Source organism: Streptomyces buecherae, assembly GCF_014295035.1.
Classification (GTDB): domain Bacteria; phylum Actinomycetota; class Actinomycetes; order Streptomycetales; family Streptomycetaceae; genus Streptomyces; species Streptomyces youssoufiensis.
In genome coordinates, this window is the sequence record NZ_CP060404.1 from 4,872,501 (window position 1) to 4,928,352 (window position 55,852).

The window sequence follows — 55,852 nt, forward strand, 5'->3', positions numbered from 1 at the left end:
GCAGGTTGAAGCGCGGGTAAGACCGTGTGGAGGACCGAACCCACCAGGGTTGAAAACCTGGGGGATGACCTGTGGTTAGGGGTGAAAGGCCAATCAAACTCCGTGATAGCTGGTTCTCCCCGAAATGCATTTAGGTGCAGCGTCGTGTGTTTCTTGCCGGAGGTAGAGCACTGGATAGGCGATGGGCCCTACCGGGTTACTGACCTTAGCCAAACTCCGAATGCCGGTAAGTGAGAGCGCGGCAGTGAGACTGTGGGGGATAAGCTCCATGGTCGAGAGGGAAACAGCCCAGAGCATCGACTAAGGCCCCTAAGCGTACGCTAAGTGGGAAAGGATGTGGAGTCGCAGAGACAACCAGGAGGTTGGCTTAGAAGCAGCCACCCTTGAAAGAGTGCGTAATAGCTCACTGGTCAAGTGATTCCGCGCCGACAATGTAGCGGGGCTCAAGCGTACCGCCGAAGTCGTGTCAATCCAGCATGTACCTCCAACGAGGGCTGGGTTGGGTAGGGGAGCGTCGTGTGCCGGGTGAAGCAGCCGCGTAAGCGAGTTGTGGATGGTTCACGAGTGAGAATGCAGGCATGAGTAGCGATTCACACGTGGGAAACGTGTGCGCCGATTGACTAAGGGTTCCTGGGTCAAGCTGATCTGCCCAGGGTAAGTCGGGACCTAAGGCGAGGCCGACAGGCGTAGTCGATGGACAACCGGTTGATATTCCGGTACCCGCTTTGAAGCGCCCAATACTGAATCTTCTGATGCTAAGGCCGTGAAGCCGCCCTGGAGCCTTCGGGCAAAGGGGAGTGGTGGAGCCGCTGACCCTAGGGGGTAGTAGGTAAGTGATGGGGTGACGCAGGAAGGTAGTCCAGCCCGGGCGGTGGTTGTCCCGGGGTAAGGGTGTAGCCCGTTGTCCAGGTAAATCCGGATGACATGAGGGTGAGACCTGATGCCGAGCCGATTGTGGTGAAGTGGATGATCCTATGCTGTCGAGAAAAGCCTCTAGCGAGTTTCATGGCGGCCCGTACCCTAAACCGACTCAGGTGGTCAGGTAGAGAATACCGAGGCGTTCGGGTGAACTATGGTTAAGGAACTCGGCAAAATGCCCCCGTAACTTCGGGAGAAGGGGGGCCATTTCTGGTGATGGGCTTTACGCCTTGAGCTGGGGGTGGCCGCAGAGACCAGCGAGAAGCGACTGTTTACTAAAAACACAGGTCCGTGCGAAGCCGTAAGGCGATGTATACGGACTGACGCCTGCCCGGTGCTGGAACGTTAAGGGGACCGGTTAGCTGACTTTCGGGTTGGCGAAGCTGAGAACTTAAGCGCCAGTAAACGGCGGTGGTAACTATAACCATCCTAAGGTAGCGAAATTCCTTGTCGGGTAAGTTCCGACCTGCACGAATGGCGTAACGACTTCTCGACTGTCTCAACCATAGGCCCGGTGAAATTGCATTACGAGTAAAGATGCTCGTTTCGCGCAGCAGGACGGAAAGACCCCGGGACCTTTACTATAGCTTGATATTGGTGTTCGGTTCGGCTTGTGTAGGATAGGTGGGAGACTGTGAAGCATGCACGCCAGTGTGTGTGGAGTCGTTGTTGAAATACCACTCTGGTCGTGCTGGATGTCTAACCTGGGTCCGTGATCCGGATCAGGGACAGTGTCTGGTGGGTAGTTTAACTGGGGCGGTTGCCTCCTAAAGGGTAACGGAGGCGCCCAAAGGTTCCCTCAGCCTGGTTGGCAATCAGGTGTTGAGTGTAAGTGCACAAGGGAGCTTGACTGTGAGACTGACGGGTCGAGCAGGGACGAAAGTCGGGACTAGTGATCCGGCGGTGGCTTGTGGAAGCGCCGTCGCTCAACGGATAAAAGGTACCCCGGGGATAACAGGCTGATCTTCCCCAAGAGTCCATATCGACGGGATGGTTTGGCACCTCGATGTCGGCTCGTCGCATCCTGGGGCTGGAGTCGGTCCCAAGGGTTGGGCTGTTCGCCCATTAAAGCGGTACGCGAGCTGGGTTTAGAACGTCGTGAGACAGTTCGGTCCCTATCCGCTGTGCGCGTAGGAGTCTTGAGAAGGGCTGTCCCTAGTACGAGAGGACCGGGACGGACGAACCTCTGGTGTGCCAGTTGTCCTGCCAAGGGCATGGCTGGTTGGCTACGTTCGGGAGGGATAACCGCTGAAAGCATCTAAGCGGGAAGCCTGCTTCGAGATGAGGGCTCCCACCCACTTGATGGGGTAAGGCTCCCAGTAGACGACTGGGTTGATAGGCCAGATATGGAAGCCTCGTAAGGGGTGGAGTTGACTGGTACTAATAGGCCGAGGGCTTGTCCTCAGTTGCTCGCGTTCACTGTGTTGGTTCTGAAATAACGACTGTGTCATTGTCCGGTTGGTTTATTTCATAGTGTTTCGGTGGTTATTGCGTTAGGGAAACGCCCGGTTACATTCCGAACCCGGAAGCTAAGCCTTTCAGCGCCGATGGTACTGCAGGGGGGACCCTGTGGGAGAGTAGGACGCCGCCGAACTCCTTTTAGAAGAGCCTTGTGACGGATTTCGATCCGTCACAAGGCTCTTCTGCGTTTACCGGAAAAGTTCTGGAGAAGCCCGCTCCGTACTGCGATCCTGTGGCCATGAGCTATGTGGTCAGGGGTATCAAGGGCGACGAGTGGCCTCGTCTCAAGGAACTGCGCATGGCCGCACTCGCCGATCCGGTGGCGCGGGTCGCCTTCGTGGAAACGTACGAGCGGGCGGCCCAGGGGCCGGACTCGCTCTGGCAGAAGCGCGCCGAACAGGGCGAGGCCGGCGAGGAGCTGAAGACCTTCGTCGCCGAGACCGGTGGTGACGGCCCAGGTGCGGAGCAGCCGTTCGCGGGCATGGCCGTCGTACTGGTCGAACGGGACCGGGCACAGACCCATCTGACCGGCGTCTACACCCGGCCCGAGTGCCGCGGCACCGGGCTCGCCGGCGAACTGTTCCGCGCCGCCCTGGAATGGTCCTGGGAACTGCCCGAGTTCCGCGTCGAACGCGTACGGCTCTGGGTGCACGAGGAGAACGAACGCGCCCGCGCCTTCTACGCCAAGCTCGGATTCGCCGAGACCGGCGAGACCATGCCGTACCCGAACCGACCGGAAGAGACCGAGTACGAGCTGGCCCTGTTCCGACCGTAAGTCGGGTGAAGCACGAGCCCGGAGTGGCCGGCGAGCCGGGGAGTCGGGTCTCAGCCCACCAGGCTGCCGTGCGTGCGCGGCCAGCGGGCCCGTGCCTGCTCCGGCGACCGCATCAGGGCCAGGGCCTCCAGGCCCTGTGCCGGGCCGCTCGTCATCAGCTCGGGCAGCGCGGGGAACGGCGCCACGCCGGCGATGTCGTCCAGCACCAGCGTGAGCGGCGGGTCCAGCCGGCCGCCGGGGGAGCGCTTGGCCGTCTGCTGGGCGTGCTCGACGACGCTGGCGACCAGCGCGGTGAGCAGCGGCATCGCGCCAGGTTGTGTCCGCGGGTTCTCCAGCGACTCGCCCACCACGTACAGCGTCCCGCCCTCGCCGACGAACGACTCCAGCGCGAGGGCGTCGGCGCGGCTGGCGTTGCACGCGTCCCGGATGTGGATCGAGGACAGCGCCGCCAGGGCGCGGGCCGTCAGCTCCTGCGCCATGTCGCGGCGCTCGGGGTGCGCGGTGAGCGTCGACTCCAGCTCGCCGGCCATGCCGCTGGTCGCCTTCGGGTTCGTCCGCAGGATGCGTACCGGCTCGTGCGCCGAGTAGCCCTGGGCCCAGCGGTGCACCTGGCGGAACGGGCGGCCGTCCACCGCCGCCGCGTGCAGCCAGCAGCGCAGCAGCGTCTCCGCCGCGTCCGCCGTCGCCGAGTCGATGAGCGAGGCCGGGCGGACCGGGGCCAGCAGCGCCACCGCGCGGGCCGCGGCGACCTCCCGCGCCTCGCAGCCGCTGGCGGGGTTCCAGCGCAGGCGGGCCGGCGTGTCCAACAGGTGGCTCGGGTCGAAGACGTGCACCGGGCCCAGCTTGGCCCGCGTACCCGTCGTCTCCGCCCACAGCGTCGCGTCGCCGCTGGTGACCAGCGTCGGGCCGGCCGCCTCCAGGATCGCGTGCAGGGCCGCGTCCTGACGTTCGGCGGCCGTCCCGTACCGGACCCGCGACGGGGGCTCGGCGCCCGGCCAGGCGCCGTCCCGCTGCGCGGGCACGCCACCGGGCGTGGCGGGGCCGTACGGGGGCGAGGCGTGGGTCCCGAACGCTGTGGGGGCCGCGGGCGCGGCCTCGGGACTCGCCCCAGGGGCCGGGGCCGGCGTGGGGGTCGGGGGCGGCGGTGGCTGGGGTGCGGCCTCCTGGGCGTGGCCGCTGGCGCCGGCCGGCTGGGCCGCCGTGGGGGCGGCCGGCTGCGTGGGAGCGGGGGTGGGCTGTGGGGTCGGGAAGATGGCCGTGAAGTAGGCCGCGGGATCGATGGGCGGTTGCGGGTCGGGCATGGCGGCGGGCTGCGCGGCGGGCGCGGTCGGTGCTGCGTACGGCTCCGGGGCCGGGACCGCCTCGACGGGGCCCGCGGGGCTGGTGCTCGGGGCGGTGTCCTGAGGCTGTCGCGGGTGCGGGGCGTGGGCCCGTTCCTCGGCGGCCTGGCGACGGTCGGCGGCGCGGCGGGCCCGCATCAGGCGGTAGCGGGCGACCGTGCCGACCACGAAGACCGCGACGACCAGCAGGACGAGCACCTCGCTGATGAACAGGCCCCAGAACAGCCCGTACCCCGAAAGCTCCTCCTGGGGGGTGTGCGGCCAGGCCGCGGCGAGGTCCCCCGGGTCCTGCACCAGGTGCCGAGCGGCCTGCGGTGTGCGGATGAACGACACGTTCTCCGGCCAGGCCCCGTGCGCGAGCAGCCCGGCCAGGCCGGTGGCCGTCCAGGTCAGCAGCGCCAGCCCGATCAGGAACAGCAGCGCCCCGATGAGCAAGCCGTCCGGAATGCCGCGCTCCGGCGCGCGGTCCCGCCTCGGGTCCGCCATCGCCTAGGCCACCGTGGACTCGGACGTGCCGGACGCGGGTGGGCCGTAGGGCGCGTACGGGCCGTACCTGTCGTAACCGTCGTACCCGTCGGCCCCGCCCGCGAGCCCCTCCTCGGCGAGCCGCTGCTCGACGGCCTCGGCTGCGCGGGCCTCGGCCTCCGCCTCGGCGGCCAGCGCGGCGGTCAGCGAGTCCTCGGTCATGGCGCGGTCGGTGTAGACCAGCGGGCGCTCGGCCTCGGTGATCAGGTGCTTGACGACCTGGACGTTTCCGTTGACGTCCCAGACGGCGATGCCGGGGGTGAGGGTGGGGATGATCTCCACGGCCCACCGCGGCAGGCCGAGCACCCGGCCGGTGGCGCGCGCCTCGTCGGCCTTCTGGGCGTAGATGGTACGGGTCGAGGCCATCTTGAGGATGGCCGCCGCCTCGCGGGCGGCGGCGCCGTCCACCACGTCGGACAGGTGGTGGACGACCGCGACGAAGGACAGGCCGAGCCGGCGGCCGAACTTCAGCAGCCGTTGGAAGAGTTGGGCGACGAAGGGCGAGTTGATGATGTGCCACGCCTCCTCGACCAGGAAGATGCGCTTCTTGCGGTCCGGCCTGATCCAGGTGTGCTCAAGCCACACGCCGACGATCGCCATCAGGATCGGCATCGCGATCGAGTTGCGGTCGATGTGCGAGAGGTCGAAGACGATCAGCGGCGAGTCCAGGTCGATGCCGACCGTGGTCGGCCCGTCGAACATGCCGCGCAGGTCACCGTCGACCAGCCGGTCCAGGACCAGCGCGACGTCCAGGCCCCAGGCCCGTACGTCGTCCAGGTCCACGTTCATCGACTCGGCCGAGTCCGGCTCCGGGTGGCGCAGTTGCTCGACGATGTCGGTGAGCACCGGCTGCCGGTCGGTGACGGTCTCGTTGACGTACGCGTGCGCCACCTTGAGCGCGAAGCCGGCGCGCTCGTCGAGGCCGTGGCCCATCGCGACCTCGATGATGGTGCGCAACAGGGCGAGCTGACCGGTCGTGGTGATCGACGGGTCGAGCGGGTTGAGCCGGATGCCGCCGTCGAGGGCGGCCATCGGGTCCAGGCGGATGGGCGTGATGCCGAGCTGCTGGGCGATGAGGTTCCACTCGCCGACGCCGTCCTCGCCCTGCGCGTCGAGGACGACCACCTGCCGGTCCCGGAACCGCAACTGGCGCAGTACGTAGGTCTTCTCCAGGGCGGACTTGCCGTTGCCGGACTCGCCGAGCACCAGCCAGTGCGGGGCGGGCAACTGCTGCCCGTACAACTGGAACGGGTCGTAGATGTACCCCTTGCCGGAGTACACCTCGCGACCGATGATCACGCCGGAGTCGCCGAGGCCGGGCGCGGCGGTGGGCAGGTAGACGGCCTGGGCCTGGCCGGTGGAGGTGCGGACCGGCAGCCGGGTCGTCTCCACCTTCCCGAAGACGAAACTGGTGAAGGCCTCGGTGATGACGCCCATCGGATCGACCACGGCGCAGCCCCTATCGTCGGATGCCGGTGGCGAACGGCAAGGTGTTCACAAAGGCCCGGTGGTGTTCGCGGTCGCACCACTCCAGCTTGAGGTAGCTCTTGCCGGCCGAGGCGCGGATGGTGCGCTTGTCGCGGGCGAGGGCTTCGGGCGAGCGCGATGAGACCGTGATGTAGCCGACGAGGTTGACGCCGGCCGCGCCGCTGGCCAGGTCGTCGCCGCGCTGGTCGAGGCGGCCGTGGGCGGCGATGTCCCGCGGGTCGACGGTGCGGTTCATCTTGGCCTGGCGGCTGGCCTCCGCCTCGTCGTTGGTCTTCTCCGTCAGCATCCGCTCGATGGCCAGCTCGGTGGGCTCCAGGTCCATGCAGACCGCGACCGTGCGGATCACGTCGGGGGTGTGCACCAGCAACGGGGCGAGGAAGTTCACCCCGACGGGCGTCATCGGCCACTCCTTGACCCAGGCGGTGGCGTGGCACCAGGGGGCGCGGGTGCTGGACTCGCGGGTCTTGGCCTGGAGGTAGGTGGGCTCCATGGCGTCGAGCTCGGCGGGCCAGGCGTTGCGCTGGGTCATGGCCTGGATGTGGTCGATGGGGTGGTCCGGGTCGTACATCGAGTGCACGAGCGAGGCCAGCCGGCTCTGGCCGAGGGGTTGTCGGACCCGGATGTCGGCCTCGGCGAGCCGGGCGCAGATGTCGGTCAGCTCGCGGGCCATGACGACGGCGAGCCCCGCGTCGCGGTCGATGCGCTTGCCGCTGTGCCGGGAGGCGCGGGCCATGGCCTGGGCCTCGGCGGACAGCTCGCGGGTGTAGTGCATGCAGGCGACGAGGTAGGCGCGGTGTTGCTCGGAGGAGGTGGAGACCATCGACTGGAGCTGGTCGTAGGAGTCCTTGAGCCACTCCGGGGAGTTCGCGTCGCCGCGCCGCTCGACGTCCTTGGCGTGCGCGTCGGGGTCGGCGGGGAGCGTACGGGCGAGCATCTGGAGGCGGGTCACGAAGCCGTCGCCGTTGGCCACGTGCTTGAGGAGCGTGCCGAACCGGTCGACCAGCGCCTCCTGGTCCTCGCTGTCGCGCAGGCCCACGCCGGGGCCCTCGATCTCGATGGCGGCGGTGACGGTGCGCCGGTCCGCGTGCAGCAGGACGGCGATCTCGTCGGGCCCGAAGGGCGCCGCGAGCCAGTTGATGTGCCCGATGCCGGGCGGCGGGCCCACCTCGACCTCCCGGCCGTCGAGGCGGGTGCCGGCCTCGGCGACGGTCGAGCGGTAGGTGGCGCCGCGGCGGGTGATGCGACGGTAGGAGCGGTTGATCTCGAACCACTTGTAGAACGTGCGGCCCCGGTACGGGACGTAGACCGCGCCGAGGGCCAGCGCGGGGAAGCCCACCAGGGTGATGATGCGCAGCATCAGGACGGGCACGAGCAACCCGCACATCATGCCGACGAAGCCACCCGCGATGATCAGGGCGATCTCGCCCGTCTCGCGGTTCTTGCCGACGATCGCGTTCGGGCGCGCCCGACCGATCAGATACGTACGGCGGGGCGCGATGGGGTGGGACTGGGCCTCAATCGTCAACGCCGGTCACCTCCCGAGGTGTTGCTGGTGTTACTGGTGTTGCTGTTCGTGTTGCGGTTCGGCGTACGGGGCGCGGGGGCGGCGGGCGCGCGGTTGCCGCCCCCGCCGGAGTCGCCGCCGCGCGCGCTGTGGGCCGCGACGCCGCCGGAGACGGGGTTGGCGGCGCGCGGCTGGGACGAGCCGCCGCCGTCGCCGCCGATGGGCGGTCCTACGGCGCGGTTGCTGTGGGCGTTCATGCCCTGCTTGACCAGGGCGGCCGGGGAGCTGACGATCGCCGCGGCCTGGCGCGACGCGGCGTCGCTGCTGGCGTTGCGGCTGTTGATGATCTCGTCGCCGAAGCCGGGCACGAAGCGGTAGATCATCGCGCTCGCGAAGATGGCGAGGATGATGATCGACAGGCCGGAGACCACGGCCGAGAACGCGTCGGGGCCCTCGTCGCCCGAGAGCGCTCCGGCGAGTCCGAGGACGATGACGATCACCGGCTTGACCAGGATGACCGCGATCATGAGCCCGGCCCAGCGGCGGACGTGGCCCCACATGTTCTTGTCGACCAGGCCCGCGTAGACGGCGGTGCCGAGCAGGGCGCCGACGTAGAGCAGGGCGGCGCGGATGACGAGTTCGAGGCAGAGCACGCCGGCCGCGAGGATGGTCACCAGCGACACGACGATGAGCATGATCGGCCCGCCGCCGATGTCCTCGTCCTTCTTGAGCGCCTCGGCGAACGAGCCGAAGAACGCGTCGTTGTCGGCCCCCGTCCCGGTGGAGATCACTTCCGTGACGGCGTCGGTGGCGGAGACGACGGTGTAGAGCACCAACGGCGTGAAGGCCGAGGCCAGCACGGTGAGCCAGAGGAACCCGATGGCCTCGGTGATCGCCTCGATGAACGGCACCCCACGGATCGCCCGCTTGGCGACGGCGAGCAGCCACAGGAGGAGGGTGAGCACGGTGGAGGCGGCGAAGACGATCGCGTACTGACGCAGGAACGTCTCGTTGGTGAAGTCGACGCCCGCCGTCTCGTTGACCATGTCGGAGAGCTTTCCGACGAGCCAGGAGGCGGCCTTGGCGCAGGACCGGGCGAGGGAGGCGGCGGGGTCGATGGGGGCGGTGGGGTCGTCCGTGCCGGAGCCCCCTCCGTCTTTGTCGCCGCACAGGTCCTTCAGCTCGTCCGGGTAGTCATCGCAGTGCCCGTTGTCGCTCGCCGACGGCTTCGGGGTCGGCTCAGCGGTTGCCCGCGTGGCGAGCAGCAGGACCGCGGTGGGACTCAGGGCGAACAGCGCGGCCAGCGTGAGGGAGCGGCGACGTTTAGCGGGCATAGGTGAACCCTCCGAACCTCTGGACGGCATCGGCCATCTCCTCGGCCGACGACGCGGTCTGGTCCCGGCCGACGGGTGCCGGCCCGTCCTGCTGCTGGTAGTCGGTCACCTTCCAGTCGTCGTCGATCCACTTGAGCTCGAACGTCTTCGTGTACCAACCCTCGGTGACGGGCCACTTGGAGTCCTCACCCGCCATACCGACCAGGGTGGAGTACCAGACGGCCACGCTCGCGGTGTTGCCCTTGAAGTCGACGATCTTAGTGCCGATCGGGTTGCTGCGGCACACGAACGTCATGCCCTTGGGCGCTTTGCCGTCGGCGTCGAGCCCGATGGCCGTACGGAGCTTCTCACTGGAGTACACCTTGTCCAGCGGGGCCTGCCGGGCGGCGGCCGCCTCCGGGGCGTACACCGTGTTCACGATGGCGTGCCGGGAGTCCCGGGAGTACATCTCGACCGACCCCAGAGCCACCGCGTAGTTCGCCGCCGCGCTCTGGGCGCCCTGTTCCGTGCGGGGGAAGCCGGTGGCGATGCCCGTGGTGGTGTCCTTGCCCTTGACGGGGCGTTCGCCGGTGGGGGCGGTGGACTGGGCCTGGTTGCCCTTGGCGTCGCCCGAGCCGCCGCCGTCGCCGTCGTCGGAGTCGCCGCCGCCGCGGTTCGCGAAGGCGATGGCCGCGATGAGGAGGACGACGACGGTCACGACGGTGAGCAGGCTGCGGCTCGGCTTGGTGGTCGGGCGGGGGCGGCGGCCGGTGCCGAACGCGTCGCCGTCGCCGTCCGGGAGCCGGGTGCGGGTCAGCCGCCCGTCGGTGCCGGCGGGGCCGTGGTCGCCGCCGTACGAGTCGTAGTGATCGTCGCCGTGGGGACTCATCGCGCGCCCGCCCCTTCGCCCATGGCCTCGGTCTCCGCGGCGCACCGCGGCTCGGCCGCGCCCGCCCCGCGGAGGGCGGCCCGTCCGGGTGCCGCCGTGCCGGCCGTCGTCTCGTCCGCCGCCGCTCTCGCGGCGCCCAGGTACGACGGTAGCGGCGCGCGGCGGAGCGCGGGGGCGATGGTGTGAGTGCACATCAGGCTGACACAACCTCAGCAGCGGGACCGGGGGAGAGGCGGGAGGTCGAAGTGGCGACGGCGCGACGTGGCTGTCGCCTGTCCCGCCCGGGCCGCGGGGAGCGCGGGTGGCGGTCCGAGTGGCCTGGAGGTGTGGGCATCAGCTTGCGGCCTCGTGGGAGGGGAGGGACGAGCAGAGGGGCTCGTATGCGTGGAACGGTCGGGCGGGGTGGGGGCGGGGTGGGCTCGCGCGGCGTACGGGCTGGGTGAGGGCCCGTACGCCGCGCGGTGGCGCGGACGGCGGGCGGCGCGTCCGCGTGGGGCGAGGCCGGCGGCCTAGACGGCCATGCCGTACACGATGGTGAAGAGCGTGCCGAGCGAGCCGATGATGAAGACGCCGGTCAGGCCCGCGACGATCAGCCCCTTGCCCTGCTCGGCGCTGAACGTGTCGCGCAGGGCCGTGGCGCCGATGCGCTGCTTGGCCGCGCCCCAGATCGCGATGCCGAGGCACAGCAGGATGGAGACGGCCATCACGACCTCGATCATGATGCGCGCTTCGTTGCCCAAGCTCCCGAAAGGCCCCCAGTCGGGGGCGATTCCGCCGATGATGGTGGTGATGTCGCCTTTTTCGGCTGCCAAGTACATGTGAACTCACCGCCCCTTATGGGTAGTTGTGTACCGCCTTGCCGTGCGGCACGGGTCAGTCTCTATCTTCGCCGAAGTTGCCACTGTCGCATGTCGATTTGGCGGCATTTCTTGGCGGATCTCGTATCGGATCCGAGCTTCGCCGCTCTGACCTGCGGTCACACCGTACAAACGCGGCCCGGAGAAGTGTTGGTGCGATGGGTGTTCGTCACTCTGTGTATCACGGTCGGTGACGGTGAGCAATGGACGTGTGGTTGTCTGTGGAGAAAGCGTCCCGGGTGGGGCGCGGTCAACGCGGGCCCGGGCGGCGGTTGCTGGCCTCCGCCTGGTGCGTCTACGGGTGTACCCGCTCGCGCTCCCGGCTATCCGATGGTTCCCCTCACGCCACGAAGTCGTCGAACTCCCCCGCCTTGACGCCCTTGATGAACGCGTCCCACTTGGCCCGGGTGGTGACGACCACCTGGTCCCGGTCGCGGCTCTCCCGGAGGTAGACGCGGCCGTCGGGCCCCGCGGCCACCTCGAGGAACTCGGGCGGGTCCTCCCCTTCCGGTACGGCGCGCTGCCAGTCGAGCTGGTTCATGTCCATCGCGTGGTCGTCCTTGTCGCGTGTGCCGACGGGGTGGTGACGGGGTATGAGGTCACCCTCCCGCCCCCGTCGCGCCCCCGTGTCGCGGTGGGTGGCCGCACGGTGGACTGTAGTCGCGCGGACTGTGGCGGTGGTCGCCCGCCGGCCGTCCGCGCCGCCCGTCACCCGGCCCCGGGCGCCGTCGCCGCCCGGGTCCTCGCGCCGCGTGACCGCCCGTGCCCCGGGGCGTGCGTCGGGGCGCGTCAGGTGCCCTCTCGCCAAGTCGGGGGCCGTCGTCGTACCGTGCGAATCACGTCCGTGGAGCGCCCGGTTGGGGCCGGATGGGGGAGGATGGCCCGGTGCGTAAGAAGGTCTGGCTCGGTGTCGGCATCAGTATGGGGCTGTCCTTTTCCTTCGTCGTGCTGCTCGTTCTCGGTACGTACATGATCGCGAGCAGGGCCACGAGCGGCGGCTCCACCGGCGACGTGCAGCTCGCGGAGGGCACCGTTCCGGCCGCGTACGCGCCCCTCGTCCAGAAGCACGGCAACCGCTGCCCCGCCATCAACCCGGCGCTGCTCGCCGCGCAGCTCTACCAGGAGAGCGGCTGGAACCCCAAGGCCGTGAGCCCGGCCAACGCGCGCGGGTTGGCGCAGTTCATCCCCGGCACCTGGGCCGCGTACGGGGTGGACGGCGACGGCGACGGCGACCGTGACATCTGGGACCCCGCGGACGCCATCCCCTCCGCGGCGGCCTACGACTGCGCGCTGGCCAAGTACGTGAAGGACGTGCCCGGCGACCTCACGGCCAACATGCTGGCCTCCTACAACGCCGGCTCGTACGCGGTGGTCAGGTACCGCGGAGTGCCGCCGTACAACGAGACCCAGAACTACGTGCGGCGCATCACCACGCTCGCCAAGAGCTTCGCGGCGCCGAAGCAGCCCGTCGCGGCGTCCAGGCAGGCGGCGGCCGCGATCTACTTCGCGCAGCGGCAACTGGGCAAGCCCTACCTGTGGGGTGGCAACGGGACGGCGGCCGACGGCGGGCGGTTCGACTGCTCCGGGCTGACGAAGGCCGCCTACGCCTCGGTGGACATCGAGCTGCCGCGCGTGGCCAACGACCAGTGGAACGCCGGGCCGCACCCCAGCCGCGACGAACTGCAACCGGGTGACCTGGTCTTCTTCGCGTACGACCTACAGGACCCGCGCTCCATTCACCACGTGGGGATCTACGTCGGTGGCGGAAAGATGATCAATGCTCCGTACACGGGGGCGGTCATCCGTTACGACCCGATCGATACGCCGGACTACATCGGGGCGACCCGGGTCACCAAAGATGGCGCAAAAGCGCTCCCCGAGCCCCGGGATGGCGAAGCCTGAGATGGCGCGGGCCCCTTCGGCTGACGGGGCTGACGCGCTGAGCGGAAGTCGATCAACGGCATCCGTCGAGGTGTAGCGTGGCTGGAACTCTCCGTGATGCCGTCTTTCTGAGCTGCGACGATGGGTCACCCTTCGATAACGTCCTGGTGATCGTTGGGTGGAGAGTGGAACGCGTTGCCCCACACGGGCGTTTTCTTCGAGTGGAATAGCAGCACACTTGGTTGAGGACCGCGGGGGCGGCCGGTTGCTTGCAGCGACGGGCGTGACGTGCAAGAGATAAGGGGCCGCGGCAGATGGCTGGACTCACACTGGGGTCCCCCCTGGCAGCAGACGTCAGGGAAGGGTCGAACCCGGATGTCAGCCTGCTCTACGACATCAACGGCCTGGCCGAGGACGCGCCGCACTGGTGCGACCGGTTGATGGAGTTCATCGGCGAGTTCGGCGTCGTCTTCGGCCTGCTCGCGTTGCTGCTCGGCGCCTGGTGGAGCGCGCGCAAGCGCTCCGACGCGGCGAGCGCCGTCGCCGGCCTGGCGTGGGCGCCGCTCGCGGCCGGCATCGCGCTGCTGGCCAACATCCCGATCCGCGGCTTCGTCAAGCGCCCCCGCCCCTTCGTGGACCACCCGCAGGAGCTCGAGGTGCTGGTGGCGGGCAAGAGCGACTACTCGTTCGTGAGCGACCACTCCACGCTGGTCGCGGCGATCGCCGTGGGCATCTTCATGGTCAACCGGAAGTACGGTGTCATCGCGCTGGTCGTGGCGCTGTTCGCGGGCTTCTGCCGGATCTACATGGGCGTGCACTACCCGACCGACGTGGTCGGCGGCTTCGCGCTCGGCACGGCCGTGACGCTGCTGCTCGCCCCGCTGGCGATGATGCTGCTGACCCCGCTGGCCACGACCGTGGCCAACTCGCGCGGGAGCTGGCTGGTGCGCGCCAACGCCGGCGGCCCGGCGGTGGAGCCGGCCGGATCGGTGGCCCAGCGCGGGCCGGGCGGCCCCGCCGTCACGCCGGTCACCGACAAGCGGCACGACAGCGACCTGGCGGCCTGACGGCCCGCCCGCCCGACGCGGACACACCGGCCCGGCCCCACGCGACCCGTGGGCGCCGGGCCCAGTGCTGTTCGCGGGCTCCGGTCGCGGCGACCCGCGAGCGCGTGCACCGCGCGGGCTCCGCCGACAAGCCCCGCTGTCCGGGCCCGCTGATCGACCCCGCCGACAAGCCCCGCCGTCCGGCCCGCTGACCGACCCTGTCCCACAGCGTCTGCGCGCGGGTCCCGCCCTACAGCGCCTGCGCGAAGGTGAAGAGGCGATTCGGGTCGTAGCGTTTCTTCGCGGCGGTGAGCCGGTTCGCGGCGGCGCCGTAGTAGGCCGTGCGCCAGTCCTTGAGGCCCGCGTCGGCGTAGTTCTGGTAGGCCGCGCCGGAGGCGTGTCGGCGCATGGCCGCGTGGGCGCTGTCCAGCCAGGCCGTCTGCGTGGCGCCCGAACGGCCCGCCGGCCACGAGGCGGTGTACTGCGCCAGCATCCGCGACCTGCGGTGCACGAAGGCGGTGGCCAGCGGGGCGACGCGGTTGACCGCGCCGCCCAGCGCGGTGAGCGCGACGCTGACCGCGCCGCCGCCGGTGCCCCGGCCGTACCGCTCCACCTGGTCGAGCAGGGCGCGGATGCCCTGCTGGTTCAGGGAGCGGTCGAAGAAGTCGGAGCGGGCGCCGTAGGTCTCGCGGCGCAGCGCGCCCGTCGCCTCGCGGCCCGGCGTGGTGCCGGACAGGTGGCACTGGGTGGTGGAGTGGGTGGAGCAGCCGGCGTACACGCGCATGGCGTCCAGGTAGCTACGGCGGCGCAGGCTCACGCTCTTCGCGCTGGCGCCGGCCGCGTCGGCGAGGCGGTCGAGGGCGTTCTGCAGGTCGCCGTAGGTGCCGAGGGAGAACGCGCTGAGCGAGACGGTGGGGGTGCGGCCGGGGGCGGCGGAGAAGTGCAGCGCGGACCAGATCTCGTCGGGCTGCGTCGGGCCCCACGCCTGCCAGGCGCGGAGTACGGCCGCCGCCTTCGACCAGGGCCAGGTGAGGTACGCGCTGACGCCGGCCGCCGCCTTGTGGGTGCGGAAGCGGAGTTCGGTCACGACGCCGAAATTGCCGCTTCCCGCGCCGCGCAGCGCCCAGAACAGCTCGGCCTCCCGGTCCTTGGCGGTCTGCACCGCCTTGCCGTCCGCGGTGATGACGGTGGCGCCGACGAGGCTGTCGGAGGTGAGCCCGTACGCGCGCGAGACCACGCCGTGGCCGCCGCCGAGGGTGAGGCCGGATATGCCGACGGTGGGGCAGGAGCCGGCGGGGATGGTGACGCCGTGGGCGCCGAGGCTGGTGTAGACGTCGATGAGCTTGGCGCCGGCGCCTATCGTCGCGGTGCCGGCGCCGGTGCGTATGGAGCGCAGCCGGGAGACGTCGATGACCAGCCGGTCGGTGCCGCCGGAGTGGCCGGCGTAGCTGTGGCCGCCGCTGCGGATGGCGAGGGGGGTGCCGTGGCGCCGGGCGAAGGCCAGGCACTCGGCGATGTCGGAGGTGTGGGCCACGTACGCGATGGCGGCCGGGCGTTGGTGGTCGAAGCGGGTGTTGTAGAGCTGCCTGGCCTGGGCGTAGTCGGCGTCGGACGGGCGGATCAGGCCGCCGCGCAGCCCCTTGCCGAGCGCGGTCCAGTCGGCGGCCCGGGGCTTGCCGGCGCGGGCCGAGGCCGAGGTGGTGGCGGGTGAGGTGGCCTCGCGCGGGGTGGTGCGTGGGGCGCCGCCCTCGTTGCTCGGGGCAGGCGGGCTGGCCTCGCCGTCGCACGCGACGGTCCCCGTGGCCGTCACGGCCAGTCCGGTGCCGGCTGCCAGCAGTGTGCGCCTGTCCATCCTGCCCTCCCTCTCGATGTGGGTCTCCTCTACGCAGAGGGCGTACGGCGGGTGCCGGTTCCGTGGCGGCGGTCGCGGACCCGCACGAGGAGGCATGGCCATGACATTCTCGGCCTAGTATGCGGGGTCGGCGGGGGAGGGGTGAGCTGTGGCCGACTGGCCGAGAGGGGGCGCGCGCGGCTGGCCGGCGCGCCCGAGGCGGCCTCGATGCGCTGTCAGCGACCGGTGTGTGGAGGAGCGGGGACGGAGGGCACGGGGTGTGCCGCCCGTGTCGCGCGGTGTTCGTCGGCGTCGGTACGAGCCCGGGAGCGGGCTCTGCGCGCGGGTCCTGACCAGCCGCAAGAGCAGCGGGCGAGGCAGAAGGCGCCCGTTTCGATGGTGGTCGTCTCGTGTATGTCGGAGCCCGAGTCAAGCACGTACCCACGCTACCCGGCCGTGACGGCCCTCAGGGGCGATCGTTGAACGGAACATATTTCACCGTCGTCATGACGGCCCGGCCCGCGCTGTGTCCGGTGCGGTACGCGGGGCGCGGCGCGACGCGTGGGACACGGGCGCGACAACGGTCAGGGGGTCGGACGTCGATGAGGGTCCAGAGATCGGTCCGGATGTCGGTGCGGCGGCACAGGTGCGGCGGTGGCGCGGTCGCCGTCGTGGCGGGCGGCCTCGTGGTCACGCTGGTGGCCACGGCCGGGTGCTCGTCGCGCGCCGATCCCGAGGAGGCCGGCGAGGGGCTGGCCCAGGAGCGCGTCGCCGACGAGTGGGACATCGGCAGCGGCCCGATCGGCGACCCGGGGGCGAACCTCACCGGTTCCGCCGAGCCCGCCGAGCGGGAGGTGGGTGCCGCGCCGGCGGTGCTGCGCGAGGCCGCGGGGGCGCTCGCGCGGGCCGGTAGCGCCCGGGTGCGTACGTCGGTGGAGACGGCCGCCGGCGCGACCCGGGTCGCCATCCAGGGCAGCGGCGGCTACGACTTCGTCGAGCGGATGGGGCGGCTGCGGGTGCGTCTGCCGAAGGACGCGGTGGGCGACGACGAGCACGAGCCGATCACCGAACTCCTCGCGCCCGCCGAGCTGTTCCTGTTCAACCGGGGCGCGGGGGTGCCCGACGACCGCTGGGTGCGGGTGGACAGCACCCGGGTCGCCGACGGGAACCTGGTCACCGGGGGCGCGACCGACCCGCTGGTGGCGGCCCAACTCCTGCGCGGCGCCCGGCAGGTGAGCGTCGTCGGGCGTGGGGCGCCGGCGCGCGGCGGGCTGCGGCACTACCGGGGTGTCGCCGACCTGGACGCGGCGGCGCGCGCCGCGGAGCCGTACGCCCGTGGGGTGTTGCGGGCCGCGGCGCGGGGGTTCGCCACCGACGCGGTGCGCTTCGACGCCTTCCTCGACGCGCGGGGCCGGTTGCGGAAGATCCGGCACCGGTTCACCATGACCAACGCCGCCGGTGGGCAACGCCGGGAGACGGACGTGGTCTCCACGACCGAGTTGTACGCATTCGGCGCGGCGGTCGCCCTGCGTCCTCCCAAGCCCGCGGATATCTACGCGGGCACGGTCGATTCGCCGAAGAATTAGCTCCGCGGACGGGTTCGGCCCATGGAAATGACCCATCCGTGCCATGTGCGCGGTGTGTGCCTGTCCCTACGCTGGAACGCTGGCGACACGGCCGGCGAGAAGTCCGGCGACCACGGCGGTGACCAGAGCGGCCGACAGGCCCGGGCTCGGAGGAGGTGACACACATGGTGGCGCGTCAGGGGCCGTCGGTCTCGGACCATGTGGCCCTCGTCGAGATCGACCTGTACGGCGAGTTGATGATCGCCGCGTCGAGCGTGGCCGAGGAGCGGATGAGCGCGGACCACATCGACGCCGTGCTCCGCGTCCATGTGGACCGATCAGATTCCGCCAGTTCTGAGCCGGCTCGCGAGCGTGAGAGAGACCACGACCACAGCGCTTCCTGAGCCGCTCGGCGCGACCCGCGACCCGCGACCCGCGCGGCGCGCGCCGCCGCCGATCGAACCGGCCGCCGACCGGCGGGCCGGTCGGCGGTGCGGTCAGGTGCGCAGCAGCCGGGCGATGGCGGCCGTGGCCTCGGCGACCTTGGTGTCGGCCTCCTCGCCGCCGCGCACCGCGGCGTCCGCGACGCAGTGCCGCAGGTGCTCCTCGAGCAGTTGCAGCGCGAAGGACTGCAGCGCCTTCGTGCTGGCCGAGACCTGGGTGAGGATGTCGATGCAGTAGACGTCCTCGTCAACCATCCGTTGCAGGCCACGGATCTGTCCCTCGATCCGGCGCAGCCGCTTGAGGTGTTGGTCGCGCTGCTTGGTGTACCCGTGCGGTCCGGGCGGGCCGCCCGTGGCGGCGTCGCCTGTGACCTCGCTCGCATGGCCCGCGCAGGACGAGGTGGCGTCACGGGTCTGGTCGCGGGCCCCGTCCGCGCGGGACACTGTGACCTGCGTCGCCGCCGTGATCTCGCCGGTTTCGGCTGATGTGGTGGCGGGCAGGGCGTCGCTGGGAGCTTGGGGCTGGTCGCCATCGCGGGCGGCCCCGCTGTCGGCTGCCGTCGTCGTCATGGCGTCCTTTCGACCGGTGAGAGCCTCATATACCCCTACGGGGTACATGGTACCGAATGGAGCTGATGGCGGCCGGGCCCCGTTATAGGCACTCTGCCCGATAGGCGACACTGGTGGAATGCCGGTTAGCCATGGCCGGATGTTGTGCCTAGCATCAACGAGACCGAATCCGCTGCACCCAGAGGATGCCCCAGTGCGCTTTCGTCTGACCCCCAGGGAGACGAGCTTCTACGACATGTTCGCCGCCTCAGCGGACAACATCGTGACCGGCTCCAAGCTCCTCATGGAACTGCTCGGGGCGGACTCCTCCGCTCGGGCCGAGATCGCCGAGCGCATGCGGGCGGCGGAGCACGCGGGCGACGACGCGACCCACGCGATCTTCCACCAGCTCAACTCGTCCTTCATCACGCCGTTCGACCGCGAGGACATCTACACCCTCGCCTCGTCGCTCGACGACATCATGGACTTCATGGAGGAGGCCGTTGACCTGGTCGTCCTCTACCAGGTGGAGGAGTTGCCCAAGGGCGTCGAGCAGCAGATCGAGGTGTTGGCCAGGGCCGCCGAGCTGACGGCCGAGGCGATGCCGAACCTGCGCACCATGACCAACCTCACGGAGTACTGGATCGAGGTCAACCGGCTGGAGAACCAGGCGGACCAGATCCACCGCAAGCTCCTGGCCCATCTGTTCAACGGCAAGTACGACGCGATGGACGTACTCAAGCTCAAGCAGATCGTCGACGTGTTGGAGGAGGCGGCCGACGCCTTCGAGCACGTCGCCAACACCGTCGAGACCATCGCGGTCAAGGAGTCCTGACCCACGGTGGACACCTTCGCGCTCGTCGTGACCATCGGGGTCGCGCTCTTCTTCACGTATACGAACGGCTTCCACGACTCCGCCAACGCCATCGCCACCTCCGTCTCCACCCGGGCGCTGACGCCGCGCGCCGCGCTGGCGATGGCCGCGGTGATGAACCTCGCCGGAGCCTTCCTTGGCAGCGGGGTCGCCAAGACCGTCAGTGAAGGGCTGATCCAGACGCCCGAGGGCGACAAGGGGATGGGCATCCTCTTCGCCGCGCTGGTCGGGGCGATCGTGTGGAACCTCGTCACCTGGTACTACGGCCTGCCGTCCTCGTCCTCGCATGCCCTGTTCGGCGGCATGGTCGGCGCGGCGCTCGCCGGGGGTATCGACGTCATCTGGTCCGGGGTGATCGAGAAGATCGTCATCCCGATGTTCGTCTCGCCGTTCGTCGGCCTGATCCTCGGCTATCTGGTGATGGTCGCGATCATGTGGATGTTCCGGAACTCCAACCCGCACAAGGCCAAGCGCGGCTTCCGCATCGCGCAGACCGTGTCGGCGGCGGGCATGGCGCTCGGGCACGGGCTCCAGGACGCCCAGAAGACGATGGGCATCGTGGTGATGGCCCTGGTCATCGCCGACGTCGAGGACTCGGGCGACCCGATCCCGGTCTGGGTGAAGATCGTCTGTGCGCTGATGCTCTCGCTCGGTACGTACGCCGGCGGCTGGCGCATCATGCGCACCCTGGGCCGCCGGATCATCGAACTGGACCCGCCGCAGGGCTTCGCGGCCGAGACGACCGCGGCCTCGGTGATGTACACCGCGTCCTTCATGTTCCACGCGCCCATCTCCACGACGCACGTGATCACCTCGGGAATCATGGGCGTGGGCGCCACCAGGCGGGTCAAGGCGGTCCGCTGGGGCGTCGCCAAGAACATCATCATGGGCTGGTTCATCACGATGCCGGCCGCGGCGGTGGTCGCCGCCGTGAGCTACTGGATCGTGCGACTGGCCTTCGGCTGATCCGCCTCGTCCGGCTGACCGGCGCCCGGTGGGGCGCACGACCCGGCGGACGCGGCCGGGCTCCTCGGGGCGGCTGTCCCGTGACGCGGGCCCTCGCGGCAGATGTCGCGGGGGCCCGCGACGCGTTCCGCCGCCCGCCTTCCGTTCCCCGCCACCCGCCTCCCGCTCGGCACCCGGCCGGGTACGCGCGGGGCGGTCCAGCCGCGGATCGGTAGGGCTCGGCAGGATCGGTCGTGGGCTCTCGGGCCGGCGGGAGCGCGTCGTACGCCGGTGTGCCGGGCCCGGGGATGGTGCGGCCCGCCCCCCGGGAGCCGGGGGGCGGGCCCATCGCCTTGCGGTGGCACCGCCATGCAGCACCGCAAAGCTGCTCTTGCACGGCCCGCCCCGTGGCGCGTACCTCGGGGCGAGCGCCGGGCCGATCAGCCGAAGCGGCCGGAGATGTAGTCCTCGGTGGCCTGCACGGACGGGTTGGAGAAGATCCGCTCGGTCTCGTCGATCTCGATGAGCTTGCCGGGCTGGCCGACGGCGGCGAGGTTGAAGAAGGCCGTACGGTCCGAGACGCGGGCCGCCTGCTGCATGTTGTGCGTCACGATGACGATCGTGAACCGCTCCTTCAGCTCGCCGATCAGGTCCTCGATGGCGAGGGTGGAGATCGGGTCGAGCGCCGAGCACGGCTCGTCCATCAGCAGGACCTGCGGCTCGACCGCGATGGCGCGGGCGATGCACAGGCGCTGCTGCTGACCGCCGGAGAGGCCGGAGCCGGGCTTGTTCAGCCGGTCCTTGACCTCGTTCCAGAGGTTGGCGCCCTTGAGCGACTTCTCGACCACGTCGTTCAGCTCGCTCTTGCGGTACGAGCCGTTCAAGCGCAGGCCCGCCGCCACGTTGTCGAAGATCGACATGGTGGGGAACGGGTTGGGGCGCTGGAAGACCATGCCGATCGTGCGGCGCACGGAGACGGGGTCGACGCCGGAGCCGTAGAGGTTCTCGTCGTCCAGCATCACCTTGCCCTCGACCCGGCCGCCGGGGGTGACCTCGTGCATGCGGTTGAGGGTGCGCAGGAAGGTGGACTTGCCGCAGCCCGAGGGGCCGATGAAGGCGGTCACGGAGCGGGGCTCGACGGTCATCGAGATGTCCTCGATGGCCTTGTGCGAGCCGTAGTACGCGGTGAGGCCGCTGACGTCGATGCGCTTGGCCATGTGAATCACTTCTTTTCTACGTCGACCCCGCGGCGGCGGAGCCGGAGTACGGGGCCTCAGCGGCCGGTCTTCGGGGCCTTCCAGCGGGCGATGCCGCGCGCGACCAGGTTCAGGATCATGACGAAGGCGATCAGCACGAGGGCTGCCGCCCAGGCGCGGTCGTAGGACGCCTCGTTGCCGAGGCTCCACTGCTCGTAGATGTAGAACGGCAGCGACGACTGGGCGCCCTCGAAGGGGTTGTTGTTGATGACCTTCTCGCCGAAGACCAGCAGGACGATCGGCGCCGTCTCACCGGCGATACGCGCGATGGCGAGCATGACGCCGGTGGTGATGCCGCCGATCGCGGTCGGCAGGACCACCTTGAGGATGGTGCGCCACTTGGGCACGCCGAGCGCCAGCGACGCCTCGCGCAGCTCGTTCGGGACGAGCTTGAGCATCTCCTCGGTGGAGCGGACGACGACCGGCATCATCAGGATGGCCAGCGCCATGGCGCCGGCGAAGCCCGAGTAGTCGAAGTCGAGGATGATGATCCACAGGCTGAGGATGAACAGACCGGCGACGATCGAGGGGATGCCGGTCATGACGTCCACGAAGAACGTGACCGCCTTCGCGAGCTTGCCCCGGCCGTACTCCACCAGGTAGACGGCGGTCAGCAGGCCGATGGGGGCGGCGATCAGGGTGGCGATGCCCACCTGCTCCAGGGTGCCGATGATCGCGTGGTAGATGCCGCCGCCCGGCTGGGTGGTCAGCACGCCGTTCATCGAGTGGGACAGGAAGGCGCCGTCGAGGACCTTGGAGCCGCGGTCGATCGTCTCGTACATGAGCGAGGCCAGCGGGACGATCGCCAGTAGGAAGCAGACCCAGACCAGGCTGGTGGCCAGCCGGTCCTTGGCCTGCCGCTTGCCCTCCACCTTCGCGGTGAGGGCGAAGGTGATGCCCACGAACAGGATGGCCGATATGAGGCCCCACTGGATCTTGCTGTCCAGGTCGGCGGCGATGCCGATGCCGCAGCCGAGCAGGATCGAGAGGGCGACCAGGCCGATCGGGGCCCAGGCCGGCAGGCGCGGCTGGCGCAGCGTCGAGGTCTTCGGAGCGCTGGCGAAGTCGGTGGTCTTGTCGACCATGATGTCGTTCATGCCCCGCACCTTTCGATGATCTCTCCGCCCACACGGCGCGAAGGTGCGGCGAGCTGGTCTGTCTGCGTCTGCGTCTGCGCCTGAGGGGCCAGGGGAGCGTGGCTCATGCGTTGGCCCCCGAGTACTCCTTGCGGCGGGCGACGATGAGGCGGGCGGCGCCGTTGACGACGAGGGTCAGCAGGAAGAGCACTAGGCCGGAGGCGATCAGCGCGTCGCGGCCGTCGTCGCTGGCTTCCTTGAAGCCGCTCGCGATGTTCTGGGCGATGGTGCCGCCGCCGCCGTCGAGCAGGCTGGTCTGGATGTCGAAGCTGGTGGAGAGCACCGTGGCGACGGCCATCGTCTCGCCGAGCGCGCGGCCGAGGCCGAGCATGGAGGCGCTGATGATGCCGGAGCGGCCGAAGGGCAGCACCGACATCCGGATGACCTCCCAGCGGGTCGCGCCGAGCGCGAGCGCCGCCTCCTCGTGCATCTTCGGGGACTGGAGGAAGACCTCACGGCTGACGCTGGTGACGATCGGCAGGATCATGATCGCGAGCAGGATGCCGATGGTGAACAGCGAACGCGGCGTGCCGTCGTTGTACGCCAGGATGCCGGTCCAGCCGAAGTAGTCGTCGAACCACTTGTAGAGCCCTTCGAGGTGCGGCACCAGGAAGAGCGCGCCCCACAGGCCGTAGACGATGCTGGGGACCGCGGCGAGCAGGTCGATCACGTAGCCGAGCGGCGCGGCGATGGCGCGCGGGGCGTAGTGCGAGATGAACAGGGCGATGCCGACGGCCACCGGGACCGCGATGATCATCGCGATGATGGCGCTGACGACGGTGCCGAAGAGCAGGACCGCGATGCCGAAGCTGGGCTCCGCGCTGTCGGCGTTCCACTCGAAGGTGGTGAGGAAGTTGCCTTCGTTCTTGCTGAGCGCCGAGGCGGCCCGGACGGTCAGGAAGAGGGCGATGGCCGCCATGACGACCAGCAGGGTGATGCCGGAGCCACGGGAGAGGCCGAGGAAGATCCGGTCACCGGGCCGGGTGGCCTTGCCCGAGCTCACCTTGTCCACCGCGAGCGGCGGCTGCTTCTCGGGTGGCGGGCTGGTGGGGGAGGTGGGTGTTATGTCCATGTGTTTCTCCGGTCTGCGGAGCCTGGGTGCGGCTCCTGGCGCGGCGGTGCACCGGAAGGCGCGGCTGGCCCCCGTTCTCGTGCCGCACGCCCACCTGGGGTGCGAGCTACCGGGGACCAGCCGCGCTCGGGGTTAGGAGAGGGTGGTGACGGTGTCGCGGACCTTGGTGGCGACCTCGGGCGGCAGCGGGGCGAAGCCCAGCTCCTTCAGCGAGCCCTGACCGGCCTCGCTGGCGGTGTAGCCGAGGAAGGACTTGAGGGCCGCCAGGCTGCCGGCGTCGTTGCCCTTGTCGCAGGCGATCTCGTACGTGACCAGGGTGATCGGGTACGCGCCCGGGGCCTTGGTGTCGTACGCGAGCTTCAGCGCGAGGTCCTTGCCGGTGCCGACGACCTTCGCCTCGGCGATGGCCTTGGAGGCGTTCTCGACGGTGGCCGGGATCGGCGCGTCGGCGCCGGTGTCCAGGTCGACGGTCTTGGTGCCGTTGGAGGCCGCGTACGAGAGCTCGAAGTACGAGATCGCGCCGTTGACCTGCTTGACCTGCGCGGCGACACCGGAGGAGCCGTCAGCGGACTGGCCGCCCTTGCCCGCCCACGCCTTGGCCGGCTCGTAGGGCCACGCCGAGGGGGCGGCGGCCTTGAGGTACTTGGTGAAGTTGTCGGTGGTGCCCGAGTCGTCCGAGCGGTGGAACGCCTGGATCTTGAGGTCGGGCAGCTTGGCGTCCGGGTTGAGCTTCTGGATCGCCTTGTCGTTCCACTTGGTGATCTTCGAGTCGAAGATCTTCGCGACGGTCTCGGCGTCGAGCGTCAGCTTGTCCACGCCGGAGACGTTGAAGCTGATCGCGATCGGGCCGCCGACCATCGGCAGGTTGATGCCCTGGCCGGTCTTGCAGACCTTCTTCGACGCGGTGACCTCTTCGGGCTTGAGCGCCGAGTCGGAGCCGGCGAACTGCGTCTTGCCCTGCAGGAACTCCTGGATGCCAGCGCCCGAGCCAGTGCCCTTGTAGTTGACGCTGATGTCCTTGCACTCGTTGCCGAAGTCCTTGACCCACAGGTCCATGGCGTCACGCTGCGCGGACGAACCGGAGGCGAGGATCTTGCCCTTGCCGTCGCACTTGATCGCCCCGTTGGTCTTCTTGTCGCCGTCCCCGCCGCTGTTGTCGTCCGAGCCGCACGCCGTGAGGACCAGGGCGCCGGACACGGCGAGAGCACCGGCGGCAATGGCGCGAAGCCGGTTCTTGCGCTGAAGCTTCACTTTCGGGAGTTCCTTCCAGAAGCCGCCGGTGGGGACGGCGTGCGAAGAGAGAGTCGATGTCGGTGACAGGGCTAGTGCTCCCTGCCTGGCGCGATGCCCATTGGCTGGTGCGACTCGCACTGTGTAAGGCCGAAATTAGGCAGATCAGGTGAAGCCGTCGACTGGCGTGAGTGAACGGAGGGTGAACCTCACCCATCGGTGTGGTGGCTTACCCGGAGAACCTGACGGCGAGGGTGAATCAGCGGTGCTGAGCTGGTCGTTTGGTAGGGCAGGGGTGCCTGTGCGGCCGTGTGTCACTGGTGACGTGGTGGGGCGTGAGCGCACGGGTGGGGCGGTGGAGGCCGGAACGCCTGGGGTGGGGCGCGGCGCGGTGGGCTGGTGGGTCAGGTGTGCTCGCGGGGGCGGCGGCCGGGTCGTACGAGGGCGGGGGCGGAGCGGGTGCCGTGTGGCGTCGGACGGGGCCAGGCGGGGTCGTGCGGCGTCGTACGGCGTCGTACGGAGGCACGTACGGGGGCGAGGTCGCGTGGCCGGGCGGGGGTGGAGGTGGGGCGGGTGGGCTCGGGGTGACCCGTGTGGGGGAAGGTGGGTGGGCCCTTGGTGGGGTTTTTCCACACCCCTGTCGTTCGGGGGCGTGACGTGGCACGATCCGGCGTTACGTATCAGTAGGTCCGGGTGATCGCGGGGAAACGGAGGCCGACCGGTGCGACGGGAGCAGGCGCGGGAGCGGGGTACGGGCGGTGGCGGCGCGCCGCGCCGCGGGCGCGGGGTGGCGCGGGCCGCGGCCCTGGTGTGCGCGGTGGCCGGGATACTGGCGACGCCCGGGGTGGCGCAGGCGGCCCCCGCCGAGCCCAAGCCCAGGAGCGCCAAGGAACTCGCGGAGGTGCACCGCCGGGTCGAGGCCCTCTACCGCGAGGCGGAGCGGGCCACCGACGCGTACAACCTGGCGCGGGAGCGCCAGCGCGAGCAGGGCAAGGAACTCGACCGCATCGCGAAGTCCATCGCCGCGACGCAGCGGGAGATGGCCGCGCTGCGCAAGCAGGCCGGGGCCATGGCCAGGGCGCAGTACCGCAGCGGCGGCATGTCGCCCGAGGCGCGGGTGTGGCTCAACGCCGACCCGGAGGGCTTCCTCGACGGCGTGGCGCTCGCCCGCAAGGGCCAGCACGCCACCAAGGGCGTGCTCGGCAGCCTGGCCCGCACCCAGGCCGACCTCGACCGGTACGCCAAGGACGCCAGCGCCAAGTGGGCCCGGCTCGAACAGTCCCGCACGCAGCGGGACGCCGCGCGCAAGGACGTCAAGGCCAAGCTGGACGCGGCGAAGAAGCTGGAGTCCAAGCTCGCCGCGAAGGAGCGCGAGCGGCTGCGCGAGCTGGAGGCCGAGAAGGCGGCCAAGGCCCAGGCGCAATGGCTGCGTTCGGGCGCGGTCAAGGACGCCAGGGGCAAGGCGACCCCGGCCGGTGAGCGGGCCGTCGCCTTCGCCACGGAGCAGATCGGCAAGGCGTACGAGTGGGGCGCCGAGGGCCCGAAGACCTTCGACTGCTCGGGGCTGACGCTGCGGGCCTGGGGCGCGGCCGGCGAGACCATCCCGCGCACGTCCCAGGAGCAGTGGCGCCAACTGCCCAAGGTGGACGTGAAGGACATGCGGCCGGGTGACCTGATCATCTATCACCGGGACGCGAGCCACGTCGGCATATACGTGGGGGACGGCACCATCGTGCACGCCCCGCGCCCCGGCCGGAACGTGACGCTGGCGGGCGCCGGCTCGATGGAGATCCTGGGCGTCGTCCGCCCCGACGCCCCCACCGAGCAGGCGCCCGACCCGGCGGAGGAGCGACCGGCCAAGGGGCAGCCGGCCAAGGGCCAACCGGCGAAGGAGCGCGCGCCCGAGGAGTAGCCGGCCGGGCCCGGCGGGCCGCGCGGGGGCGCGTGGACGGCTGGGCTGTGCGGGTGGGCTGGATTGTGCGGGTGAGCTGGGCCGCGCGGGTGGGACCGAGCACGGGTGTGCCGGGAGCCGTGGGTGGGCCGCTCGGTGTTGGCGTGTACCCGCCGGATCGGGGGTCCGCCCATACCCGTACGGGCCACGGCATATGACCCTGACCAGCGGGCCGGGTGGCATTCCGTTGTGCCGCCAGGGTTCGCTAGGGTCGCCTGGCAACACCCGGCAAGCACACCGGGCCCTTCCGACTCAGCGGTTGCGGCGCGTGGCCGGGGCGGGCGGCCTGGTGTCGCCCGGGGCCCAGCAGCCCGCGTGCCGTCGCCCGCCTCGCGCGGCCGGCGGGGCGGTGGCGACCGGGCTCGGAGGCCCCCCACACCATGGGTCAGCCGCGCCGCGCCGGGCACCATGGGCCGGCCGCGACGGGCGGCCAGGCGCATGGTGAGGGGCGGACCGCGACGCGTCTCGGGGGAGACAAGGAAAGGGAACGATGCCCGTACCGGCACCCGTACCCGTGCCGCGCCAGCGAGAGGCATCGGCCGCCGCGTTATCGGCGCCGCCGGGCCCGCGGCCGGACGCCGGGATCAGCCTGCTGGTGATCGAGGACGACCCCTCCGGGGCGCTCGCGATGCCGGAACTCACGGACTCCGAGGGCAAACCGGTGCGGGTGCGCACCGCCCGTAACCTCACCGAGGCGGAGCGACTGCTCACCGACGAGGCCCAGTGCATCGTCCTCGACCTGGCCCTGCCGGGGCCCGACGACGGCGAGGCGGGCGGGGGCGGGACCGACGCGCTGGAGACGTTGCGCCAGGTCCTGCGCATCGCCCCCGGCCACGCGGTGCTCGCGCTGACCGCCGAGGAGGACGCGGAGCGCGCCGCGGAGGCGGTGCGGGTCGGCGCTCAGGACTACCTGTTCCGCGGCGAACTGGACGACCGGGTGCTCAGCCGCGCCGTGCGGTACGCGGTGGAGCGCAAGCGCGCCGACCGCGCGCGCCGCCAGCTCAGCGAGTCGCGGCTGCGCGCGCGGGAGAACGCGCGCCTGGAGCGCGGGCTGCTGCCGACGCCGTTGTTGGACGGCTCCGACCTGCGGTTCGCCGCGCGCTACCGCCCGGGGCGCAGCCGCGCGCTGCTCGGCGGCGACTTCTACGACACGGTGCGCACCCCCGACGGGGTGGTGCACGCGATGATCGGCGACGTGTGCGGGCACGGCCCGGACGAGGCCGCGCTCGGCGTCGAGCTGCGCATAGCGTGGCGGGCGCTGACGCTGGCCGGACTCAGCGGCGACGCGCTGCTGTGCACGCTCCAGGAGGTGCTGGAGCACGAGCGGGACGACGAGGAGATCTTCGCCACCCTGTGCACGGTGGACATCGCCCCCGAGGGCCGCAGCGCCGGGTTGTACCTGGCCGGACACCCGGCCCCGCTCCTCACCCACCACGGGCAGGCCCCCGACCTCCTTCCGTACGAGGACGGCGGCCCCGCGCTCGGCCTGCTCGCGGGCGCGCGCTGGCCGTGCCGGGAGGTGGAGCTGGGCGCGGAGTGGAGCCTGATGATGTACACCGACGGGCTCATCGAGGGCCGGGTCGGCGCGGGCAGCGACCGGCTGGGCGAGGAGGGCATGGTCGAACTCGTCCGCGCCCTCCAGGCGGCCGGCCTGTCGGGCGAGACGCTGTTGGACGCCGCGGTGACGCAGGTCCGCGAACTCAACGGCGGCGAGCTGACGGACGACGTGGCGGTGCTGCTGCTGGATCGCGGCGGCGCGTGACCGGGTCGCACGGGACGTAGCGAGCGGGGCCTGACGCGCCGCGCCGCCGCGCGGCGGCGTGCCGGGGCTGAGGAGCGGGGCTGACGGGCGAAGCCGTGGGGCCGGCGACGGGCGCGGGGCCCGGCGCCCGTCGGGGGCCCGTCGCCCGTGGGGGGAACTGGCGCCCGTGGGGGAGTTGGCGGGTGGTGCGCGGGCTCAGCGGCCGTTGAACGGGCCGTACGGGCCGTCCGAGCTGGAGCCGCCGCGCCGACCACGACCACCGGAGACCTGTCGCAGCGCGGGTCGTACGTCCACCATGTACACGATCGTCGCGATGAGCCCGATGATCGGGATGAAGGACATGACGGACAGGAACAGGTTCGCCGCCGTCGCGATGCCCAGCAGGATGAGCCAGAAGGGCTTGGTCTGCTTGTCCGCGGCCCGGTACGCGTCCTCACGGCGGATCGCCGAGTCGACGAAGGCGAACAGGCTGAAGAGCAGCAACCCCCAGGAGACCCAGTAGAAAATCTCGTTGAATCCCTGCACCAGCACGTCATCCACCGCCTGAGATGTAGTGAGCGTCCATCGCTTCCGTCGGGCGTGTCAGCGGCAACGGTACCCGTACGGCGGAACGGGCACGCGGGGCACGCTCGGCCCGCCGCCAGACCGTTGCCCGCCCGCCCCCGGCCGGCCCCGCCGCGTACGTCCCCGACCCCGTCGGGCCAACGGGGTCGGGGACGCGGACGGGCTGGAGACCGGCCTGGGCGGTGCCGGCCGGTGCGTCACTCCGCGGACTTGGGCGCGGGCTTCTTCACCGTCGGGTCGCCGTTCGGGTTCGCGCCCGGGTTCGCGTTCGGGTTCGCGTTCGGGGTGGGGGTCGCGCCCGGTGGCGTCGGCTTCGGGGCCGCCGACCGCTGACCGGCCGGCCGGGTCCCGCCCGCGCTGCCGCCGTCCTCCGGGGCCCCGGCGCTCTTGGTGGTGGCGGGGGCGCCCTTGGCGGGCGTGCCCTGGGTGGACGTGCCTTGAGTGGACGTGCCCTGGGTGGGGGTCTCCTTGGCGGAGGCGTCCTTTGCGGGGGCGCCCTGTGTGGTGGCGGGCGCGTCGGCGCTCGCCGCGCCGCCGGTGCTCGCGGCGGCGCTGCCGTTGGCCTTCGCGGTGCCGTTGGCCTTCGCCGTCCCGCCGCCCTTCGCGGCCCCGTCACCTGCGACCGTCCCGCTGCCCTTCGCGCCGTCGGCCGGGGCCGGGGTCGCGAAGGGCGGCCGACGGGCCGGGCCGGCCGGGCGGGGCGCGCCGGGGCGGCGGGCGGCGGGGTGGCGATGCGGTGGGTGGGGCGGGTACGGGGCGGCGCCGTGTCCCGAGCCGTACCGAGTTCGCCCGGCGCGTCGGTCTCGCCGTCGACCTCCTCCTCCTCGTCGGAGGTCTCGCCGCGCCACGTCTGCACGGCACCCCGGCCGCGTACGGCCAACTCGTCGTAGGTGTCGCGGGCGCGCACCGCGTACTCGGCGACCCGGCCCACGCCCTGCAACGTGAGGTCCTGGGCCGTCTCGCGGAGCTTCTTGATGTCGGTGTCGAGGCCGCTCAGCAACTCGCTCAGCTTGGCCTGGGTCTGCTGCGCCTGCTGCGAGACCCGCTCCTGGACGGCCTTGGGGTCGGTGTCCCGTACGGCCGCGATCCGCCCGGGCGCCTCGGCGACGAGCCGGTCGAACAGCGCCGGGGCTTCCTTCAACTTCTCGGCCGCGAGGTCGGCGGCGCCGGCCACGGCGTACAGCGGGGTCGGGTTGATGATGCGCTTGCGGAGATCTTCGGTGCTGGCCATGACGGGTGTCCTCCCGGATCGGTCAGGGCAAGGTGCGCTGCCGTGCTGTTCGGTTCTGCCGTGTCGGTGCTGTTCTGCCTGTCGGCTGCTGTTCCGGTTGCCGGTTGCCGGTTTGCGGGTTGCTGGTCGCGAGCCGCGGGCCGGTCGGGTGGGCCGGGGCGGCGTCGGCGGCTTACGCCTCGTCGGGGGTGTGGGGCTGGGCCCCGCCGCGTCTTGGGGGTGCCGGTGCCGGGGTGGCCGCGCCCGGGTGTGTGGCGGCCGGGCGCGGGCCGGGGTTGGTGCCGGGCGTGCCGCTCGCGGGGTGCTGGGGGCCGCTGTCCGCGGCGTCGGCTATGCCGTCGCGAGGGGCACCCGGCGCGTTGCTGGCCGGGGCGTCGGGAGCGGGACCGCCGTGGTCGGCGGCGCCGGCCGGGCGGCCCGACTCGGTGCCGTTCTCCTTGCGGAACGACTCGTAGATCTGGAGCAGCACCTGCTTCTGCCGCTCCGTGATGGTCGGGTCGGTCAGGATCGCGCTGGTGACCTCGGCCTCGGCCCGGTCCCGCGCGTCGAGGATGCCGGCCTGGACGTACAGCGTCTCGGCGGAGATCCGCAGCGCCTTGGCCAACTGCTGGAGGATGTCGGCGCTCGGCTTCCGCAGTCCGCGCTCGATCTGGCTGAGGTACGGATTCGACACCCCCGCCGCGTCCGCGAGCTGCCGCAACGAGAGCTGGGCCGTACGCCGCTGCTCCCGCAGGAACTCGCCGAGGTTGCCGACGTTCAGTGCTGCCATGCCTGCGATGCTGCCGCCCGTCGCTAACTTTTGCAAGCGACCGCTTGCAAAAGTGGCGTGTCGCACGGGTGAGGGGTGCGCCTCTGGGCTGGGGCCTGACTTCCGTGAAGCGGACCGAAACCTGCCGGCCCTCTGCTCCACGAGCTTCCGACCCCCTCAGCGGCTCCACGGCCGCCCCGCCCCCCGTTCCGCTGTCAGCGGACCTGCTGGACCGTGCGGGGCGGGCTGTCAGGATGGCCGGTATGGGGAAGAGCGTGGCGGTGCGGCGGCTTGATCTCGGGTACTTCGTTCGGCCCGCGTCGGAGACCGGTGGTCCGCGGCCACGCGTCGAACCCGTCCTCGCCTACCTCGTGCGCCACGGTGACGGGCTGATCCTCTTCGACACCGGCATCGGCGACGCGGGTCCCGAAACCGAGGCGCACTACCGGCCGCGCCGGCGCGCGCTCCCCGATGCGCTGGCGGCGTCCGGTGTCGCCCTCGGTGACGTTTCGATGGTCGTGAACTGCCACCTGCACTTCGACCACTGTGGCGGGAACCCCCTGCTGGGCGGCACCCCCATACTCGTCCAGGATGTCGAGCTGGCCACCGCCCGCCGGGGCGACTACACCGTCGAGGAACTGGTCGACTTCCCCGGAGCGACCTACGAGGAGGTCGCCGGCGAGGTCGAGATCTGGCCGGGTGTCTGGGTTGTTCCGACGCCCGGGCACACCCCAGGGCACCAGTCGCTGGTCGTCCGGCAGGATGACGGCACGGTGGTCCTCGCCGGCCAGGCGTACGACCTCGCCTCCCACTTCGCGTCCGAGCAACTGGCCCGGCAGGCGACACTGGACGGCGTGGAGCAGCCCGTTCCGCCCTACCAGCCCTGGCTGGACCGGCTCGCCGACTTCGAGCCACGGCGCGTGTTCTTCGCCCACGACTGCTCGGTCTGGGAACCGGCGTAGCGACGCGTACCGCTGACCCCGGGCCGCTGGCGCGAAGCCGCATACCGCATGCCGCACACCGCATGCCGTACACCGCATGCCGTACGTCGCCAGCGAGCGGGCCAACTCCAGCCCGCGCCCCCAGGCGGGGCGAAGCGGGCCCGGTCGAGCCCCCGTCAGGTAGCCCGTCGACGAGGATTGACCTTCCCCCTGGGGGAGCCCACAGCATCGGTGGGGCCGGGCGACGTGTCCGGTGTGAGGAGGAGCGGGCATGGGGTTGCTGACCATCGGGGCGTTCGCCAAGGCGTCCCGGCTGTCGCCGAAGGCGTTGCGGCTGTACGACGAACTCGGCCTGCTGACCCCTGCTCGCGTCGACCCGGTGACCGGCTACCGCCGTTACGCGCCGGAGCAACTGGACCGGGCCCGACTGGTGGCCTGGCTCCGGCGTCTGGGGATGCCGCTGGCGCGCATCCGGTGCGTGTGCGCGCTGGACGCGGGGGCGGCCGCCCGGGAGATCCGCGCGTTCTGGGCCGAGGTCGAGGCCGACACCGCTGCCCGGCGGGATCTGGCCACCTTCCTCATCGACCACCTGTCCTGGAAGGACCCCGCCATGACCGAGACCACCAGCCCGCTGGGCATCCGTTACGCCGCCCTCTCCGACGCGGGCCTGGTCCGCGCGAGCAACCAGGACACCGCGTACGCCGGGACGCGCCTGCTGGCCGTCGCCGACGGGTACGGCAGTGGCGGGGGGCCCGCGAGCGCCGCCGCCGTTGACGCGCTCAAGCGGCTCGAAACCGACGGCATTCCGGCGGGCAACCTGCTGAACGTCCTTGAGGACGCCGTCGAGCAGGCCCAGCGGGCCGTGCGCGGTGTCACCGGGGCCGGGTCCGGGGCTGGGGCGGACGAAGCGGGGACGACGCTCACCGCGATGTTGTGGACGGGGTCGCGGTTGGCGCTCGTCCACATCGGGGACTCCCGCGTCTACCTGCTGCGCGACGGAGAGTTGTTCCAGATCACGCACGACCACACCATGGTCCAGGCGATGGTCGACGAGGGTCGCCTGAGCCCGGAAGAGGCCGCCTCCCACCCGCAGCGGTCCCTGTTGCTGCGGGCCCTCGGCCAGGGCGCCCCCGACCTGCGCCTGCACGACGCCCGGCGGGGGGACCGCTACCTGCTCTGCTCCGACGGCCTGTCCGCCGTCGTGCCGAGCGAGGAGATCCGCCGGGTGCTCGCCGCGACCGGCGAGCCGGAGCCCGCCGTACGCGAACTCGTCGACCTCGCCAACGCCTCCGGCGGGCCCGACAACGTCAGTTGCGTGGTCGCCGACGTGATGGAGACCCAGGGGTAGCGGGAGCGGGTGGCGGGTGGCGGTGCCGCCCAGGCTCGGCCCACGCGCGGCGGTGGTATGCGGGGGTGCCGGGCCCCACGCGACCGGGGCCCAACACGACCGGGGCCAATGTGACCGGGCCCCACACGAGCGGCCCCCACACGAGCCGGTCAGCGCGGCGTCTGTCAGTGCCCGCCGTTAAGGTGGCCCGATGGCCGTGATCAGGAAGTTCCAAGTCACCTTCGACTGCGCCGAACCCGAGCGGGTCGCACGCTTCTGGTGCGAGGTGTTGGGGTACGAGGTACCGCCGCCGCCGGAGGGCTTCACTAGCTGGGACGACTTCGTTCGTTCGTTGCCGCCCGAGCGGCAGGACTCGGCGTTCGCCTGTGTCGATCCCTCGGGCGAGGGCCCGCGGCTGTTCTTCCAGCGGGTGCCCGAGGGCAAGGTCGCCAAGAACCGGGTCCACCTCGACGTGCGGGTCGGCACCGGGCTCGTGGGCGCCGAGCGCCTGGCCGCGCTGGAGGCGGAGTGCACGCGCCTGGTCGCGCTCGGCGCGGAGCGCGTACGGCTGCTGGTCGCCGACGGTGTCAACGAGTCGTGCATCGTGATGCGGGACGTCGAGGGCAACGAGTTCTGTCTCGACTGACGTGGCGGGCCCTCGGGCCCGCCACGCGTCGGCCGAACTACCGGGCCAGGGGCGCCGGTTGGTCGAGACGGGTGAGCTTGTGCGGGTTGCGCATCAGGTAGACGCGGGTGACCTGGCCGCCGTCCACCACGACGCTCAGCGCCGTCGGCTCGCCGTCGACCTCGAGGCGGACCGCTGGCGCGCCGTTGAGCCATACGGTCGTCGTCGCGAACGGGTCCATCGCCTGGTGGGCCCGTGCGAGCACCCCCGCCACCAGCGCGGCCCCGTGCAGCGGTGCCAGCGCGGCGGTCGCCACCCCGCCGCCGTCCGCGATCAGCACCACGTCCGGCGCCATGACCTCCATCAGCTCCTGCAACCGCCCGGTACGCAGCGCGGCCAGGAACCGTTCCACCACGGCCCGCTGCTCCGCCCCGCTCACCCGCATCCGCGGACGCCGGGCCGCCACGTGCGCGCGGGCCCGCCGACCGATCTGCCGCACAGTGGCCGCGGACTTCCCGACGGCCTCGGCGATCTCCCCGTACGGCAGCTCGAAGACCTCGCGGAGCACGAACACCGCCCGCTCCGTCGGCCCGAGGGTCTCCAGGACGGTGAGCATCGCGATCGACACGCTCTCCGCGAGTTCGACGTCCTCGGCGACGTCGGGGCTGGTCAGCAGCGGTTCGGGCAGCCACTCGCCGACGTACTCCTCGCGGCTGCGGGACAGCGCGCGCAGCCGGTTGAGGGCCTGCCGGGTGACGACGCGTACGAGGTAGGCGCGCGGGTCGCGCACCTCCGCGCGGTCCACGTCGGCCCAGCGCAGCCAGGACTCCTGGAGTACGTCCTCCGCGTCCGCCGCCGAGCCGAGCATCTCGTAGGCGACCGTGAACAACAGGCCGCGGTGGTCGACGAAGGGATCACCGGTCATGCCGGCGACGCTACGCGGGGCTGCTCGGGGCGGGTGGCCAGCGGGATCGCGCACGCGTCGGAGTAACCCTGTGACGTGACGCCGTGTGCCGTGTTCACCCTGGTCGACAGGTTGGCGAAGCCGACGAACACGGTGAGTTCGACCAACCCCGCCGGCCCGAGCTGGTCGAGCAGGCTCGCGGACAGCTCGTCGGTGACGGTCGTGGGGGTGGTGGTCATGGCCTCGGCGTACTCCATCACCTCCCGCTCCAGCGGCGTGAACACCCCCGACTCGCGCCAGCGCGGCACCTGGCTCGCCTTGGCCGGCTCCAGGTTCTGGTTCAGCGCGGCGAAGTAGTTGACGTCCAGGCACCAACTACACCCGACCTGCGCCGCGACCGCCATGTGCGCGTACGTCTTGAGGCCCTCGTCGACCGCGTCCCACGTGCTCATCCGGCCCGCGAAGTCCAGGGACGCGGCGGCTGCGGCGGGGTGGTTGAACGCCACCTCGACCGGTTCGGGCGCCGAACCGAACTGCTGGATCAGGTTCTCCTTCAACTCGGCGGGGATCTCTGCCTTCGGGATACGCGGGGTCATGCTCAGCTCCTTGTCCGGTGGCCGGGTGGCCGGGTGCCTGGGTGGCTGTCGGGTTGGTTGCCCGACTGGTGGCCTGGCGGCTCGTTGGCCCGGCGGCCTGTTGGTCTGTTGGCCTGTTGGACATGGAGACACCGCGGGGCGTGTGAGTGTGACACCACCTCCTCCGTGAACCGTGCCCGCCACCGCTCCCGGCCCGCCCGCACCCCTGTGAGCAGCGCGAACGCCCCGCTCAGGGGGCGGGGGGCGGCCCCTCGTGTCGTAACCTTGGCGGAATGTCCTCCATAGCCAAGATGTCCGAACGGCACATCGCCACGATCGTGTGGGTCGCGGTCCTCGGTGGGGTCACCTCGGTCCTCGTGGGGGATCGCCTGTGGCGGGCGGTGGCCGGCCTCGGACCCGGCGCCGGCTACGCCTTCGGCGCGTTCTGCGGCAGCGGCATCCTCTGTTGTTGGGTGCTGGCCTCGGCCGCGCTGCGGCAGCGTCGGTGGGTACGCGGTGCCGGCGCGGCGGCCCTGTGGTGCGTGGCGTTCCTCGCTCTGGCCTGTCTGCCCCCGGGGCGCACCGGTCGCCTCACCGGTGCCCTCGCCCTGTCGGGAGACCAGCGCATGTGGGTGGAGGAGCATCCGGGCGTGTGGTGGGCCATCGGGATCGGCTTCGCGCTCGGCGCGCTCGCCGTCTGGCGCACGGCGCCCCGCCGCGCCGCCGCCCGCCGACGGCCCCCGGCCTCGCCGCCGGGGAAGCCGGGGGAGCCGGGGAGGCCGGGGGAGCCGGGGAGGCCAAGGGGGCGGTGGAGGGGCAAGGGGCCGGCGACGTAGCGGGGCCGGGGGCAGCGCCCTGACGCGGTCCTACACCGTCGTGGCGGCGGTGGCGGGTACGGGCGCCCCGAACCAGCGGGGCAGGTGGGCGCGCAGGTCGGCCTGGTCGTCGCCGGCCCAGGCCACGTGGCCGTCGGGGCGGAGCAGTACGGCGGGGGCGGGCAACTCCTCGCTCAGGTCGGCCACGTGGTCGACCCGGTCGGCCCACCCGGTGACCGAGAGTCGGCCCGTCTGGTCGAGCAGGAGGCCGCGGCCGGCGTGCAGCAGCGCGTAGAGGCGGCCCCGCTCCAGGCCGATGTCGCGCATGCGCTTGCCGAGCAGCGGGTGGCCCGCACCGAAGTCGTAGCGGACCTGGAGCGCGGTGATCTTCTCGATCAGGTACCGGTTCACCTCGTCGAAGTCCATCAGCTCCGCCACCAGCCGGCGCACCGCCCGCGCGCCCGGCTCCGAGGAGAGCAGTTCGGTCTGGGCGCGGGTGTTGTCGAGGACGGCGGCGGCCACCGGGTGCCGCTCGGCGTGGTAGCTGTCGAGCAGCCCGTCCGGGGCCCAGCCGGCCACCTCGGCGGCCAGCTTCCAGCCCAGGTTGAACGCGTCCTGGAGGCCGAGGTTGAGGCCCATTCCGCCGGTCGGCGGGTGGATGTGCGCCGCGTCGCCGGCCAGCAGTACGCGGCCGGTCCGGTAGCGCTCGACCAGCCGGGTGGCGTCGCCGAAGCGGGAGAGCCAGCGCGGTGAGTGCGCGCCGAAGTCGGTGCCGGCGATCGCCCGTACCCGCTGCTTGAGCTCGTCGAGGGTCGGCGGCGCGGAGCGGTCCGCGGCCAGTCCGTCGGCCGGCACGATGAGGCGGTACATGCCGTCCCCGAGCGGCATCGTGCCGAACCGTACGCAGGACTTCCGGGCCTCGCCCACCACGGCCGCCAACTCCTCCGGGGCGACGGCCACCCGTACCTCGCCCAGCAGCGTCTCGGTCCGGGCGGGCTCGCCGGGGAAGTCGACGCCGAGCAGCTTGCGCACCGTGCTGCGGCCACCGTCGCAGCCGACGACGTACCGGGCGCGCAGCGTGGCCCCGTCGCCGCCGGGGGCCGTGTCGCCCGTGCCGGTCGGGGCACCGTCGTCCGGGCTCGTCCCTGGGGCACGCGCGCCGGTCGGCGCCACCTCGACGCTCACCCCCGCCGCGTCCTGGCTCAGGCCGACGACTTCGAGGCCGCGCCGGAACTCCACGCCGAGTTCGGCGGCGCGCTCGGCCAGCAGGCGTTCGGTGACGTTCTGCGGGATGCCGAGGACGTACGGGTGCGCGGTGTCGAGCCGCTCGGGCCACGGTTTGTCGATGCCGGCGAAGAAGCCGCCGACCGCGTACTTCTGGCCGAGCGGGAGGAAGCGTTCCAGCAGCCCGCGCTGGTCCAGCACCTCGACGCTGCGCGCGTGCAGCCCGAGCGCGCGGGCCTGCCCGGTCGGCTCCGGCTCCCGCTCGACCACGACCACGCGCACGCCGTGCAGGCGCAGTTCGGCGGCCAGCAGCAGACCGGTCGGTCCGGCGCCCACCACGATGACGTCACGCAAGAAATCCCCCAGGGAACGGAAAAGTGCCGCGGACCAGAACGGGCGCATCGCATACGTCGCGTGTCGCCGAATTCCGAAGGTTCTGGCCGCGCCGGACATCTTGCGGTACGACCCGGGCCTTGCCGCAAGCCCCCCGGTGCGCTATAAGTTGAGAGTGGCGGAGAACGAATATCCGCCCTTTTTTGTGGCCGGTAGCCCGGATCGCTGGCTTTTGGGTCCGGTATTCCCCGGACATTCCTTCCTCGGGTCGCCCTCTTCACCCTTCTCGCCCTCGTGGCTCCTCGTACGCTCGCGCATTGCCGTGCCGCCGCTGCGTTGCCGCACTGCCGCTGTGCCGGCTTCGTCGCCGTGTGGCCGCACTGCCGCGTTGGCCGTCGCTGGTCCGCCGCGCTGTGCTCGTACGCTGCGCGTTCCCGACGCGTCCGCCGCTCGACGGGTCCTCGGCCGCACGGCCGTACGGGGCGGGGCGCTATTGCCGGATGGGTCAACACCGCATTCGGATAACGTGATTCGGGGCGGGCGTGCGGTGAATGCCGGGCCGTTGGTAGGGGAGCGGTGTCGCCCTGGGTCGGTCGACGGGGAGGCGTATGCGGACCGCTCAACTTCGTCGTTTCGTCGCGGCGCGCACGCTTTCCCTGCTCGGTGACCGGGCCGCCGAGGCGGCATTGCCGATCGTCCTGTTGTTGGTGACGGACGATCCGTTGGTCGCCGGCCTCGTCACGGCCGCCAACATCCTGCCGACCCTGCTCCTCTCGCTTCCCGTCGGGCATCTGGCCGATACCCGCGAGCGCCGGCGGCTCATGGTCGCCGCGGACGTGTGGCGGGCGGTGTGGGGGCTCGCTCTGGTGTGGGCGCTGGCCGCGCCGGAGCCGTCCGTGGCCCTGCTGGTCGGCCTGACCTTCCTGATGGGCTGCGGAGACGTGCTGTTCTCCGTGTCGGCCCACGCCTACCTGCCCGCCCTCGTGCCGTCCGCCCGCATCATGCGGGCCAACGCGGCGGTGGAGGCGGGCGACGCGGCGGCCACCCTCGCCGGGCCCGCGCTCGCCGGGTTCCTCGTCGCGCGTCTCCCGCACCCGGTGGCCCTCGCGGTGAACGCCGGCTCCTTCGCCGCCTCGGCCGCCCTCCTCGCGCGCCTGCCGGCGGCACCCGTGCGGCCCGCCGCCGGCCCCGGCCTGGAAGGGCCCACCGAGACGCGGGCGGGGCACGCCGAGACGACGCCCGCGGGGCGCCGGCGCGACGTGTTCGCGGGCTTCCGGCTGCTGGCGACGGAACGCCTCCAGCGGGTGCTGCAACTGGCCTACCTGTACCTGCACGTGAGTGCGGGGGCCGCCGTGCTGGTCGTCGTCGCGCTGTCCGTACAGGCGCTGCACCTCGGTCCCGCCCGCGTCGGGCTGGTCCTCTCCGCGGCGGGGGTCGGGGGGCTGCTGGTGACGCTGGTGGTGGTGCGGTTCGTCGAGCACCTGCCGTGGGGGCCGCTCCTTGGGGTGGCGCTGGGTGGGCTCGCGGCGTCCTTCCTGTGGCTGTCCGTGGCGCGGGGGTTCGCGGACGCGTTCTGCGCGGTCCTGTGTGTGGACGCGTGTTCCGCCTTCGCCTTCGTCACGGCCGGCTCCGCGCGCCAGGTGCTCACCCCGGCCGCGTTGCTCGGCCGGCTCACCGCCGCCACCGGGCTGGTCAACGCGGCCGTGCGCGCCGCCGGCGTCCTCGGCTGCGGCGCCGTACTGGCGTGGCTCGGCCCCCGGCCGGCCGCCGTCGCCCTGGGCGCGGTCGGCCTGGCCTGCGCCGTCCCCCTGCTGCTCGCCCGCTCGGCGCGCGACCCCCTGGCCCCGAGGCGGGAGCGTGCGACGTGACGGCGTACGGCCGGAGGCGCGCTCGGCCACGGGCGCGCCGCGAGGCGGGTCACGCGCGCGACCCGGGCCCGCGCCCCGCGCGGTGATGCGCGGGGGTACCTACCGTGCGGGAGCGCCACGCTGAGTACGGGAGCGGATACCGTACGGCAGTTCGGGCCGCATAGCGTCCCTCGCATGGAGAACACCGGCACCGCTCCCGCATCCGCATCCGCTTCCGCCACCGAGCCGGCCGGCGGCGACCAGCGCGCCCGTGCCGCCGCCCGTGGCCTCGGGCTGGCCGTGCTCGTGGCGGCGGTCCTGGTGAGCGGGGTGTTCATCACGTTCCTGGGGCCGTTCTTCGCCATCGCCTGCGACACGTGCGAGGACGGTGTCCGTGGCACGCTCGCCTACGGCGACGCGCTGATCGCCGTGGCGCGGTACGGCGTGCCCCTCGCCACCTTCGCCACGCTGGCCGGCATGGTCGCCTCCCACCGCCCGGGCCGGGTGGGCGGATTCGGCCTGGGCGCGCAGTGGGCGCTGTTCCTGGTGGTCGTGGCCCTGGGGCAGTTGCCGGCGTGAGGGTGCCGGGCGGCGGCTGTGGGCGGGCCCCGGGGGTCGCCCCGGGGCCGCGTGAAAAACGTGACGCGTAAAAAACGTGAAAAGAGCGGGAGTCAGCCCTCCGGGTAGAAGACGAACAACGTGCAGCCCGTCTTCGTCTGGGGGACGTGCGAGGTGCCGGCGGCGGCGTGGATGAAGGAGCCGGCGGGGTAGTCGCGGACGCCGTCGTTGAAGGTGCCGGAGACCACGAACACCTCCTCGGGGCCCGGCTCGTGCACGTCGATCCCCTCCCAGCACGAGTTCGGGTCCATCTCCAGTACGTGGGCGGTCGCGCCGTTCTCCCCGCTCCACAGCGAGCGCAGTCGGATGCCCGGGAAGAGTTCGCGGGCCGGGGTGTCCTGCGCGGTGGCCCAGACGTACGCGGGCGGCTGCTGGGCGGTCGGGTGCTGCTCTGTCGTCATGCGGCCAGCCTGGCGGGTGGGGGCGCGGGAGCCGAGTGTCAACCAAGACATCATGCGGTACTTTCCTGCCATGCATCGGATCGTGGCGCTGGTGCGGCCCCCGCAGTCGACCTTCGAACTCTCCTGTGCGGCCGAGGTGTTCGGGGTCGAGCGCCCGGGGCTCCCGACGCGGTACGCGTTCGGCGTGTGCACCGAGACCCCCGGGCCCGTGGCGACGCGCGCCGGGTACGACATGCTCGTGACCGACGGGTTGGACGCGCTCGACCGGGCGGACACTGTCGTCGTCCCCGGGTGGCTGCCCACCGACGAGCCGCCGTCGCCCGCCGTGGTCCGGGCCCTGCGCCGGGCGCACGCCCGTGGGGCCCGCGTGGTCAGCATCTGCTCCGGCGTCTTCGCGCTGGCGCACGCCGGGCTGCTCGACGGGCGGCAGGCCACCACGCACTGGGGGCACGCGCAGGCTTTCGCCGCCCGCTTCCCCACCATCCGGGTCGACCCGGACGTGCTGTACGTGGACCACGGCGACGTCGCCACCAGCGCCGGCGCGGGCGCCGGCATCGACCTGTGCCTGCACCTGGTCCGTGGCGACCAGGGGGCCCGGTACGCCGCCCAGGTCGCCCGGAGCATGGTCATGCCGCCACACCGCGAGGGCGGGCAGTTGCAGTACGCGGCGCCGCCGCACCCCGAGCAGTTCGACGGCACGCTCGCGCCGCTCCTGGAGTGGGCCACCGGCCGCCTCGGCGAGCCGGTGACCACCGCGGAGTTGGCGGCGCGCGCGGGCCTGTCCACGCGTACGCTCGCCCGCCGCTTCGCCGACCAGCTCGGCACCAGCCCCGGACAGTGGCTGCTCGGGCAGCGGATCAGCGCGGCCCGGGAGCTGTTGGAGGGCTCCGACCTGCCGCTGGACGCCGTCGCCCGCCGGGTCGGGCTCTCCTCGGCGACCAACCTCCGCCGGCGCTTCCTCGGCGCCCTCGGCACGACACCCGGCGCCTACCGCCGCGCCTTCCGGGCGACCTCGCGCTGACGGGCCGCACCGGGGAGCCGGGGAACGGGGGCTGGGGGCCGCCGGGGAACTTGGGGGAGTTGGGGGAGTCGGGGGAGGGGCCGACCGGGCCGGGCCCGGCCGGGGCGGGGGCAGTGGGTGATCTTGCTCGGGGGCGGGGTGCGGACTAGGGTCGGCCGGGTGACTGCCGGGTCGGCCATGGGCCACGCACGAGTGAGGCGCCCGGCCTCGGCGTGAGCGCGAGGCGGGCCAGAGCCCCGCCCACCCCGCTCCGTACCGCTCGCCCCACCGCACACGCCCGCCGGCCCCGCGCTCGGCGGCGACCCGCGGCGTGTCCCCTCCTCGACGTACGACACAACGGAGCATCGCCTCACATGTCACCTGACCAGCAGCACGATGTGGTCCCGCAGCACCAGCCAACCCAGCGGCACCAGTCAGTCCAGTCACCCCAGCAGCCCCCGCAGCCCGCCGCCGAACTCCCCACCAGCGTGGCGTTCCTGAACCACACCGCCGTCTACGCCCGGGACCGGCGGGCCTCGGCCGAGTTCCTCGCGATGGTCCTCGGCCTCACGGTGGGCGCCCCGTTCGGGCCGTTCCTCCCGGTGGACCTGGGCAACGGCGTCACGCTCGACTACTACGAGATGCGCGACGAGCCGATCCAGCCCCAGCACTACGCGTTCCTCGTGCCCGACGCGGAGTTCGACGCGATGGTGGCCCGCCTGGAGTCGGCCCGGGTCACCTACTACGCCGATCCCGGGCACACCGAACCCGGCCGGATCAACCGCCTCTTCGGCGGGCGCGGGGTGTACTTCGCCGATCCGGACGGCCACAACCTGGAGCTCATGACACGGCCGTACGTCAGGCCGTAGCGGCGCCCGTGGGGGCGTCGGCGGGCGCGGGTAGGGTCGCCGGGCATGACGGATGACTGGCGGCGCGATCGGATCGGCAGCGCGGTGCGGGGCGAGAACCCCACGGTGTTGCGCAGGTTGAGTGCGGGGTTCGCGGTGATCGGGGACGTGCAGTTCCTGCCCGGGTACGCCGTGTTGCTCGGGGACGACCCGGCGGTCCAGCGGCTGTCGGAGCTGTCGCGCGGCAGGCGGATGGAGTTCCTGGCCGACATGGACCGGCTGGGCGAGGCCGTGGAGCGCGCGTGCCGGCGGCTCGACCCGGCCTTCCGGCGGGTCAACCTGGAGATCCTGGGCAACACGGACCCGTTCCTGCACGCGCACGTGTGGCCCCGGTACGCGTGGGAGCCGGACGAGTTGGTGCGCAAGCCGGTGTGGCTCTACCCGGCCGAGCGGTGGAGCGACGCGCGGCACGCGCTGGGCCCCCGGCACGCTGCGCTGCGCGCGACGATCGGCGAGGAGCTGGACCGGCTCGGCGGGGCCGGCGGTGAGAGCCCCGGCGGCCCCGTCGGCGCCGACCGACCTTGACCCTGGCACTGGTGTCAGGCTTTAGCGTCATGGCGTGACCTGGCCTTTCGCACCCGCGGCCGGCCCGACGGCGGGCCGCGGTGCGTCTGGCGCACCGTCGCGGGAGGCCGGACTGGACCACTCCGATCTGGTCCGGCCCGGCCTCCCGCCCACCCCTCCCAGGAGCCACGCATGACGCCCTCGGTCGTCCACCTCAACGGCCAGCCGGCCACCGCCGACGAACTGTCCCCGCTCGCCTTCGCCGGCTACGCGCACTTCACCGCCGCCCAGGTCAGGGACGGCCGGCTGCGCGGCCTCGACCTGCACCTGGCGCGGCTGCGCGGGGCGTCGGTCGAGATGTTCGGGCGGGCGCTGCCCGACGAGCGGATACGGGAGTACCTGCGCGCGGCACTCGCGGCCGGGCCGGCCGACGTCTCGCTGCTGGCCACGGTGTACTCGCACGCCGGCGAGTTCGTCGCGCCGCGCGCCGACGTGGAGCCCGACGTCCTGGTCCGCACCGGCCCGCCGGCGTCGGGCCCGGCCGGCCCGCTGGCGCTGGCGGCGGTCGACCACGAGCGGGACCTGCCGGGCATCAAGCACGTCGGGGAGGTGGCCAAGACGTACTACCTCAAGCAGGCCGTCGAGCAGGGCTTCGACGACGCGGCCTTCCTCGACCGGCAGGGCCGGATCAGCGAGGGCACCATCTGGAACCTGGCCTTCTGGGACGGCTCGGCGGTGGTGTGGCCCCAGGCCGAGATGTTGCGCGGCACCATGATGGGCGTCGTCAGCCGGCAACTGGAGCGGCTCGGGGTGCCGCAGCGCGTCCGGGAGATCAGGCTCGCGGATCTGCCGGAGCTGGCCGGCGCCGTGGTCATGAACTCCTGGACGCCCGGCGTGCCGGTCCGCCAACTGGGCACCGTCGCGCTGCCCGCGGCCCCCGACTTCCTCGCACTGCTGCACCGCGCCCACGAGGCCGAGCCGCCGACCGCCCCGTGAGCGCCCCGCGCACGCGTGCGCGGGGCGTGGGTGTGGGGGGGCGTGGGCGTGGGAGGGGCGAGGGTTTCGGCTGGCGTACGCGGGCGGACGCGCCGCGTACGGGCGGGCGCGCGGCGTACTCCTCGGAGTCGGGTGAGCCCGCTGAGCCCGTCGAACCCGCCGCGCCCGCCCCGACGGCCGGGACGGCCGGTCGGGCCGCGCCCGCCGGCCAGCCCCTACGGGGCGAGGCGGGCCTCCGCGAGCGCGGGCGACGAGCCCGACCGGCCGACGGCCGCGCCCCCCCGGCGGCTGCCGGCGGCGGGCCGGGGCCGACGGTAGCGCCGCCGCCCGGGACGGGTCCCGAACGCCCCGCCGCCCGCCCGAGCCCCGGGTCCGGCCCGCCGCCGGCCCCGTGCGGGCCCGGCCCACCACTCCCGCGCGGCCCGCGCCCGCACGCGCACCGCACGCCCGCACGCACCCCCACCGAAGCCGACGCGCCCACAGGGACACCCCACCCCCGCCCGAGCCCCCCCAGGTCAGCCCGTGAGGACGGCCAGGTCGAGGTGGCGGAGCCGGGCCGGGTCGGCGATGACCTCGTACGCGGCGATCCGGTCGTCCCGCACGGTGACGGTGATGGCCAGTCGCAGCCGGCCGCGCGGGGCCACGGCGATGCCGACGCGCCCGTCGATCAGCAGCGGCTCCGCGCGGCGCGACCCCCGGCCGAAGATCATGGTCTGCTCGGCGACCGCGCGGGCGCCGCGCAGCGTCGTCGGTGCGCCCGGGGGCAGCGCGGCGGGGTCGGCCCGGCGTACGACGTCGGGGGCGAGGACGGCGAGCAGGCCGGCCATGTCGCCGTCGCGCGCGGCGGCGAGGAAGGCTTGTACGACCTCGCGGTGGCGGGCCAGCTCGGCCGCGTCCACGGCGGGAGTGCCGCGCACCTTGTGCCGGGCCCGGCTGGCGAGCTTCTTCGCGGCCACGGGCGAGCGCTCCACGATCGGCGCGAGCTGCTGGAACGGCACGGCGAACAGGTCGTGCAGGACGAACGCGACCCGCTCCGCCGGGGTCAGCGTGTCCAGGACGACGAGCAGTGCACGGCCCACCGAGTCGGCGAGCAGCGCCTCGTGCTCCGGGTCCGTGCCGGGGCGCGGCCGGTCGGCGCCCACCCCGGGCCCGTCGCCCCCGGCGCGGCCGGCGGCCGGGCCCGGGCCGCCGTCGGCGCCGGGGCCGACGCCGTCCCAACGGTCGGGCAGCCGCGCGCCGACCAGTTCCTCGCGGCGGGCGGTGCGCGTGCGCAGCATGTCGAGGCAGATCCGGGAGACGACCGTCGTCAGCCAGCCGGACAGGTTGGCGACCTCGCTGGTGTCGGCCCGGCTCAGGCGCAGCCAGGTCTCCTGCACGGCGTCGTCCGCGTCGCTGCCCGAGCCGAGCATCCGGTAGGCGACCGCCCGCAGACGGCTGCGGTGCGGCTCGAACCGCTCTGCCAACCGGTCTTGCGTCTCCATCGGTCACCTTTCGTCGCCGGGCCCCGTCCCCCTCATGACGTACACCACCGGGCCGAGGTGACCCCGAGCCTGCCGCAGGCGGTCGGGGACGGCCCGTAGACGAGGAGGGACACGCCATGAGCACGACCCTGACAACCACGGAGACAACCACGGATGTCGCGACCCGTGACCCGTCGCCCACCGCCGCGAGCGCGCAGCCGCTGCTGCGCCCGCTGGACGTCGGCGGGCTCACGCTGCCCAACCGGGTGGTGATGGCCCCGATGACGCGGGCCCGCGCGGCGGAGGAGACGCTGGCGCCGGGCGCGGCGCACGCCGCCTACTACGCCCAGCGCGCCAGCGCGGGCCTGATCATCACCGAGGGGACCTGGACCAGCGAGCGGGCCATCGGCTTCACCCACGTCCCCGGCGTCTACCGGGAGGAGCAGGTCGCCGGGTGGCGGCGGGTCACCGACGCGGTGCACGCGCTGGGCGGTCGCATCGTCCTCCAGCTCTGGCACACGGGCGCCGCCTCGCACCCCGACCACCTCGGAGGCGCGCTGCCCGCGGGGCCATCGGCGATCAACCCACGGGTGCGGTCCTTCACCCGCGACGGGTTCCGGGAGACCGTCGTGCCGCGCGCGATGACCCGCGCCGAGATCGCGGACACGGTCGCCGAGTTCCGCTCGGCGGCGGAGCGGGCGCGCCGCGCGGGGTTCGACGGCGTCGAGATCGGCGCCCTCGGCACGTTCCTGCTCGCGCAGTTCCTCAACCCCCGGCTCAACCACCGCGACGACGCGTACGGCGCCGACCGGGTCGGCCGGCGGCGGCTGCTCCTGGAGGTCGTCGACGCGGTGGCCGAGACCTGGCCGGACGGGTGCGTGGGGGTGCGCGTCGCGCCGTACTGGCACGACGGCGACCGATTCGTCGCCGACGAGCCGCTGCTCGCCGACTACGACGAGCTGGCGGCCGAACTCGGCGACCGCCCGGTGTCCTACCTGCACCTGCGCGGCCCCGAGCCCGCCGGGCCCGAAGCCGCCCCCGACCCGGCCGCGTTCGCGCGCTACCGGAGCCGGTTCGCGGGGCCGCTGATCGTGAACAACGGCTTCGACCGCGCGACGGGAAACGCCGCCCTCGCGGCCGGCGTCGCCGACGCCGTCTCGTACGCCAGGCACTACGTCGCCAACCCCGACCTCGTCGCCCGGTTCGCCCTGGGCCGCGCGCTGTCGCCCGGCGACCCGGCCACGTACTACGGGGGCGGCGCCGAGGGGTACGTCGACTACCCGGCGAGCAACTGGGGCGCGCCGCCGGCCTGATGGGGCGCCCGTCCGGGGCCGGCGCCGGGCGGGGGCGGGTCGCGGTGCCGTAAATGCCGCCGCGCCAGGAAGCGGAACTGCGTACGCTTGTGCTCGTGCCCGAACAACAGTCCGCCCCTCGCGCCCGGCCCGTCCCAGGTACGGGGCGCGCACCCGCCGGCCCCCAGGCGGCGCTCGGCCTCGCGCCCGGTTCCGCTTCCGAGCCCGCTTTCGAGCTGCAACCCCTGCGGGCCGACCACGCGCCGGCCGTGCTCGCCTTCGAGCGCGCGAACCGCGCCTACTTCGCCGCGTCGATCCCCGACCGTGGGGACGCCTACTTCGCGCAGTTCGCCGCCCGCCACCGGAGCCTGCTGGACGAACAGACCCTCGGCATCTGCTACTTCCACGTGCTGGTGGCGGCCGACGGCGAGGTGTTGGGCCGGGTCAACCTGGTCGACGTGGCGGGCGGCTCGGCCGAACTCGGCTACCGCATCGCCGAACGCGCCGCCGGCCGTGGCCTGGCCACGGCCGCGGTCCGCGCGATCTGCGCCCGCGCCGCCACGGAGTACGGGCTGACCGCGCTGGAGGCCGAGACCACGCTCGACAACGCGGGCTCGCGCGCCGTGTTGGCCCGTACCGGCTTCGTCGTCGCGGGCGAGACGACGCTGGACGGGCGGCCCGGGCTGCGTTTCGTACGGGACCTGCGGGCGGAGGCCGGCGCGCGCTGACGGGGCCCGCCGCCGCCCCGGGCCCGGCAGAATGCGGCCAAGGGCGCGGCCCGGCACCGAGCCGCGCGGGGAGCCGGACGGCGAGGAGCCACACGTGGCGCAGCGGGAGCGCATCCAGCGGGACGAGCGAGGCGGGCGGGACAAGCGGGTCGAGCAGGACGGCCTGGCACGGCGGGAAGAGCGGGAAGAGGGGGACCAGCGGGCCGGCGACGCTGCCGTACCGGACGGTCCGAACAGCCCGGAACCAGACGCCTCGGCGGGCGTCGGGGCCGGTGTGGCGCGGCGGTTCGCGGCGCTGACGACGGCGCACGTGGCGGACGCGTGCATCCGCGCCGGGGTTCCGGTGCGCTGCGCGCCCTCGGCCGTGCGCGCCGTGACGCCGGGCAGCCGGGTCGCCGGGCGGGTGCTGCCGGCGCGGCACGTGGGCAGCGTGGACATCTTCCTTGAGGCGTACGAGGCCGCGCGGCCCGGGGACGTGCTGGTGGTGGACAACGGTGGGCGGCTCGACGAGGCGTGCGTGGGCGACCTCGCGGTCCTTGAGGCCCAGGCCGCCGGGGTCGCCGGGGTCGTGATCTGGGGGTTGCACCGCGACACGGCCGACATCCGCGCCATCGGCCTGCCCATGTTCAGCACCGGCGCGCTCCCCACCGGGCCGCTGAGCCTGCGCGAGCGCCCGGCCGACGCGCTGGCCTGTGCCACCGTCGGCGACTGGACGGTGAGCGCGGCCGACCTGGTGTTCGCCGACGACGACGGCGTGGTCTTCGCCCCCGCCGACCGGGCCGACGAACTCCTCACCCTCGCCGAGACGATCCGCGACACCGAGCGGCGCCAGGCCGACCAGATCCGGGCCGGCCACACGCTCCGCGCCCAGGTGCGGTTCGACGCGTACCTGGCCAGGCGCCGCGAGACGCCGACCCTGACCTTCCGCGACCACCTGCGGGCCGTCGGCGGCGCGATCGAGGAGTGACGACCGGGGAGTGACGACCGAGGGGTGGCGACCGGGGAGTGGCGGCCGAGGAGTGACGGTGGGTTGGTCGGTGGGCGTGTCTGTCCGCTGCGTCAACCCGCCCCGGCCGGCTCCGAGTTGGCGCCACCTCCGAGGTGGGGGGTGCCGGCCATGGCCTGGCGGAGTGCCTGCCGGCAGGCGCGTACGGCCGGGTGGTGGCCGCTGCCCCGGCGTACGGCGGTGAACAGGCGGCGCGCCCGCTGCCCGCGCGGCAACGCGCGTACCGGAACGCTCGGTTCCCGGCCGCTCCAGACCAGGTCGGGCAGGAGCGCGACGGCGTGGCCCTGTTCCACGAGGCGCAGGTGGAGCAGCAGGTCGGTGGACTCGTACCGCACGTCGGGCTCGAAACCGGCGGTCCGGCACAGGGTCAGCGCCCAGTGCCGGGCCGCCGTGTCGGCCGGCTCCATCACCCACGGGTGCTCGGCCAGCGCGCGCAGCGCCGCCCGGGGCGGCCCGTCGACGGTGGTCCCGGCGATGCCGGGCGGCAGGGCGAGGCGCAGCGGATCGGCGCACAGGTCCTCCTGCTCCACACCGTCCGGGCGCGGGTTGGGATTGCCCGGGTACTCCTCGGCCACCACCACGTCGAAGTCGCGGGCCAGCAGCGCCGGCAGGGCCCGCTCCGGCTCGCGCTGGGTGACGTGCAGGCGCAGCCGGGGGTGCGCGGCGCGCAGCAGCGTCAGCGCGGCCGGCACCAGGGCGAGCGCCGCGGTCTGGAACGCCGCGACCCGCACCGTGCCCGTGAGGTCCGTGAGCGAGGTCGCGATGTCCGCCTCGGCGCGCTCCAGGCGCTCCAGCACCGCCTCGGTGTGCGCGACGAGGATCTCGGCCTGCTCCGTGAGGCGCACCCGCCGCCCGACCGGCTCAAGCAGCGGCACCCCGACCTCCGCCTCCAACTGGGCGAGCTGCTGCGAGATGGCGGAGGGGCTGTACGAGAGGGCGGCGGCGACGGCGGCGAGCGTGCCCCGGTGCTTCAACTCGCGCAACAGCCGCAGCCGGTGGAGATCGAACATCGCGCCTCGCCCGTGCCCCTCGGTCGGTCCCGGCCGCGTCGCCCCTTGACCGTTACGAGATGCGCCTCAGCCTTACGTCAGCTTTCCTGACGAATATAGGTCGAAAACATTCGCTGGACCGGAAAGAGCAGGTCAGCGCAGGCTGAACGCATGAACGAGATCTTCCCTCCCGTCGCGATCAACACCGAGGCGCCGCCCGCGCCGGCCCACCCGGACGGCGCGCGGGGCCCGCTCGGGCCGGCCTCGTGGTACGCACGGCCCGCCGCGCGGCACTGGACCGCGCCGACCGCCCCGCCCGCGCCGACCGCCGCGCACGCGTTCCACGCCGCGCTGCCCGACTACGCCCCCACCCGGTTGGTGGAGCTTCCGTCCCTGGCGGCCGAGTTGGGTGTCGGCCGGGTCTTCGTCAAGGACGAGTCGTCCCGGCTCGGGCTTCCGGCGTTCAAGGCGCTCGGCGCCTCCTGGGCGCTGCACCGCGTCCTGGCCGAGCGCGGGGGCGCGACGGCGGGCGCGTCCGGAGCGGCCGAACCGGTGGACGCGGGGGCCGGGGTGGCGGCCGGGCCTGCCGGGACGGAGCACGGGCCGATCGGCGCGGCGGCCGGACCCGCCGGGGCCGGGGTGGTCGCGGGGGCGGCCGAGCCGGTCACGTTCGTCACCGCCACCGACGGCAACCACGGCCGGGCCGTCGCCCGGATCGCCAGGCTCCTCGGTCAACGGGCCCACGTCTTCGTCTCGCGCGGCGTGCACCCCGAGGCCGTGGCCGCCATCGAGGGCGAGGGCGCCCGCGTGACCCGGGTGGCCGGGCCGTACGACCTGGCCGTGCGCGAGGCGGCCCGGGCGGTGGAGGACGCGGGGGACGGGCCAGGCGCGGGGAGCGGGTCGGGCCGGGAGGCGTCGCCGACCGTCCTGGTGCAGGACAGCGGGCGGCCCGGGTACGAGCGGATCCCCGGGTGGATCGTCGAGGGCTACGCCACCCTGTTCGCCGAGATCGACGCCCAACTGGCGGCGGCAGGGGCCGGCGCACCGGACCTCGTCGCCATCCCGGTGGGCGTGGGCTCGCTCGCACAGGCCGCCGTCACCCACTACCGCGCGCCGGCCCCGGACACTAATTCCGGTTCCGGTTCCGGTGCCGGTCCCGGTCCCGCGTTGCTCGCCGTCGAGCCCGAGGCCGCCGCGTGCGTGCTAGAGAGCCTGCGCCGTGGCGAACGGGTCAGCGTCGCGACCGGCGACACGGCCATGGCGGGCCTCAACTGCGGCACCCCCTCCAGCCTCGCCTGGCCCGCCCTGCGCGCGGGACTGGACGCGGCGGTGGCCGTGTCCGAGGCGCGGGCCGCGCGGGCGGTGCGGGACCTGGCCGCGCTCGGCGTACCGTCCGGGCCGTGCGGCGCGGCCTCGCTCGCCGGCGTACGGGCCGCGCTCACCGGCGACGGCGCGGCCGACCGCCGCGCGGCCCTGGGCCTCGGCCCCACGGCCACCCTCGTCCTGCTGAGCACCGAGGGCCCCGCCGCCAACCCACACGGCCAGGACACCAGCGCGCACGGCGAGTCCGCCGAGCCGCACGGGTCGGACGCCAACGCGTACAGCCAGACCCCCGACCCGTACGAGCCGGACACCCACCCGTACGGGCCAGGCAGCACCCCGCACGGACCGGCCACCCACCCGGAGGCGTGACGGGCCCAGGCGGCGGAGGCGGGCGGCGGGCCGTGCCGGCCAGCGGACCGGGTGGCGGACGGCGGGCTGGGCCGAGCGGCGGGCGGCGGGCCAGGCGGCGGGCGGTGAGCCCAGCGGCGACCCTGCCGCACCCGCCCGCTCCGACCCCCGCCCACCCCACCCCGCGCCCGGCCTACCCCTCCAGCACCAGCAGCACCTGGCCCGGCTCCAGATGGTGCTCCGGGCCGGGGGCGGGTATGCGGCGGAAGCCGCAGCGCTCCAGGAGGCGGACCGACGCCTCGTTGCTCGCGAACGGGTCGGCGTACAGCGGGCGGTGCTCCACCAGGTCGAGGAACTGGGACAGGGCGCGGGTGCCGACGCCACGACCCCAGAAGGGGCGGCCGAACCAGTAGCCGACCAGGCGCCGGCCCTCGTCCTCCCAGCACACGATGTTGCCCGCGACCTCGCCGTCCGCGACCACCGTCCGGTGGATCCCCGTCGGGTCGCCCAGCACGCGGTTCTCCCAGTGCGTCATGAACCGCTCCCGCTCCCGGGACGGGAAGACCGCCCGCCGCGCCGCCTCCGGGTCCTGCTCGAAGGCGAAGAACAGCTCCAGGTCCGCCCGCTCCACGGCGCGCAGCCGCACGTCCGCGACCCGGGCCGGGGCCCCTCCGCTGCCGTCCTGAGAAGTGTGCGCGCTGGTCATCGTCGGTCTCCCTCGTGTCGGTCGGCAGGACACCGCGCCCGCCGCTGACTTCCGACGAACAGCGTCGCACCCACCTCTGACAATCGCCCCGCGCGGCGGTCGCCCCGCCAGCTCCAGGCGGCGCACACCACTCGTCAGCGGGCCCCGATGCGGCCCATGGGGGAAGCGGTGCGTCACTCGTCCGGGCCCCTTCTCAGCGACGTGCGCGAGGTGGGCCCGGAAAGCGCGCGAAGACGGACTAGTTTCCCCGCGGCTGGCTACACGTGGCCCGACGTCCCTCAGGAGCCGTCCGCGCACCCGCGCGGCTCTCACGCGCTGGAGATTGAGGATCTCGATGACGACACGTACAACGGAACCCGTCTCTCCCGTCCCGGCGGCGGAGGGGCGGCGCGGCACGGGGCAGGTGATCGTCTCGTGGCTCAGCACGACCGATCACAAGAAGATCGGCCACCTCTACCTGATCACCTCGTTCTTCTTCTTCGTCATCGCCGGGGCGCTGGCCATGGCGATCCGCGCGGAGCTGGCCAGACCGGGCCTGCAGCTCATGTCCAACGAGCAGTACAACCAGGCGTTCACCATGCACGGGACGCTGATGCTGCTGCTGTTCGCCACCCCCACCTTCGCCGGCTTCGCCAACGCGATCATGCCGTTGCAGATCGGCTCGCCCGACGTCGCCTTCCCCCGGCTGAACATGCTGTCGTACTGGCTGTTCCTCTTCGGCGGGCTGATCGTCCTGAGCAGCTTCCTCATGCCGCAGGGCGCCGCCGACTTCGGATGGACGGCCTACACGCCGCTGAGCGGACCCGTGCGGACCCCCTCCGTCGGGGGCGACATGTGGATCATGGGGTTGGCGCTGTCGGGGTTCGGCACGATCCTCGGCGCGGTCAACTTCATCACCACCATCGTCTGCATGCGCGGGCCGGGGATGACGATGTTCCGGATGCCGATCTTCACCTGGAACGTGCTGCTCACCTCGATCCTGGTGTTGCTGGCCTTCCCCGTGCTCGCGGCGGCCCTGCTGGTGCTTGAGGCCGACCGGCGCTTCGGCTCGCACGTGTTCGACCCCGCGAACGGCGGGTCGCTCCTGTGGCAGCACCTGTTCTGGTTCTTCGGCCACCCCGAGGTCTACATCCTGGCCCTGCCGTTCTTCGGGGTGATCAGCGAGATCATCCCGGTGTTCGCGCGCAAACCGATCTTCGGCTACATGGGCCTGATCGGCGCCACCATCGCCATCACCGGACTGTCCGTCACCGTGTGGGCCCACCACATGTTCGCGACGGGCGCCGTACTGCTGCCGTTCTTCTCCTTCATGAGCTTCCTCATCGCCGTCCCGACGGGCGTGAAGTTCTTCAACTGGATCGGCACGATGTGGAAGGGCTCACTGTCGTTCGAGCCACCGATGCTGTGGGCGGTCGGCTTCCTCGTCACCTTCCTCTTCGGCGGCCTGACGGGGGTCATCCTGGCCTCGCCGCCGATGGACTTCCACGTGACGGACAGCTACTTCGTGATCGCGCACTTCCACTACGTCCTCTTCGGCACGATCGTCTTCGCCATGTTCGGCGGCTTCAGCTTCTGGTGGCCGAAGATGACGGGCACCATGCTCGACACCCGGCTGGAGAAGGTGCACTTCTGGACGCTGTTCACCGGCTTCCACGCCACGTTCCTGGTCCAGCACTGGCTGGGCGCCGAGGGCATGCCGCGCCGTTACGCCGACTACCTGGCGGCGGACGGGTTCACCGCCCTGAACACCGTCTCCTCCATCGGCGCCTTCCTCCTGGGCCTGTCCACGCTCCCGTTCCTCTACAACGTGTGGAAGACCGCCAAGAAGGGGGAGCGGGTGCAAGTCGACGACCCGTGGGGGTACGGGCGCTCGCTGGAGTGGGCCACCTCCTGCCCGCCGCCCCGGCACAACTTCGTCACCCTGCCCAAGATCCGCTCCGAGTCCCCCGCCTTCGACCTGCACCACCCCGACGTGGCCAAGCTGGACCAGGCGGAGACCACCGGGCAGCGCGACATCCTGGACCCCGAAGGCCACAAGGGCGACCGGTCGTGACGCGCGGCCGGTCCTGGACCTCCCGCCGCGAGGAGGCCACGGCGCTCGCCACCGAGGCGGAGGGCTTCCTGATGGCCCACGCCCACCACGCCGAGGCCCGGCGCGAGGCCCAGGCGCTCTGTGCCGAGCTGCCGTGGCTGACCGGCGCGCAGACGGACGACCTGGTGCGGCACTACGTCAGCCGGCGCCTCGCGCTCACCCGGCGGATGCTCGACGTGACGGTCCGCCGGATCGAGGAGCTGCGCGGGGAGTACGAGGCGCGGTACGCCCGACTGCGCCACCGACTCCTCACCTGCCACATCGCCCTGGCCACGGGCGCCCTCGCCGCTGCCGTGGCCGTCGGCGCCGCCGTGGCGACCTGGGCCCGGTGAGGCGGGGGCCCGAACCCGGCCCCCGCCCGCCGGCCCACCCCGGCCCCCGGCTGGCGCGACCGGGGGCCCCAGCCCCGGCCAGCCGGCCCGCTACGCCGGGCGGATGTTGTGGTTGTGGCGGAACAGGTTGTGCGGGTCGTACGTCGCCTTGAGGGTGCGCAACCGCGCGTAGTCCTCCGCCTCGTACGCGCTGCGGACCGCCTCCTCGGCGGTGTCCGCCGCCGTCTCCCCGGCCGTCTCCCCGGCCGCCTCCGGGCCCGCGCCCGGCGCGCGCTCGCCGCTCGGGCCCATGAACGGCAGCGACCGGCCGACGGTGACCGGCGCGGCGGCCGTGAGCAGGCGCTCGTGCACCGGGCGCACGACGTCGCGGGTCAGCGGCCCGCGCAGCGGCGAGAGCACGCCGAGCAGGTACGCGGCGTCGCGCAGGCCGATCGCGTTGGGGGCCTCCCCACGGCGGGCCAGCGCCCCGCCCAGGTGGCGCACCTCCGCGATGCACGGCACCCCGCCCGGCCGGGTCACGTCGAGGATCGCCTCCAGGGTGCGCGGGGTCAGCTCGCTGAGCAGCACGGTCTCCCCGTGGTACGGCATCGGGTCGGCCGGCTCGTTGAAGATGCTGGCGCACGCGGCGTACGGCATCTCGGCGACGGTGTCGATCAGCCGTGGCCCGATCGCGCGCAACGGCTCCACCAGTCGCTCGCCCTCCTCGGCGGGCCCGGTGTGCACCACCCGGACGTGCGCCACGAGCCGGCCGCGCAGCGGCTCGGGCACGGTGGGCGCGTCGGGGGCCGGGAAGAACGCGATGGACGAGGTCAGCGCCTCGGGCAGGCCGGCCGACCAGTCCCGGTAGGCGCGCAGCACGGCCTCGCCCTGGGTGGCCCCGTCGAAGTACAGCCCGCCGCCGTACAGCCGCGTCACCGGGACGAGTTCGACCTCCACCCGGGTCACGACGCCGAAGTTGTCCCGGCCGCCGAGCAGCGCCCAGTACAGGTCGGGCTCGCTCGTCGCGGTGACCCGGCGCAGCACCGCGTCGGGCGTGACCACCTCGATGGCGCGCACCCGGTCGGCGGCGAAGCCGTGGCTGCGGGCGAGCAGGCTGATGCCGCCGCCGAGGAGGTAGCCGACGACGCCGACGTGCGGGGCCGAGCCGTTCAGCGGCGCGAGGCCGTGCTCAGCCGCCGCGGCCACCACCGCGCCCCAGCGCTCGCCCGCGCCGATCCAGGCGGTCGCCGCGACGGGGTCCACGTGCACGCCGCGCAGCCGGCGGGTGCTGACCAGCACGCCGTCGGCGCTGGCGAGCGCCTGGCCGTGCCCGGTCGACTGCACGGCGACCGGCAGCCCACGGGCCCCGGCGAAGGCCACCACGGCGCTCACGTCGGCGGCGTCCGCCACCCCGGCGAGCACGGC

50 protein-coding genes and 2 rRNA genes (2 of these 52 only partly in view) are annotated in these 55,852 nt (G+C 72.6%); 27 read left to right on the plus strand and 25 right to left on the minus strand.

Annotation, left to right across the window (positions count from 1 at the left end):
* From H7H31_RS18985 to H7H31_RS18995, 3 genes are all read left to right on the plus strand, one after another.
* Nucleotides 1–2,322 (plus strand): 23S ribosomal RNA (locus H7H31_RS18985) (it extends 801 nt beyond the left edge of the window).
* Nucleotides 2,323–2,395: 73 nt separating this feature from the next.
* Nucleotides 2,396–2,512 (plus strand): 5S ribosomal RNA (rrf, locus tag H7H31_RS18990).
* A gap of 105 nt (nucleotides 2,513–2,617) precedes the next feature.
* Nucleotides 2,618–3,154 (plus strand): GNAT family N-acetyltransferase, encoded by a 537-nt coding sequence (locus H7H31_RS18995; RefSeq protein WP_187061443.1) that lies wholly within the window; start codon nucleotides 2,618–2,620, stop codon nucleotides 3,152–3,154.
* Between the two features lie 50 nt (nucleotides 3,155–3,204).
* Here the strand turns inward: H7H31_RS18995 and H7H31_RS19000 are convergent, their stop codons facing one another.
* From H7H31_RS19000 to H7H31_RS19030, 7 genes are all read right to left on the minus strand, one after another.
* Nucleotides 3,205–4,980 (minus strand): P-loop NTPase family protein, encoded by a 1,776-nt coding sequence (locus H7H31_RS19000; RefSeq protein ID WP_187117979.1) that lies wholly within the window; start codon nucleotides 4,978–4,980, stop codon nucleotides 3,205–3,207.
* A gap of 3 nt (nucleotides 4,981–4,983) precedes the next feature.
* The gene (locus H7H31_RS19005) at nucleotides 4,984–6,456 is read right to left on the minus strand and encodes an ATP-binding protein (RefSeq protein ID WP_222625321.1); all 1,473 of its coding nucleotides are present in this window, start codon (nucleotides 6,454–6,456) and stop codon (nucleotides 4,984–4,986) included.
* Between the two features lie 22 nt (nucleotides 6,457–6,478).
* Nucleotides 6,479–8,026 (minus strand): SCO6880 family protein, encoded by a 1,548-nt coding sequence (locus tag H7H31_RS19010; protein WP_187063276.1) that lies wholly within the window; start codon nucleotides 8,024–8,026, stop codon nucleotides 6,479–6,481.
* Nucleotides 8,027–8,028: 2 nt separating this feature from the next.
* Nucleotides 8,029–9,345 (minus strand): hypothetical protein, encoded by a 1,317-nt coding sequence (locus H7H31_RS19015; RefSeq protein WP_187063265.1) that lies wholly within the window; start codon nucleotides 9,343–9,345, stop codon nucleotides 8,029–8,031.
* Entirely contained in the window at nucleotides 9,335–10,213 is an 879-nt protein-coding gene (locus H7H31_RS19020) for a hypothetical protein (protein WP_187063266.1), read from the minus strand. Before H7H31_RS19020 ends, H7H31_RS19015 begins: the two co-directional genes overlap by 11 nt.
* 509 nt (nucleotides 10,214–10,722) lie before the next feature.
* Nucleotides 10,723–11,031: a hypothetical protein gene (locus tag H7H31_RS19025; protein WP_176162433.1), complete on the minus strand. Its 309-nt coding sequence runs from the start codon at nucleotides 11,029–11,031 to the stop codon at nucleotides 10,723–10,725.
* Between the two features lie 379 nt (nucleotides 11,032–11,410).
* A complete protein-coding gene (locus H7H31_RS19030; protein WP_308118161.1) occupies nucleotides 11,411–11,617 on the minus strand; it encodes a DUF397 domain-containing protein in 207 nt (68 codons plus the stop codon).
* A gap of 374 nt (nucleotides 11,618–11,991) precedes the next feature.
* Here H7H31_RS19030 and H7H31_RS19035 point away from each other — a divergent pair, with 374 nt between their 5' ends.
* Both H7H31_RS19035 and H7H31_RS19040 read left to right on the plus strand, forming a co-directional pair.
* Complete coding sequence (locus tag H7H31_RS19035) at nucleotides 11,992–12,972, plus strand: bifunctional lytic transglycosylase/C40 family peptidase (protein WP_269475469.1); 981 nt, start codon at nucleotides 11,992–11,994, stop codon at nucleotides 12,970–12,972.
* A gap of 293 nt (nucleotides 12,973–13,265) precedes the next feature.
* A complete protein-coding gene (locus H7H31_RS19040; RefSeq protein WP_187063268.1) occupies nucleotides 13,266–14,018 on the plus strand; it encodes a phosphatase PAP2 family protein in 753 nt (250 codons plus the stop codon).
* A 229-nt stretch (nucleotides 14,019–14,247) separates the two neighbouring features.
* Here the strand turns inward: H7H31_RS19040 and H7H31_RS19045 are convergent, their stop codons facing one another.
* Complete coding sequence (locus tag H7H31_RS19045; RefSeq protein WP_187063269.1) at nucleotides 14,248–15,849, minus strand: FAD-binding oxidoreductase; 1,602 nt, start codon at nucleotides 15,847–15,849, stop codon at nucleotides 14,248–14,250.
* 215 nt (nucleotides 15,850–16,064) lie between these two features.
* Entirely contained in the window at nucleotides 16,065–16,265 is a 201-nt protein-coding gene (locus tag H7H31_RS34080; RefSeq protein ID WP_232109953.1) for a hypothetical protein, read from the minus strand.
* Nucleotides 16,266–16,454: 189 nt separating this feature from the next.
* Here H7H31_RS34080 and H7H31_RS19050 point away from each other — a divergent pair, with 189 nt between their 5' ends.
* Nucleotides 16,455–17,414, plus strand: coding sequence for a hypothetical protein (locus H7H31_RS19050; RefSeq protein ID WP_187063278.1), 960 nt, complete (start codon nucleotides 16,455–16,457; stop codon nucleotides 17,412–17,414).
* A gap of 164 nt (nucleotides 17,415–17,578) precedes the next feature.
* Nucleotides 17,579–17,797, plus strand: a complete 219-nt coding sequence (locus tag H7H31_RS19055; RefSeq protein WP_187063270.1) for a hypothetical protein — start codon at nucleotides 17,579–17,581, stop codon at nucleotides 17,795–17,797.
* A gap of 93 nt (nucleotides 17,798–17,890) precedes the next feature.
* Here the strand turns inward: H7H31_RS19055 and H7H31_RS19060 are convergent, their stop codons facing one another.
* Nucleotides 17,891–18,304, minus strand: a complete 414-nt coding sequence (locus tag H7H31_RS19060) for a metal-sensitive transcriptional regulator (protein WP_269475470.1) — start codon at nucleotides 18,302–18,304, stop codon at nucleotides 17,891–17,893.
* 295 nt (nucleotides 18,305–18,599) lie between these two features.
* On the opposite strand from H7H31_RS19060, the gene H7H31_RS19065 reads away from it, so the two are divergent.
* A complete protein-coding gene (locus tag H7H31_RS19065) occupies nucleotides 18,600–19,220 on the plus strand; it encodes a DUF47 domain-containing protein (RefSeq protein WP_176162428.1) in 621 nt (206 codons plus the stop codon).
* Between the two features lie 6 nt (nucleotides 19,221–19,226).
* Nucleotides 19,227–20,225, plus strand: coding sequence for an inorganic phosphate transporter (locus H7H31_RS19070; RefSeq protein WP_187063271.1), 999 nt, complete (start codon nucleotides 19,227–19,229; stop codon nucleotides 20,223–20,225).
* Between the two features lie 419 nt (nucleotides 20,226–20,644).
* On the opposite strand, the gene pstB is transcribed toward H7H31_RS19070, so the two are convergent.
* From pstB to pstS, 4 genes are all read right to left on the minus strand, one after another.
* The gene (gene pstB / locus H7H31_RS19075) at nucleotides 20,645–21,421 is read right to left on the minus strand and encodes a phosphate ABC transporter ATP-binding protein PstB (protein ID WP_187063272.1); all 777 of its coding nucleotides are present in this window, start codon (nucleotides 21,419–21,421) and stop codon (nucleotides 20,645–20,647) included.
* 56 nt (nucleotides 21,422–21,477) lie between these two features.
* Nucleotides 21,478–22,557, minus strand: coding sequence for a phosphate ABC transporter permease PstA (pstA, locus tag H7H31_RS19080; protein WP_187063273.1), 1,080 nt, complete (start codon nucleotides 22,555–22,557; stop codon nucleotides 21,478–21,480).
* Nucleotides 22,558–22,660: 103 nt separating this feature from the next.
* On the minus strand, nucleotides 22,661–23,668 hold the full coding sequence (gene pstC / locus H7H31_RS19085; protein WP_187063274.1) for a phosphate ABC transporter permease subunit PstC: 1,008 nt from the start codon (nucleotides 23,666–23,668) through the stop codon (nucleotides 22,661–22,663).
* Between the two features lie 132 nt (nucleotides 23,669–23,800).
* Nucleotides 23,801–24,919, minus strand: coding sequence for a phosphate ABC transporter substrate-binding protein PstS (gene pstS / locus H7H31_RS19090; protein ID WP_187063275.1), 1,119 nt, complete (start codon nucleotides 24,917–24,919; stop codon nucleotides 23,801–23,803).
* Nucleotides 24,920–25,619: 700 nt separating this feature from the next.
* On the opposite strand from pstS, the gene H7H31_RS19095 reads away from it, so the two are divergent.
* Together H7H31_RS19095 and H7H31_RS19100 are read left to right on the plus strand one after the other, a co-directional pair.
* Complete coding sequence (locus H7H31_RS19095; protein WP_232109957.1) at nucleotides 25,620–26,810, plus strand: C40 family peptidase; 1,191 nt, start codon at nucleotides 25,620–25,622, stop codon at nucleotides 26,808–26,810.
* 529 nt (nucleotides 26,811–27,339) lie between these two features.
* Nucleotides 27,340–28,611 carry a PP2C family protein-serine/threonine phosphatase gene (locus H7H31_RS19100; RefSeq protein WP_187060021.1) on the plus strand — a complete coding sequence of 424 codons (1,272 nt, stop codon included), beginning with the start codon at nucleotides 27,340–27,342 and terminating at the stop codon, nucleotides 28,609–28,611.
* Nucleotides 28,612–28,806: 195 nt separating this feature from the next.
* Here H7H31_RS19100 and H7H31_RS19105 read toward each other — a convergent pair whose 3' ends face one another.
* The 3 genes from H7H31_RS19105 to H7H31_RS34095 all read right to left on the minus strand — a co-directional run bounded on the left by H7H31_RS19105 (nucleotide 28,807) and on the right by H7H31_RS34095 (nucleotide 31,175).
* On the minus strand, nucleotides 28,807–29,142 hold the full coding sequence (locus H7H31_RS19105; protein WP_176166184.1) for a DUF2516 family protein: 336 nt from the start codon (nucleotides 29,140–29,142) through the stop codon (nucleotides 28,807–28,809).
* A gap of 230 nt (nucleotides 29,143–29,372) precedes the next feature.
* Nucleotides 29,373–30,023, minus strand: coding sequence for a hypothetical protein (locus tag H7H31_RS19110; protein ID WP_187117980.1), 651 nt, complete (start codon nucleotides 30,021–30,023; stop codon nucleotides 29,373–29,375).
* A gap of 555 nt (nucleotides 30,024–30,578) precedes the next feature.
* On the minus strand, nucleotides 30,579–31,175 hold the full coding sequence (locus tag H7H31_RS34095) for a helix-turn-helix domain-containing protein (RefSeq protein ID WP_232109958.1): 597 nt from the start codon (nucleotides 31,173–31,175) through the stop codon (nucleotides 30,579–30,581).
* A 242-nt stretch (nucleotides 31,176–31,417) separates the two neighbouring features.
* Here H7H31_RS34095 and H7H31_RS19120 point away from each other — a divergent pair, with 242 nt between their 5' ends.
* From H7H31_RS19120 to H7H31_RS19130, 3 genes are all read left to right on the plus strand, one after another.
* Nucleotides 31,418–32,116: an N-acyl homoserine lactonase family protein gene (locus H7H31_RS19120; RefSeq protein ID WP_187060615.1), complete on the plus strand. Its 699-nt coding sequence runs from the start codon at nucleotides 31,418–31,420 to the stop codon at nucleotides 32,114–32,116.
* Between the two features lie 250 nt (nucleotides 32,117–32,366).
* Nucleotides 32,367–33,443 (plus strand): MerR family transcriptional regulator, encoded by a 1,077-nt coding sequence (locus H7H31_RS19125; RefSeq protein WP_187060616.1) that lies wholly within the window; start codon nucleotides 32,367–32,369, stop codon nucleotides 33,441–33,443.
* A 190-nt stretch (nucleotides 33,444–33,633) separates the two neighbouring features.
* Complete coding sequence (locus tag H7H31_RS19130) at nucleotides 33,634–34,068, plus strand: VOC family protein (RefSeq protein ID WP_187060617.1); 435 nt, start codon at nucleotides 33,634–33,636, stop codon at nucleotides 34,066–34,068.
* A gap of 37 nt (nucleotides 34,069–34,105) precedes the next feature.
* On the opposite strand, the gene H7H31_RS19135 is transcribed toward H7H31_RS19130, so the two are convergent.
* Together H7H31_RS19135 and H7H31_RS19140 are read right to left on the minus strand one after the other, a co-directional pair.
* The gene (locus tag H7H31_RS19135; RefSeq protein WP_187060618.1) at nucleotides 34,106–34,972 is read right to left on the minus strand and encodes an RNA polymerase sigma-70 factor; all 867 of its coding nucleotides are present in this window, start codon (nucleotides 34,970–34,972) and stop codon (nucleotides 34,106–34,108) included.
* The gene (locus H7H31_RS19140) at nucleotides 34,969–35,547 is read right to left on the minus strand and encodes a carboxymuconolactone decarboxylase family protein (protein WP_187060619.1); all 579 of its coding nucleotides are present in this window, start codon (nucleotides 35,545–35,547) and stop codon (nucleotides 34,969–34,971) included. The genes H7H31_RS19135 and H7H31_RS19140 overlap by 4 nt, the downstream gene beginning before the upstream one ends.
* 272 nt (nucleotides 35,548–35,819) lie before the next feature.
* On the opposite strand from H7H31_RS19140, the gene H7H31_RS19145 reads away from it, so the two are divergent.
* Complete coding sequence (locus H7H31_RS19145) at nucleotides 35,820–36,362, plus strand: hypothetical protein (RefSeq protein ID WP_187117981.1); 543 nt, start codon at nucleotides 35,820–35,822, stop codon at nucleotides 36,360–36,362.
* Between the two features lie 30 nt (nucleotides 36,363–36,392).
* On the opposite strand, the gene H7H31_RS19150 is transcribed toward H7H31_RS19145, so the two are convergent.
* Entirely contained in the window at nucleotides 36,393–37,919 is a 1,527-nt protein-coding gene (locus H7H31_RS19150) for an FAD-dependent oxidoreductase (RefSeq protein ID WP_187060405.1), read from the minus strand.
* Between the two features lie 587 nt (nucleotides 37,920–38,506).
* Here H7H31_RS19150 and H7H31_RS19155 point away from each other — a divergent pair.
* Together H7H31_RS19155 and H7H31_RS19160 are read left to right on the plus strand one after the other, a co-directional pair.
* Entirely contained in the window at nucleotides 38,507–39,766 is a 1,260-nt protein-coding gene (locus H7H31_RS19155; RefSeq protein WP_187060406.1) for an MFS transporter, read from the plus strand.
* 174 nt (nucleotides 39,767–39,940) lie between these two features.
* Nucleotides 39,941–40,324, plus strand: a complete 384-nt coding sequence (locus H7H31_RS19160) for a hypothetical protein (protein WP_187060407.1) — start codon at nucleotides 39,941–39,943, stop codon at nucleotides 40,322–40,324.
* Between the two features lie 92 nt (nucleotides 40,325–40,416).
* Here the strand turns inward: H7H31_RS19160 and H7H31_RS19165 are convergent, their stop codons facing one another.
* Entirely contained in the window at nucleotides 40,417–40,764 is a 348-nt protein-coding gene (locus H7H31_RS19165) for a cupin domain-containing protein (protein WP_232109959.1), read from the minus strand.
* Nucleotides 40,765–40,834: 70 nt separating this feature from the next.
* Between H7H31_RS19165 and H7H31_RS19170 the strand changes: the two genes are divergently transcribed.
* The 4 genes from H7H31_RS19170 to H7H31_RS19185 all read left to right on the plus strand — a co-directional run bounded on the left by H7H31_RS19170 (nucleotide 40,835) and on the right by H7H31_RS19185 (nucleotide 44,172).
* Nucleotides 40,835–41,785 carry a helix-turn-helix domain-containing protein gene (locus H7H31_RS19170; RefSeq protein ID WP_187060408.1) on the plus strand — a complete coding sequence of 317 codons (951 nt, stop codon included), beginning with the start codon at nucleotides 40,835–40,837 and terminating at the stop codon, nucleotides 41,783–41,785.
* A gap of 353 nt (nucleotides 41,786–42,138) precedes the next feature.
* A complete protein-coding gene (locus tag H7H31_RS19175; RefSeq protein ID WP_187059728.1) occupies nucleotides 42,139–42,633 on the plus strand; it encodes a VOC family protein in 495 nt (164 codons plus the stop codon).
* Nucleotides 42,634–42,678: 45 nt separating this feature from the next.
* Entirely contained in the window at nucleotides 42,679–43,197 is a 519-nt protein-coding gene (locus H7H31_RS19180) for an HIT family protein (RefSeq protein WP_187059729.1), read from the plus strand.
* Nucleotides 43,198–43,368: 171 nt separating this feature from the next.
* The gene (locus H7H31_RS19185) at nucleotides 43,369–44,172 is read left to right on the plus strand and encodes an aminotransferase class IV family protein (protein ID WP_187059730.1); all 804 of its coding nucleotides are present in this window, start codon (nucleotides 43,369–43,371) and stop codon (nucleotides 44,170–44,172) included.
* A gap of 515 nt (nucleotides 44,173–44,687) precedes the next feature.
* Here H7H31_RS19185 and H7H31_RS19190 read toward each other — a convergent pair.
* Complete coding sequence (locus tag H7H31_RS19190) at nucleotides 44,688–45,653, minus strand: sigma-70 family RNA polymerase sigma factor (RefSeq protein ID WP_187060681.1); 966 nt, start codon at nucleotides 45,651–45,653, stop codon at nucleotides 44,688–44,690.
* 116 nt (nucleotides 45,654–45,769) lie between these two features.
* On the opposite strand from H7H31_RS19190, the gene H7H31_RS19195 reads away from it, so the two are divergent.
* From H7H31_RS19195 to H7H31_RS19205, 3 genes are all read left to right on the plus strand, one after another.
* Nucleotides 45,770–46,945, plus strand: coding sequence for an oxidoreductase (locus H7H31_RS19195; protein ID WP_187060682.1), 1,176 nt, complete (start codon nucleotides 45,770–45,772; stop codon nucleotides 46,943–46,945).
* Between the two features lie 215 nt (nucleotides 46,946–47,160).
* Nucleotides 47,161–47,652 (plus strand): GNAT family N-acetyltransferase, encoded by a 492-nt coding sequence (locus H7H31_RS19200; protein WP_232110326.1) that lies wholly within the window; start codon nucleotides 47,161–47,163, stop codon nucleotides 47,650–47,652.
* Between the two features lie 94 nt (nucleotides 47,653–47,746).
* Nucleotides 47,747–48,619 carry an RraA family protein gene (locus H7H31_RS19205; protein ID WP_308284298.1) on the plus strand — a complete coding sequence of 291 codons (873 nt, stop codon included), beginning with the start codon at nucleotides 47,747–47,749 and terminating at the stop codon, nucleotides 48,617–48,619.
* A 92-nt stretch (nucleotides 48,620–48,711) separates the two neighbouring features.
* Here H7H31_RS19205 and H7H31_RS19210 read toward each other — a convergent pair whose 3' ends face one another.
* A complete protein-coding gene (locus tag H7H31_RS19210; protein ID WP_187060685.1) occupies nucleotides 48,712–49,668 on the minus strand; it encodes a LysR family transcriptional regulator in 957 nt (318 codons plus the stop codon).
* A 150-nt stretch (nucleotides 49,669–49,818) separates the two neighbouring features.
* On the opposite strand from H7H31_RS19210, the gene H7H31_RS19215 reads away from it, so the two are divergent.
* Complete coding sequence (locus H7H31_RS19215; RefSeq protein ID WP_232109960.1) at nucleotides 49,819–51,339, plus strand: pyridoxal-phosphate dependent enzyme; 1,521 nt, start codon at nucleotides 49,819–49,821, stop codon at nucleotides 51,337–51,339.
* Between the two features lie 172 nt (nucleotides 51,340–51,511).
* Here the strand turns inward: H7H31_RS19215 and H7H31_RS19220 are convergent, their stop codons facing one another.
* Nucleotides 51,512–52,024: a GNAT family N-acetyltransferase gene (locus tag H7H31_RS19220; RefSeq protein WP_187059865.1), complete on the minus strand. Its 513-nt coding sequence runs from the start codon at nucleotides 52,022–52,024 to the stop codon at nucleotides 51,512–51,514.
* Nucleotides 52,025–52,358: 334 nt separating this feature from the next.
* On the opposite strand from H7H31_RS19220, the gene ctaD reads away from it, so the two are divergent.
* On the plus strand, nucleotides 52,359–54,077 hold the full coding sequence (ctaD, locus tag H7H31_RS19225; protein ID WP_187059866.1) for an aa3-type cytochrome oxidase subunit I: 1,719 nt from the start codon (nucleotides 52,359–52,361) through the stop codon (nucleotides 54,075–54,077).
* Nucleotides 54,074–54,448 carry a hypothetical protein gene (locus H7H31_RS19230; RefSeq protein ID WP_187059867.1) on the plus strand — a complete coding sequence of 125 codons (375 nt, stop codon included), beginning with the start codon at nucleotides 54,074–54,076 and terminating at the stop codon, nucleotides 54,446–54,448. The genes ctaD and H7H31_RS19230 overlap by 4 nt, the downstream gene beginning before the upstream one ends.
* Nucleotides 54,449–54,538: 90 nt before the next feature.
* Here the strand turns inward: H7H31_RS19230 and H7H31_RS19235 are convergent, their stop codons facing one another.
* Nucleotides 54,539–55,852, minus strand: the 3' portion of a protein-coding gene (locus H7H31_RS19235; RefSeq protein ID WP_232109961.1) for a TIGR03086 family metal-binding protein. It continues 795 nt past the right edge of the window; only the last 1,314 of its 2,109 coding nucleotides appear in the window; the start codon falls outside the window, past its right edge; its stop codon occupies nucleotides 54,539–54,541.

Excerpts from the sequence above, each read along its gene's own strand:
- H7H31_RS19190 (WP_187060681.1), bottom strand. The coding sequence starts at position 45,653 with ATGGAGACGCAAGACCGGTTGGCAGAGCGGTTCGAGCCGCACCGCAGC.
- H7H31_RS19015 (WP_187063265.1), bottom strand. The coding sequence starts at position 9,345 with ATGCCCGCTAAACGTCGCCGCTCCCTCACGCTGGCCGCGCTGTTCGCC.
- H7H31_RS19025 (WP_176162433.1), bottom strand. The coding sequence starts at position 11,031 with ATGTACTTGGCAGCCGAAAAAGGCGACATCACCACCATCATCGGCGGA.
- pstA (WP_187063273.1), bottom strand. The coding sequence starts at position 22,557 with ATGAACGACATCATGGTCGACAAGACCACCGACTTCGCCAGCGCTCCG.
- H7H31_RS19035 (WP_269475469.1), top strand. The coding sequence starts at position 11,992 with ATGGGGCTGTCCTTTTCCTTCGTCGTGCTGCTCGTTCTCGGTACGTAC.
- H7H31_RS19160 (WP_187060407.1), top strand. The coding sequence starts at position 39,941 with ATGGAGAACACCGGCACCGCTCCCGCATCCGCATCCGCTTCCGCCACC.
- H7H31_RS19140 (WP_187060619.1), bottom strand. The coding sequence starts at position 35,547 with ATGACCCCGCGTATCCCGAAGGCAGAGATCCCCGCCGAGTTGAAGGAG.
- H7H31_RS19175 (WP_187059728.1), top strand. The coding sequence starts at position 42,139 with ATGTCACCTGACCAGCAGCACGATGTGGTCCCGCAGCACCAGCCAACC.
- H7H31_RS19120 (WP_187060615.1), top strand. The coding sequence starts at position 31,418 with ATGGGGAAGAGCGTGGCGGTGCGGCGGCTTGATCTCGGGTACTTCGTT.
- pstB (WP_187063272.1), bottom strand. The coding sequence starts at position 21,421 with ATGGCCAAGCGCATCGACGTCAGCGGCCTCACCGCGTACTACGGCTCG.
- H7H31_RS19180 (WP_187059729.1), top strand. The coding sequence starts at position 42,679 with ATGACGGATGACTGGCGGCGCGATCGGATCGGCAGCGCGGTGCGGGGC.
- H7H31_RS19125 (WP_187060616.1), top strand. The coding sequence starts at position 32,367 with ATGGGGTTGCTGACCATCGGGGCGTTCGCCAAGGCGTCCCGGCTGTCG.
- H7H31_RS19185 (WP_187059730.1), top strand. The coding sequence starts at position 43,369 with ATGACGCCCTCGGTCGTCCACCTCAACGGCCAGCCGGCCACCGCCGAC.
- H7H31_RS19050 (WP_187063278.1), top strand. The coding sequence starts at position 16,455 with ATGTCGGTGCGGCGGCACAGGTGCGGCGGTGGCGCGGTCGCCGTCGTG.
- H7H31_RS19220 (WP_187059865.1), bottom strand. The coding sequence starts at position 52,024 with ATGACCAGCGCGCACACTTCTCAGGACGGCAGCGGAGGGGCCCCGGCC.
- H7H31_RS34095 (WP_232109958.1), bottom strand. The coding sequence starts at position 31,175 with ATGGCAGCACTGAACGTCGGCAACCTCGGCGAGTTCCTGCGGGAGCAG.
- H7H31_RS19005 (WP_222625321.1), bottom strand. The coding sequence starts at position 6,456 with ATGGGCGTCATCACCGAGGCCTTCACCAGTTTCGTCTTCGGGAAGGTG.
- H7H31_RS19000 (WP_187117979.1), bottom strand. The coding sequence starts at position 4,980 with ATGGCGGACCCGAGGCGGGACCGCGCGCCGGAGCGCGGCATTCCGGAC.
- H7H31_RS19030 (WP_308118161.1), bottom strand. The coding sequence starts at position 11,617 with ATGGACATGAACCAGCTCGACTGGCAGCGCGCCGTACCGGAAGGGGAG.
- H7H31_RS19145 (WP_187117981.1), top strand. The coding sequence starts at position 35,820 with ATGTCCTCCATAGCCAAGATGTCCGAACGGCACATCGCCACGATCGTG.
- H7H31_RS19020 (WP_187063266.1), bottom strand. The coding sequence starts at position 10,213 with ATGAGTCCCCACGGCGACGATCACTACGACTCGTACGGCGGCGACCAC.
- H7H31_RS19100 (WP_187060021.1), top strand. The coding sequence starts at position 27,340 with ATGCCCGTACCGGCACCCGTACCCGTGCCGCGCCAGCGAGAGGCATCG.
- H7H31_RS19210 (WP_187060685.1), bottom strand. The coding sequence starts at position 49,668 with ATGTTCGATCTCCACCGGCTGCGGCTGTTGCGCGAGTTGAAGCACCGG.
- pstC (WP_187063274.1), bottom strand. The coding sequence starts at position 23,668 with ATGGACATAACACCCACCTCCCCCACCAGCCCGCCACCCGAGAAGCAG.
- H7H31_RS19135 (WP_187060618.1), bottom strand. The coding sequence starts at position 34,972 with ATGACCGGTGATCCCTTCGTCGACCACCGCGGCCTGTTGTTCACGGTC.
- H7H31_RS19130 (WP_187060617.1), top strand. The coding sequence starts at position 33,634 with ATGGCCGTGATCAGGAAGTTCCAAGTCACCTTCGACTGCGCCGAACCC.
- H7H31_RS19215 (WP_232109960.1), top strand. The coding sequence starts at position 49,819 with ATGAACGAGATCTTCCCTCCCGTCGCGATCAACACCGAGGCGCCGCCC.
- H7H31_RS19170 (WP_187060408.1), top strand. The coding sequence starts at position 40,835 with ATGCATCGGATCGTGGCGCTGGTGCGGCCCCCGCAGTCGACCTTCGAA.
- H7H31_RS19045 (WP_187063269.1), bottom strand. The coding sequence starts at position 15,849 with ATGGACAGGCGCACACTGCTGGCAGCCGGCACCGGACTGGCCGTGACG.
- H7H31_RS18995 (WP_187061443.1), top strand. The coding sequence starts at position 2,618 with ATGAGCTATGTGGTCAGGGGTATCAAGGGCGACGAGTGGCCTCGTCTC.
- H7H31_RS19165 (WP_232109959.1), bottom strand. The coding sequence starts at position 40,764 with ATGACGACAGAGCAGCACCCGACCGCCCAGCAGCCGCCCGCGTACGTC.
- H7H31_RS19040 (WP_187063268.1), top strand. The coding sequence starts at position 13,266 with ATGGCTGGACTCACACTGGGGTCCCCCCTGGCAGCAGACGTCAGGGAA.
- ctaD (WP_187059866.1), top strand. The coding sequence starts at position 52,359 with ATGACGACACGTACAACGGAACCCGTCTCTCCCGTCCCGGCGGCGGAG.
- H7H31_RS19195 (WP_187060682.1), top strand. The coding sequence starts at position 45,770 with ATGAGCACGACCCTGACAACCACGGAGACAACCACGGATGTCGCGACC.
- H7H31_RS19055 (WP_187063270.1), top strand. The coding sequence starts at position 17,579 with ATGGTGGCGCGTCAGGGGCCGTCGGTCTCGGACCATGTGGCCCTCGTC.
- H7H31_RS19155 (WP_187060406.1), top strand. The coding sequence starts at position 38,507 with ATGCGGACCGCTCAACTTCGTCGTTTCGTCGCGGCGCGCACGCTTTCC.